Source organism: Micromonospora sp. WMMD1102, from assembly GCF_029626265.1.
In the GTDB taxonomy this organism is placed as follows: Bacteria; Actinomycetota; Actinomycetes; order Mycobacteriales; family Micromonosporaceae; genus Plantactinospora.
The window spans coordinates 5,436,689-5,494,359 of the sequence record NZ_JARUBN010000001.1 but is presented as its reverse complement, the minus strand read 5'-3'; the positions used below and the strand labels follow the sequence as shown (position 1 = coordinate 5,494,359).

49 protein-coding genes and 1 riboswitch (2 of these 50 running past the window's edge) are annotated in these 57,671 nt (G+C 72.9%); of the genes, 19 read left to right on the top strand and 30 right to left on the bottom strand.

From position 1 onward, the window contains the following. Window positions 1-72, bottom strand: the 5' portion of a protein-coding gene (locus tag O7626_RS24580; RefSeq protein ID WP_278066297.1) for a MerR family transcriptional regulator. Its footprint begins 1,071 nt before the window's first position; 72 of the gene's 1,143 nt are visible here — the first part of the coding sequence; its start codon is at window positions 70-72; the stop codon falls past the left edge of the window. A 53-nt stretch (window positions 73-125) separates the two neighbouring features. Continuing rightward, window positions 126-1,394: an alcohol dehydrogenase catalytic domain-containing protein gene (locus O7626_RS24575; RefSeq protein WP_278063465.1), complete on the bottom strand. Its 1,269-nt coding sequence runs from the start codon at window positions 1,392-1,394 to the stop codon at window positions 126-128. Window positions 1,395-1,643: 249 nt separating this feature from the next. On the opposite strand from O7626_RS24575, the gene O7626_RS24570 reads away from it, so the two are divergent. Beyond that, a complete protein-coding gene (locus tag O7626_RS24570) occupies window positions 1,644-4,859 on the top strand; it encodes a LuxR C-terminal-related transcriptional regulator (protein ID WP_278063464.1) in 3,216 nt (1,071 codons plus the stop codon). Window positions 4,860-4,886: 27 nt separating this feature from the next. Here O7626_RS24570 and O7626_RS24565 read toward each other — a convergent pair whose 3' ends face one another. After that, window positions 4,887-5,564 carry a BON domain-containing protein gene (locus O7626_RS24565; protein WP_278063463.1) on the bottom strand — a complete coding sequence of 226 codons (678 nt, stop codon included), beginning with the start codon at window positions 5,562-5,564 and terminating at the stop codon, window positions 4,887-4,889. Window positions 5,565-5,803: 239 nt separating this feature from the next. On the opposite strand from O7626_RS24565, the gene O7626_RS24560 reads away from it, so the two are divergent. Next, entirely contained in the window at window positions 5,804-8,008 is a 2,205-nt protein-coding gene (locus tag O7626_RS24560) for a hypothetical protein (protein WP_278063462.1), read from the top strand. A 282-nt stretch (window positions 8,009-8,290) separates the two neighbouring features. Beyond that, a complete protein-coding gene (locus O7626_RS24555; protein ID WP_278063461.1) occupies window positions 8,291-11,044 on the top strand; it encodes a cellulose binding domain-containing protein in 2,754 nt (917 codons plus the stop codon). Window positions 11,045-11,227: 183 nt separating this feature from the next. On the opposite strand, the gene O7626_RS24550 is transcribed toward O7626_RS24555, so the two are convergent. After that, entirely contained in the window at window positions 11,228-11,647 is a 420-nt protein-coding gene (locus O7626_RS24550) for a hypothetical protein (RefSeq protein ID WP_278063460.1), read from the bottom strand. A gap of 222 nt (window positions 11,648-11,869) precedes the next feature. Next, window positions 11,870-12,019: a hypothetical protein gene (locus O7626_RS24545; RefSeq protein WP_278063459.1), complete on the bottom strand. Its 150-nt coding sequence runs from the start codon at window positions 12,017-12,019 to the stop codon at window positions 11,870-11,872. A 546-nt stretch (window positions 12,020-12,565) separates the two neighbouring features. Between O7626_RS24545 and O7626_RS24540 the strand changes: the two genes are divergently transcribed. Further along, window positions 12,566-12,937 carry an STAS domain-containing protein gene (locus O7626_RS24540; RefSeq protein WP_278063458.1) on the top strand — a complete coding sequence of 124 codons (372 nt, stop codon included), beginning with the start codon at window positions 12,566-12,568 and terminating at the stop codon, window positions 12,935-12,937. Window positions 12,938-13,023: 86 nt separating this feature from the next. Here O7626_RS24540 and O7626_RS24535 read toward each other — a convergent pair whose 3' ends face one another. Both O7626_RS24535 and O7626_RS24530 read right to left on the bottom strand, forming a co-directional pair. Continuing rightward, window positions 13,024-13,854 carry a 5'/3'-nucleotidase SurE gene (locus O7626_RS24535; RefSeq protein ID WP_278063457.1) on the bottom strand — a complete coding sequence of 277 codons (831 nt, stop codon included), beginning with the start codon at window positions 13,852-13,854 and terminating at the stop codon, window positions 13,024-13,026. Beyond that, a complete protein-coding gene (locus O7626_RS24530; RefSeq protein ID WP_278066296.1) occupies window positions 13,851-14,813 on the bottom strand; it encodes a PfkB family carbohydrate kinase in 963 nt (320 codons plus the stop codon). Before O7626_RS24530 ends, O7626_RS24535 begins: the two co-directional genes overlap by 4 nt. 88 nt (window positions 14,814-14,901) lie before the next feature. Here O7626_RS24530 and O7626_RS24525 point away from each other — a divergent pair, with 88 nt between their 5' ends. Beyond that, complete coding sequence (locus O7626_RS24525) at window positions 14,902-15,360, top strand: SRPBCC family protein (protein ID WP_278063456.1); 459 nt, start codon at window positions 14,902-14,904, stop codon at window positions 15,358-15,360. Here O7626_RS24525 and O7626_RS24520 read toward each other — a convergent pair. Further along, window positions 15,242-15,847 (bottom strand): hypothetical protein, encoded by a 606-nt coding sequence (locus O7626_RS24520; RefSeq protein ID WP_278063455.1) that lies wholly within the window; start codon window positions 15,845-15,847, stop codon window positions 15,242-15,244. The genes O7626_RS24525 and O7626_RS24520 overlap by 119 nt on opposite strands. Before the next feature lie 396 nt (window positions 15,848-16,243). On the opposite strand from O7626_RS24520, the gene O7626_RS24515 reads away from it, so the two are divergent. Beyond that, the gene (locus O7626_RS24515) at window positions 16,244-17,485 is read left to right on the top strand and encodes a cellulose-binding domain-containing protein (RefSeq protein ID WP_278063454.1); all 1,242 of its coding nucleotides are present in this window, start codon (window positions 16,244-16,246) and stop codon (window positions 17,483-17,485) included. A gap of 109 nt (window positions 17,486-17,594) precedes the next feature. Here O7626_RS24515 and O7626_RS24510 read toward each other — a convergent pair whose 3' ends face one another. Next, window positions 17,595-18,698 (bottom strand): hypothetical protein, encoded by a 1,104-nt coding sequence (locus O7626_RS24510; protein ID WP_278063453.1) that lies wholly within the window; start codon window positions 18,696-18,698, stop codon window positions 17,595-17,597. Window positions 18,699-18,704: 6 nt separating this feature from the next. Then, a riboswitch (cyclic di-AMP (ydaO/yuaA leader) is annotated at window positions 18,705-18,833 on the bottom strand. Window positions 18,834-19,142: 309 nt separating this feature from the next. On the opposite strand from O7626_RS24510, the gene O7626_RS24505 reads away from it, so the two are divergent. Both O7626_RS24505 and O7626_RS24500 read left to right on the top strand, forming a co-directional pair. Continuing rightward, window positions 19,143-19,931: a helix-turn-helix transcriptional regulator gene (locus tag O7626_RS24505; RefSeq protein WP_278063452.1), complete on the top strand. Its 789-nt coding sequence runs from the start codon at window positions 19,143-19,145 to the stop codon at window positions 19,929-19,931. Further along, window positions 19,918-20,109, top strand: coding sequence for a DUF397 domain-containing protein (locus tag O7626_RS24500; RefSeq protein WP_278063451.1), 192 nt, complete (start codon window positions 19,918-19,920; stop codon window positions 20,107-20,109). Before O7626_RS24505 ends, O7626_RS24500 begins: the two co-directional genes overlap by 14 nt. A 55-nt stretch (window positions 20,110-20,164) precedes the next feature. Here the strand turns inward: O7626_RS24500 and O7626_RS24495 are convergent, their stop codons facing one another. The 3 genes from O7626_RS24495 to O7626_RS24485 form a co-directional block, all read right to left on the bottom strand. Further along, window positions 20,165-22,288: an AAA family ATPase gene (locus O7626_RS24495; protein ID WP_278063450.1), complete on the bottom strand. Its 2,124-nt coding sequence runs from the start codon at window positions 22,286-22,288 to the stop codon at window positions 20,165-20,167. 163 nt (window positions 22,289-22,451) lie between these two features. Next, window positions 22,452-23,501, bottom strand: coding sequence for an alpha/beta hydrolase (locus tag O7626_RS24490; RefSeq protein WP_278063449.1), 1,050 nt, complete (start codon window positions 23,499-23,501; stop codon window positions 22,452-22,454). Between the two features lie 184 nt (window positions 23,502-23,685). Further along, window positions 23,686-24,015, bottom strand: coding sequence for a hypothetical protein (locus O7626_RS24485; protein ID WP_278063448.1), 330 nt, complete (start codon window positions 24,013-24,015; stop codon window positions 23,686-23,688). A 292-nt stretch (window positions 24,016-24,307) separates the two neighbouring features. Here O7626_RS24485 and O7626_RS24480 point away from each other — a divergent pair, with 292 nt between their 5' ends. The 4 genes from O7626_RS24480 to O7626_RS24465 all read left to right on the top strand — a co-directional run bounded on the left by O7626_RS24480 (window position 24,308) and on the right by O7626_RS24465 (window position 30,269). Next, the gene (locus tag O7626_RS24480) at window positions 24,308-24,799 is read left to right on the top strand and encodes a DUF3145 domain-containing protein (RefSeq protein ID WP_278063447.1); all 492 of its coding nucleotides are present in this window, start codon (window positions 24,308-24,310) and stop codon (window positions 24,797-24,799) included. Between the two features lie 247 nt (window positions 24,800-25,046). Further along, entirely contained in the window at window positions 25,047-26,777 is a 1,731-nt protein-coding gene (locus O7626_RS24475) for a glycoside hydrolase family 3 protein (protein ID WP_278066295.1), read from the top strand. Between the two features lie 154 nt (window positions 26,778-26,931). Then, window positions 26,932-27,990: a glycosyltransferase family 2 protein gene (locus O7626_RS24470; RefSeq protein WP_278063446.1), complete on the top strand. Its 1,059-nt coding sequence runs from the start codon at window positions 26,932-26,934 to the stop codon at window positions 27,988-27,990. Then, on the top strand, window positions 27,987-30,269 hold the full coding sequence (locus O7626_RS24465; protein WP_278063445.1) for a hypothetical protein: 2,283 nt from the start codon (window positions 27,987-27,989) through the stop codon (window positions 30,267-30,269). Before O7626_RS24470 ends, O7626_RS24465 begins: the two co-directional genes overlap by 4 nt. A gap of 96 nt (window positions 30,270-30,365) precedes the next feature. On the opposite strand, the gene O7626_RS24460 is transcribed toward O7626_RS24465, so the two are convergent. The 5 genes from O7626_RS24460 to O7626_RS24440 form a co-directional block, all read right to left on the bottom strand. Further along, complete coding sequence (locus O7626_RS24460) at window positions 30,366-30,563, bottom strand: DUF397 domain-containing protein (protein WP_278063444.1); 198 nt, start codon at window positions 30,561-30,563, stop codon at window positions 30,366-30,368. A 551-nt stretch (window positions 30,564-31,114) separates the two neighbouring features. After that, window positions 31,115-31,462, bottom strand: coding sequence for a hypothetical protein (locus tag O7626_RS24455; RefSeq protein WP_278063443.1), 348 nt, complete (start codon window positions 31,460-31,462; stop codon window positions 31,115-31,117). Between the two features lie 162 nt (window positions 31,463-31,624). Beyond that, window positions 31,625-32,521 (bottom strand): helix-turn-helix transcriptional regulator, encoded by an 897-nt coding sequence (locus O7626_RS24450; RefSeq protein ID WP_278063442.1) that lies wholly within the window; start codon window positions 32,519-32,521, stop codon window positions 31,625-31,627. A 431-nt stretch (window positions 32,522-32,952) separates the two neighbouring features. Further along, window positions 32,953-34,008: a tetratricopeptide repeat protein gene (locus O7626_RS24445; RefSeq protein WP_278063441.1), complete on the bottom strand. Its 1,056-nt coding sequence runs from the start codon at window positions 34,006-34,008 to the stop codon at window positions 32,953-32,955. 2 nt (window positions 34,009-34,010) lie between these two features. Continuing rightward, window positions 34,011-35,642, bottom strand: a complete 1,632-nt coding sequence (locus O7626_RS24440; protein ID WP_278063440.1) for a hypothetical protein — start codon at window positions 35,640-35,642, stop codon at window positions 34,011-34,013. Between the two features lie 163 nt (window positions 35,643-35,805). Here O7626_RS24440 and O7626_RS24435 point away from each other — a divergent pair, with 163 nt between their 5' ends. Further along, a complete protein-coding gene (locus tag O7626_RS24435) occupies window positions 35,806-36,540 on the top strand; it encodes a hypothetical protein (RefSeq protein WP_278063439.1) in 735 nt (244 codons plus the stop codon). A gap of 76 nt (window positions 36,541-36,616) precedes the next feature. On the opposite strand, the gene O7626_RS24430 is transcribed toward O7626_RS24435, so the two are convergent. From O7626_RS24430 to O7626_RS24400, 7 genes are all read right to left on the bottom strand, one after another. Beyond that, a complete protein-coding gene (locus O7626_RS24430) occupies window positions 36,617-37,879 on the bottom strand; it encodes a D-arabinono-1,4-lactone oxidase (protein WP_278063438.1) in 1,263 nt (420 codons plus the stop codon). Window positions 37,880-37,889: 10 nt separating this feature from the next. Beyond that, the gene (locus O7626_RS24425) at window positions 37,890-38,522 is read right to left on the bottom strand and encodes a methyltransferase domain-containing protein (RefSeq protein ID WP_278063437.1); all 633 of its coding nucleotides are present in this window, start codon (window positions 38,520-38,522) and stop codon (window positions 37,890-37,892) included. Window positions 38,523-38,656: 134 nt separating this feature from the next. After that, on the bottom strand, window positions 38,657-39,883 hold the full coding sequence (fabF, locus tag O7626_RS24420) for a beta-ketoacyl-ACP synthase II (RefSeq protein WP_278063436.1): 1,227 nt from the start codon (window positions 39,881-39,883) through the stop codon (window positions 38,657-38,659). Window positions 39,884-39,885: 2 nt separating this feature from the next. Continuing rightward, the gene (locus O7626_RS24415) at window positions 39,886-40,125 is read right to left on the bottom strand and encodes an acyl carrier protein (RefSeq protein ID WP_107261778.1); all 240 of its coding nucleotides are present in this window, start codon (window positions 40,123-40,125) and stop codon (window positions 39,886-39,888) included. Between the two features lie 132 nt (window positions 40,126-40,257). Continuing rightward, window positions 40,258-41,187, bottom strand: a complete 930-nt coding sequence (locus tag O7626_RS24410; RefSeq protein WP_278066294.1) for a beta-ketoacyl-ACP synthase III — start codon at window positions 41,185-41,187, stop codon at window positions 40,258-40,260. Window positions 41,188-41,239: 52 nt separating this feature from the next. Further along, the gene (locus O7626_RS24405) at window positions 41,240-42,415 is read right to left on the bottom strand and encodes an acyltransferase domain-containing protein (protein ID WP_278063435.1); all 1,176 of its coding nucleotides are present in this window, start codon (window positions 42,413-42,415) and stop codon (window positions 41,240-41,242) included. A 134-nt stretch (window positions 42,416-42,549) separates the two neighbouring features. After that, window positions 42,550-43,770, bottom strand: a complete 1,221-nt coding sequence (locus O7626_RS24400; RefSeq protein ID WP_278063434.1) for a helix-turn-helix domain-containing protein — start codon at window positions 43,768-43,770, stop codon at window positions 42,550-42,552. Between the two features lie 59 nt (window positions 43,771-43,829). Here O7626_RS24400 and O7626_RS24395 point away from each other — a divergent pair, with 59 nt between their 5' ends. Then, complete coding sequence (locus O7626_RS24395) at window positions 43,830-44,498, top strand: phosphatase PAP2 family protein (RefSeq protein ID WP_278063433.1); 669 nt, start codon at window positions 43,830-43,832, stop codon at window positions 44,496-44,498. Window positions 44,499-44,632: 134 nt separating this feature from the next. Here the strand turns inward: O7626_RS24395 and O7626_RS24390 are convergent, their stop codons facing one another. Both O7626_RS24390 and O7626_RS24385 read right to left on the bottom strand, forming a co-directional pair. Beyond that, entirely contained in the window at window positions 44,633-45,277 is a 645-nt protein-coding gene (locus O7626_RS24390; protein WP_278066293.1) for a response regulator transcription factor, read from the bottom strand. A 107-nt stretch (window positions 45,278-45,384) separates the two neighbouring features. Then, window positions 45,385-46,857, bottom strand: a complete 1,473-nt coding sequence (locus tag O7626_RS24385) for a histidine kinase (protein WP_278063432.1) — start codon at window positions 46,855-46,857, stop codon at window positions 45,385-45,387. Window positions 46,858-47,108: 251 nt separating this feature from the next. Here O7626_RS24385 and O7626_RS24380 point away from each other — a divergent pair, with 251 nt between their 5' ends. Next, window positions 47,109-47,663, top strand: coding sequence for a hypothetical protein (locus O7626_RS24380; protein WP_278063431.1), 555 nt, complete (start codon window positions 47,109-47,111; stop codon window positions 47,661-47,663). Window positions 47,664-47,848: 185 nt separating this feature from the next. Continuing rightward, on the top strand, window positions 47,849-48,514 hold the full coding sequence (locus O7626_RS24375; protein ID WP_278066531.1) for a hypothetical protein: 666 nt from the start codon (window positions 47,849-47,851) through the stop codon (window positions 48,512-48,514). Between the two features lie 74 nt (window positions 48,515-48,588). On the opposite strand, the gene O7626_RS24370 is transcribed toward O7626_RS24375, so the two are convergent. Together O7626_RS24370 and gltX are read right to left on the bottom strand one after the other, a co-directional pair. Beyond that, window positions 48,589-49,245: a hypothetical protein gene (locus tag O7626_RS24370; protein WP_278063430.1), complete on the bottom strand. Its 657-nt coding sequence runs from the start codon at window positions 49,243-49,245 to the stop codon at window positions 48,589-48,591. Between the two features lie 335 nt (window positions 49,246-49,580). Further along, window positions 49,581-50,990 (bottom strand): glutamate--tRNA ligase, encoded by a 1,410-nt coding sequence (gene gltX / locus O7626_RS24365; protein WP_278063429.1) that lies wholly within the window; start codon window positions 50,988-50,990, stop codon window positions 49,581-49,583. Between the two features lie 195 nt (window positions 50,991-51,185). On the opposite strand from gltX, the gene O7626_RS24360 reads away from it, so the two are divergent. Next, window positions 51,186-51,623: an SRPBCC family protein gene (locus O7626_RS24360; protein ID WP_278063428.1), complete on the top strand. Its 438-nt coding sequence runs from the start codon at window positions 51,186-51,188 to the stop codon at window positions 51,621-51,623. A 59-nt stretch (window positions 51,624-51,682) separates the two neighbouring features. Here the strand turns inward: O7626_RS24360 and aceE are convergent, their stop codons facing one another. Next, a complete protein-coding gene (aceE, locus tag O7626_RS24355; RefSeq protein WP_347404809.1) occupies window positions 51,683-54,439 on the bottom strand; it encodes a pyruvate dehydrogenase (acetyl-transferring), homodimeric type in 2,757 nt (918 codons plus the stop codon). Between the two features lie 190 nt (window positions 54,440-54,629). Between aceE and O7626_RS24350 the strand changes: the two genes are divergently transcribed. Together O7626_RS24350 and O7626_RS24345 are read left to right on the top strand one after the other, a co-directional pair. Next, window positions 54,630-55,040, top strand: coding sequence for a YjbQ family protein (locus O7626_RS24350; protein ID WP_278063427.1), 411 nt, complete (start codon window positions 54,630-54,632; stop codon window positions 55,038-55,040). Window positions 55,041-55,118: 78 nt separating this feature from the next. Next, on the top strand, window positions 55,119-56,753 hold the full coding sequence (locus O7626_RS24345; protein ID WP_278063426.1) for a DUF4139 domain-containing protein: 1,635 nt from the start codon (window positions 55,119-55,121) through the stop codon (window positions 56,751-56,753). 123 nt (window positions 56,754-56,876) lie between these two features. Here O7626_RS24345 and O7626_RS24340 read toward each other — a convergent pair whose 3' ends face one another. Then, window positions 56,877-57,671 carry the final stretch of an alkaline phosphatase D family protein gene (locus O7626_RS24340; RefSeq protein ID WP_278063425.1) on the bottom strand. The gene runs 858 nt beyond the window's last position, so the window shows 795 of its 1,653 coding nt (coding positions 859-1,653); its start codon lies beyond the right edge, outside the window — the gene reads right to left on this strand; it ends in the stop codon at window positions 56,877-56,879.

Here is a 57,671-nt window from a genome sequence, read left to right as displayed (position 1 = left end):
GGCACCGTCGTAGAAGCGCAGCGCGCTGATGCTCAGGCCACTCGCCCGAGCCATCTCACCGATGCCGAGCAGCCGTCCGTACCCCTCCACGAGCAGGAATTGTGCCCCCTCGACCAGGTCGAGGGTCAACCCGGCCGCGGGGAAGCCTCCGGGGTGAAGGCGACCCGGACGCAACCCTCGACGCGGTCCCGGAACAGCGCGTAGCCGTGTGGCGCGTCGTCCAGCGACAGCCGGTGCGTGATCAGGTACTCCGGCCACAGCTCGTCGCGCCGCATCCGGGCGAGCAGTTCCGGGACGTGGCGCTGGCCGTGCTGCCGGGCGGCCCGTACGGTCAGCCCCTTGTGCAGCACCGCGCCGAGCGGGAACGCGTCCACGTGGCCGGCGAAGATCCCGAGGACGACGACGGTGCCGCCCTTGCGGCACGCGTGCACCGCGTCGGCCACGCAGCCGGGCGGATCCGCCCCGGACCGCACCCGCCGCTTACCCCGCCCCGCAGATCCGGCCGAGCCGGCCGAGCCGGGCGAGCCGGGCGAGCCGGCCGAGCTGGGCGACGCCGTGGGGCCGAGCGGGCCGGGCACGGGTGACCCGAGGGCCGGCGGTGCCATCCCAACCGCCTCCACGCAGACGTCCGCACCACGGCCACCGGTCCGGTCCCGCAGTTCGGCACCGGCGTCGACCCGGAGGCAGTTCACCGTCTCCACCCCGACCTCCCGTTCGGCCATCGCGAGCCGGTCGTCGAGCAGGTCGACACAGATCACCCGGTCGGCGCCGCGCAGCACCGCCGCCCGAGCCGCCAACTGGCCCACCGCACCGGCGCCCCAGATCGCGACCACGTCTCCCGGGCGTACGTCGCCGAGTTCGGCACCGAGCCAGCCGGCCGGCGCGGAGTCCGAGGCGAAGACCGCCCGGTCGTCGCTCACCTCGTCCGGTATCCGGAAGGCGCCGTGGTCGGCGTACGGCACCCGGACGTACTCGGCGTGGCTGCCGGCGAAGCCGCCCAGCGCGTGCGAGTAGCCGAAGCAGCCGGCCGGTACCGCAGCCCAGGCCAGCTCGGCGAGCTCGGGGTTGGGGTTGCCGTTGTCGCAGCAGGAGAAGAGCCCGTGCCGGCAGTACCAGCAGCGCCCGCAGGCGACGACCGAGCAGACCACCACCCGGTCCCCGACGGCGTGCCGGCGGACCTCGGCACCGATCTCGACCACCTCGCCGACGAACTCGTGCCCGAGTACGTCGCCCGGCTGTGTCTCCAGAAACCGTCCGGCGATGAGGTGCAGGTCGGAGCCGCAGGTCAGACTCTGCCGTACCCGCACGATGGCGTCCTGCGCGTCGACGATCCGGGGATCCGGGACCCGTTCCACGGCCAGCCGGTCGGGGCCCTGCCAACAGAGCGCCTTCACCGCGGCTGGGCCGGCGGGTGCGGGCCGGCGGTGTCCGCCAGCCGGTCGGGTACGTCCATCGCCCTCCTCCGCCGCGGACAATCGCGGCCCGGCAGCAGCGTCCGGGCCAGGAATCACCGATCCGTACCAGCCGTCATCGTCCGGTGCCGTCGGGTGAACCGGGGTCGTCCGCAAGGGGTGAACCGCGACGGGCCGGGTATCCGCCTCGGACCGTCGTAGCGGGCGGGCCGGAGGGGGTGGGCAGCATCGATGGAACGGATCGAGGAACCAGCCGGAGGCAACACTCCGGCCACTGCTGGATCGGGCACCGCGGCGCCGGCCATCGCCGAACCGGGCAGTGCGACGCCGCCGCTGCTCACCGCGAAGCTGGCCGCCACGCCCCGCTCCGGGGCGGTGCTGCTGCCCCGGCCACGGCTCTTCGAACTGCTCGACCGGGGTACGGCCGGACCGCTGACCCTGGTCTCCGCCTCCGCCGGCTGGGGCAAGACGGTACTGCTCAGTTCCTGGTGTCGGGCCCGCAACGCGACGGTGGGCCGGGCCGTGGACAGTCCGGACCGGGGGCCGGTCGGCTGGCTCTCGCTGGAGCCGGGTGACGGCGGGGCACGGCTCTGGTCATATCTGTACGCGGCGCTGCGTCCGGCCGTCGACGGGCAGCAACCGGATGCCGGGGACGAACCGGACCCGGCGTACGGGTTGGAGTTCCTCGCCGACCAGTTGGCCCGACGCACCGGCCCGGCGACGCTGATCCTGGACGATCTGCACCAGGTGGACGATCCCGAGGTCTCCAGCGGGCTGGAGTTCCTGCTCCGGCACACGGCGGGTCGGCTGCGTCTGGTGATCGGCTGTCGCACCGACCCCGGGCTCGCGCTGCACCGCTGGCGGCTCAGCGGGGAGTTGACCGAGATCCGCGCCGCCGACCTGGCGTTCCGCCCCGACGAGGTGGCCGAACTCTTCTCCGGGTACGGGGAGCCGCTGCCGCCCGAGCAGGCCCGGCGGCTGTGCGGCCGTACCGAGGGTTGGCCCGCCGGCCTGCGGTTCGCCACCCTCGCCCTGCCGGGGCATCCCGACCCCGCCCGGTTCGTCGACGAGTTCACCGGGGAGTATCCGGACGTCGGCGACTATCTGACCGAGGAACTGCTCAGCGGGCTCTCCGCCGACGCCAGGGAGTCTCTCTGCCGGGCGTCGCTGGTCGCGGGGTTCTCGGCGGAGCTGCTGGGCGCGCTGACCGGGCGGGCCGACGCCGCCCGGACACTCTCCGAACTGGACCGTCTCGGCGGGTTCGTGATCCCGCTCGGCGGCCGGCCTGCGGGCTACCGGTGCCATCCGATGCTCGGCGAACTGCTCCGTTCCGAACTGGCCCGCCGGCCCGCCGAACAGGTGGCCGAGCTGCACCGCCGGGCCGCCACCTGGTTCACCGCGAACGACCTGCCGGCCGAGGCGCTCCGGCACGCGCTCGCCGCACGCGACTGGCCGTACGCGATCAACGTGCTGCTGCGGCACTGGCCGGATATCGTCCCCTACGGCCAGTACGCCCCGGCCCGGCCGGAGCCGCCGGCACCCTCGGTCGAGGTGGTCCGGAACGCCCCCGAAATCGGTCTGGCCTATGCCGCGGACCGGCTGGACGGCGGCGAGTCGACCGCCGCGGACGATTACCTGACGCTGGCCGCCGAGCACGCCGATCGGCTCGACGCCGCACGCCGCCACCGGTTCCGGCGGATCGCGGCAGCCCTGCGGCTCGCCGCAGCCCAGTCCGGCGGCGACGAACCGGCGGTACTGGCCGGTTTCACCGACCTGCTCGCCCCGGACCCGCCCGACACCCGCGCCCACACCAACCGGCAAAGCCGCCCCAGCGCGCAGGGCCGGCGCGACTCACGCAGTCAGCGCGACCCAAGCAGCCGGCTCGAGACGAGCAGCCGGCGTGACCCGAGCAGCCGGCCCGACACCGCCGGCCGGGCCGGCGCCGGGCAGGGCGGCGGCGCCGGCATCGAAGCCACCGTCGACGGCGGCACGCTCCTGGGCTTCGACCTCGACACGTACGTGGACGCCGACCGGATCGACCTCACCCGGCTGACCCTGCTGGACGTCGACCGGTCCGGGCCGGACGGGTCAGGCTGGTCCGGACCGGACGGGTCAGCACCGTTGGGGGCCGGGCTGGCTGACCCACCCGCCCGGCAGCTGGCCGTCGATCCCGTGGACGGCGGTGAGACCGACCTCGGCGGTCTCGACCTTCGGGCGGGAGCGGTGGCCAGGATTCTGTCGGGCACGATCAGGTTCGGGGCGGGTGACATCGTCGCCGCCGAGCCGGAGATCGCCGACGGGCTCGCCGAGGCGAGCCGGGCGGGTCTGTCCCGGGCCCGCCGGTTGTGCCTGGGGCGGCTGGCGCTGGCCCGGGCGGTCCGGGGCGAGCTGACCGGCGCCGACGAAACTGCCCGGGCGGCACTCGGCTCGGCACCCTTCCGCGGACTGATCCGGCCGGCCGACGGCGTACACGCCTATCTCGCCCAGGCGCTCGTCGCGCTGCACCGGGACCGGCCGGACGACGCGGCGGCCAACCTGGCGCTCGGCATCCGGGGTGCGGAGTACGTCGACGACCCGCTGGTGCACGCACTGACCGGCTTGGTCGAGGCGCGACTGCTGCGTGACCGGGGCGACCTGACGGGTGCGCATCAGGTGCTGGCGGGTATCCGCCGTCGGCTCGGCGACCGGGCCGAGACGCAGCCGTTGGCGCACTGGCTGCTCGCCGCCGAGGCGGAACTCCGGATCGACCACGGCGATGTGGAACTGGCCAGGGAGCTGCTGACCCCGGCGGTGGAACGGGGTGCGGCTCCGGTCGAGCCGGTGGCGGTCGCGCTCGCCCGGGCGCATCTGCGGGCGGGTGACCCGCAGGCCGCGCTCCGCACGTTACCCGCCTGGGAGACACCGCCCGGTGCGCCGCCGGGTGCCCCCGGTGAGCCGCTACCGCCACCGCTACTGCCACCACTGCCACTACCACCACCGCTGTCGCTGCGGCTGGTGGCCGGGCTGCTCGACGCGAGCGCGGCCCGGCTGAGCGGGGACCACCGCCGGGCCGCCCGGGTACTCGAACAGGTGTTGCGGTTGGCCGAGCCGGAGGGCTTCCGGCAGGTCTTCGTCCGGGCCGATCCACCGGTACGCGACCTGCTCGCCGCCCACCTCGACTCCGGTACGGCGTACTGGGCGATGGTGCACGAGTTGGTCGGGGCCGTCGACGGGGCGGCCGGAACGGTGCCGACGGGGCCGGCGGTGCCCCCGGGTGAGCCGCTCACCGAGCGGGAACTGACCGTGCTGCGCTATCTACAGAGCATCCTGTCCAATGTCGAGATCGCCGCGGAACTCTCGCTCTCGGTCAACACCGTCAAGACGCACGTCCGGAACGTCTACCGAAAGCTCGACGTCACCCGGCGCCGGGACGCCGTACGCCGGGCCCGTGAACTCAACCTGATCTGAGTCGCCGGCAACCGGTCCCGGCGGTGGTCACAGCCGGACGGTGATGTGGTTGTCGACCCTGGTGACGCCCGGTGCCGACCACGCAACCCGTTCGGCTTCCTCGCGTTCGAGCCACGAGCGGACGTTGCCGGTCAGCACCACCGAGCCGTCCTCGATCCGGATGTCGATCCCGGCCGCGTCGGTTTCCACGCTGCGCACCAGCGCGCTCTGGATCCGGCCGGAGATCTCGTCGCGTTCCGGCCGTTCCCGGGGCACGACCGAGATCCCGTTGCTGAGACCGCGGACTCCGGCGAGTTGGCGTACCGCCTGTTCGGCGGCGCGGCGCTGGTATTCCCACTCGACCTCGCCGCGCAGCACCACCCAGCCGTCGGAGACGGTCACCTCGATCTCGGCCGCGGGGACGAAGGCGTCCCACTCCAGAGCCCGGGCCGCCGCCGCCGCGATCTCCGGGTCGTCGCGTTCGGCCGAGGACGGCAGGCGTACCTCCAGGTCGTTCGCGACCGCCCGGACCCGGTGCACGCGCTGGGCGGCCCGTTCCGCCGCCCACTTCTTGGCGTAGTTGTCGACCCAGCCGCGCAGCGTAACCACGCCCTGCCGCACCGCGACACCGATCTCGTTCGGCTGGACCCGGGGTTCCCAGGCCAGCTCCGCCAGGATGTCGCGCTGGATGTCGTCGTCGCTGGGGCTGCTCACGCGGCCGGCCATTGCGTCCCTTTCGACTGCTCGAGTGCGGCGACCTGGGCGACCGATAGGCTGCGCCCGCCGGTCACGTCCGCGACTCGACTCTGGCCCGCGGCCGGGTGAGCGCTCCTCACCCGGGCCGGGTGAGTCGAACGGGGGCGTGACAGCCCCAGTGACCATCAGGGATCATCTATGCCGGTGTGCTCGGGGCAGATGCCGGCGCGGTGTGCGGGGCCGGGTCCGGGTCGGAAGGAAGAAGCAGGATGACGATCGAGCGGCAGACGGCGCCGGCCGGACCCGACGACGGTACCGGCGACCAGGTCGACGACGGATCTGGCGACCAGGTCGACGACGGATCCGGTGACCGGGCCGGCAACGGATCCGGCAGCCGGGTCGGCAACGAATCCGGTGAGCGGACTCGACGGCCGGACGGCCGCGCCGGGTCGGTCGGCCCGGTCCGTGGGCCCCGGGCATCCTTCCTGGTACGCCTGGCCACCCACGAGTGGACGCTGGCCGTGCTCGGCGGGCTGCTGCTGGCCGTCGTGCTGACCTGGCCCACCCTGCGCGACATCACCAGCACCATCCCGCAGGACATCGGCGACCCGACCCTACAGGCCTGGCAGATCGCCTGGGGCGGGCACGCCGTGCTGCACGACCCCACCCAGTTGTGGCACTCCAACACCTTCTATCCGGAGCCCTACACCTACGCCTACTCCGACACCCTGCTCGGCTACGCCCCGGCCGGGATGCTCGGCGAGGGCCCGGTGGCCGCCGTGGTCCGCTACAACATCCTGTACGTCCTGGTGCACGCGCTCGCCTTCGTCGGGGCGTACGCGCTGGTCCGGCAGCTCGGCGCGGGCCGGATCGGCGCCGCGGCGGCCGGTGTCGCCTTCGGGTACGCCCCCTGGAAGCTTGCCCAGGCCGGGCACCTGCACGTGCTCTCCATCGGCGGCATCGCGCTGGCCCTGGCCATGCTGGCCCGGGGCCACGGCTGGTCGCTGCGGCACGGCTACCGGCCGGAGCTGCGCCGCCCCGGCTGGGCCTTCGCCGGCTGGGTGGTGGCGGCCTGGCAGCTGACCCTCGGGTTCGGCATCGGGCTGCCGTTCGGCTACGTGCTGGCGCTGGTCTGCCTGGCGGCCGGCGCCGGCTACGCCTGGTCGGCGTGGCGGCGTCGGTCCCGCCCGCCGTTCGGACGGCGGCTGCTGCTGGCCGACCTGGCCGGTGGGGCGGTGTTCAGCGGGGTCGGCATCTTCATGGCGCTGCCCTACCTGGAGGTGGTGGCGCTGCATCCGGCCGGCCGACGGACGCTGGCGCACGTGCAGATGTTCTCGCCGCCGTGGCGGGGGTTCCTGACCGCACCGCCGGAGAACTGGCTCTGGGGCGAGCGGCACGCGGCGGCCCGGGAGACGCTCAGCTTCGCCGGGGAGATGACCCTGCTGCCCGGGGTGGCGCTGATCGGGCTCGCCTTCGCCGGGCTGTTCTTCTCGGTGTGGCGGGTGCGGCACCGGGTGCTGCTGGCTGGCGGCGTACTCGGCAGTGTCGCACTGGCCAGCGGCACCACGCTGGGCGGTGACGGCAATCCGGGGTACGCGACGCTGGTGCTGCACGCCCCGGGCTTCGACGCGATCCGTACCTCGGGCCGGCTGGTGCTCTGGACGACGCTGCTGCTCGGCATCCTCGCCGCCGGTGCGCTCACCGCGCTCACCCGGCTCAACCCGGACCCGTCCGCCGGACGGCGCCCCGGAGATCCCGACGCGGAGCCGGCACCTCCGGACGCCACCTCCGCAGCACCGCCCCACTCTGGCGACCTTGCCGGTGCCGCTGCCCCCGCCTCCGCTGCCCCCGCCTCCGCTGCCCCCGCCTCCGCCGCACCGTCCGACCCTGCCGACGCCGTCCCCGCGTCGGGGGAGGCGGGGCAGCCGCCGCGGCCCGGGACGCCGGTACCCGTGTTGCGCAGCGCCGCCTACCAGCCGCCGCCGGGCGGCGAGGAGCCGGAACCGCCGGCACCCGAACGGCGTGCCGCCGCGTTCCGGACGTCGCTGCTTCGGCTCGCCGCGCTGATCCCGCTGGCGCTGATCGTGCTCGAAGGGGTCAACACCACCCCGCACGCCCCGGTGATCCCGCAGCCGGCCGCGTTGCGCGGCGCCGAGGGTCCGCTGCTGGTACTGCCGAGCAGCGGCACCCTGGAGTTCAGCGTGATGCTGTGGTCCACCGACGGCTTCCCGAGGATCGTCAACGGGCTGGCCGCCTTCACCCCGGAGTCGCAGGCGCAGACCCTCGGCGTCACGGCGAATTTCCCGGATCCGCTCAGCGTCGACCACCTGCGGCGGATCGGTGTGCGTACCGTCGTCGTGCTGCCGGAGTACCTGCCGGGGACGCCGTGGCAGGAGGTGCTGAACCGGCCGGTCGACGGGTTGGGCGTGACCCGCGAGGAGGTTTCCGGCTCGGTGGTGTTCCGCCTCGGCTGAACCGGCCCCGGCTGGACCAGTCTCCGCTGGGCCGGCCCGGCTGGACCGGCCCGATGTCGGGTTAGTTTGGGACTCCAACTATTGACAGCGTGTCCAGGCGTGTGTGAACGTCTGCACGACGCCGTTCCAGGGAGCCAGGACGACGCCACGGGAGCATGGGCAGCTCCCCGAGCAGCGGCCGCCGAGCGCACGACCGGCGGGACCGGGTCCTCCGTGGCGTGCGCGTGGCGACTCCGGCAGCGCCGGCCAGCGCCAGTCAGCTCTTCCCCCAGGGAGCCGTACATGCGTAGAAGTCTTGCCCACGCGCTCGCGGCCGTACTGGCCGCCGGTGCGGTGGCCGTGGTGGCCCAGGTCGCCGTCAGCCCGTCCGCGGCACCGGCCTCGGCCGCGGCGTCCGAGCCGTACTCGTGGAAGAACGTCCGGATCGACGGCGGCGGCTTCGTCCCGGGCATCGTCTTCAACCCCACCGAGCGGAACCTGATCTATGCCCGCACCGACATCGGCGGCGCCTACCGCTGGGAGCAGGCCAGCCAGAGCTGGACCCCGCTGCTGGACTGGGTCGGTTGGGACCGGTGGGGCTGGAACGGAGTGCTCAGCATCGCCACCGACCCGGTGCAGACCAACCGGGTGTACGCGGCGGTCGGGATGTACACCAACGACTGGGACCCGAACAACGGGGCGATCCTGCGCTCCACCGACAAGGGGAACACCTGGCAGGCGTACCCGCTGCCGTTCAAGGTCGGCGGCAACATGCCGGGCCGGGGCCAGGGGGAGCGGCTCGCCGTCGACCCGAACCGGAACAGCGTCGTCTACTACGGCGCGGAGGGCGGCAACGGGCTCTGGCGCAGCACCGACCACGGCGCCACCTGGGCGAAGGTGGGCAACTTCCCGAACGCCGGCAACTATGCCCAGGACCCGTCCGACCCGAACGGCTATCTGACCGGCAACCAGGGCGTCACCTGGGTCAGCTTCGACAGGTCCACCGGCACCGCCGGCAACACCACCCAGACCATCTACGTCGGGGTCGCGGACAAGGCCAACCCGGTCTACCGGAGCACCGACGGCGGCACGAGCTGGGAGCGGATCGCCGGGCAGCCGACCGGATATCTGGCGCACAAGGGCGTCGTCGACCCGGTCGGCGGGTTCCTCTACATCGCCACCAGCGACACCGGCGGCCCGTACGACGGCGGCAAGGGCGACGTCTGGAAGTTCGACCGGGCCACCGGAGCCTGGACCCAGATCAGCCCGGTCCCGTCCAGCAGCGCCGACGCGTACTTCGGCTACAGCGGGTTGACGATCGACCGGCAGAATCCGAACACCATCATGGTGGCGACGCAGATCTCCTGGTGGCCGGACGCGATCTTCTTCCGGAGTACTGACGGCGGCGCGACCTGGACGCGGGCTTGGGACTTCACCTCCTATCCGAACCGTTCCAAGCGCTACACCATGGACATCGGCTCGGTGCCGTGGCTGACCTTCGGCGCCAACCCGGCCCCGCCCGAGGAGACTCCGAAGCTGGGCTGGATGAACGAGTCCGTCGAGATCGACCCGTTCGACGGCAACCGACTGATGTACGGCACCGGCGCCACCATCTACGGCACCACCAACCTGCGCGACTGGGACAGCGGCGGCACGGTCACCATCCGGCCGATGGTCCGGGGGCTGGAGGAGACCGCCGTACTCGACCTGGTCAGCCCGCCCACCGGCGCCCCGCTGGTCAGCGGGCTCGGCGACATCGGCGGTTTCCGGCACACCAACCTGGACGCGGTGCCGGCGATGATGTTCACCCAGCCGGTCTTTACCAGCACCACCAGCCTGGACTTCGCCGAGCTGAACCCCGGCGTGATGGTCCGGGCCGGCGCCTTCACCGACGCGGACCGGCCGGGCGACAGCCACGTCGCCTTCTCCACCGACGGCGGGGCGAACTGGTTCCAGGGCCAGGAGCCGGGCGGGATCAACAACGGCGGCACGGTCGCGGCCGCCGCCGACGGCAGCCGGTTCGTCTGGGCGCCCGGCGACGCCGGGCAACAGGTGGTCTACTCCGTCGGGTACGGCAACTCGTGGAGCCAGTCCAGCGGCATCCCGGCGAACGCCACGATCGAGGCGGACCGGGTGAACCCGAACAGGTTCTACGGCTACTCGGCCGGCCGGTTCTATCTGAGCACCAACGGCGGGCCGAGCTTCACCGCCACCGCCGCCACCGGGTTGCCGGCCAGCGGGGCGAGGTTCAAGGCGGTGCCGGGGGCCGAGGGGGACATCTGGCTGGCCGGCGAGACCGGGATCTTCCGGTCCACCGACTCGGGTGCCAGTTTCGCGAAGCTGCCGAACGTGGGCAGCGCGGTGAACGTCGGGTTCGGCCGGGCGGCACCCGGGCGGACGTACCCGGCGGTCTTCGCGGTCGCCACCGTCGACGGCGTCCGCGGGGTGTACCGGTCGGACGACGCCGGTGCCGCCTGGGTCCGGATCAACGACGACCAGCACCAGTACGGAAACATGGGCGAGGCGCTGACCGGCGACCCGAGGGTCTACGGGCGGGTCTACCTCGGCACCAACGGCCGGGGGATCCTGGTCGCCGACCGGCTCGGCGGTCCCTCCAATCCGCCGACGAGTACTCCAACCCCCCGCCCGCCGACGGCCACCCCGACCGCCACGCCGACCACCCGACCGCCCACGGCCACCCCGACCACCCACCCGCCGACCGGGACCCCGACCGGCACGTCGCCGCCGGGCGGGGCCTGTACGGCCAGCTACCGGGTGGCGGGTTCGTGGCAGGGTGGCTTCCAGGCCGAGGTGACCGTGCGGAACACCGGTACGTCGGCGATGACCGGCTGGACGGTGGGCTGGACCTTCGCGAACGGGCAGACGATCAGCCAGATCTGGGGCGGTACGCACACCCAGTCCGGTTCGTCGGTGTCGGTGCGGAACGTGGCGTACAACGGCAACCTGGCGCCGAACGCCGCCACGACGTTCGGCTTCCTCGGCAGTTGGACCGGTGCGAACGCCGTGCCGGCGCCGGTGACCTGCGCGCGCAGCTGAGCCGGACGAGTTGCGCGCGCAGCTGAGCTGAATGCGCTGCGCGCGTAGCTGAGCTGAATGCACTGCGCGCGCAGCGCATGACAGACCAGGATCGGGGCCGCGCTGTCGGGGCCCGGCGCGTTTCCGCGCCGGGCCCCGACTTCCGCGCGGACCCGCCCGACCGGCCGGGCGGGTCCGTCGGTCTCAGGCGGTGTCGACCCGGACCGCCGAGTTGGCCCGGTCGACATCCACGAACTCGACGCGGTCGCTGTCGGGCAGCTCCCGCTCGGCGCGGGCCAGCGCGGCCCGGGACGCGCTGGAGGCGGCCCAGGCCAGGGCGGCGCCGACCAGGCCCGCCCCGATCAGCCAGCCCCAGGGGAGGCCCTGGCGCCGGCCGGCGAGCGCGTCGTACGCCCGGCCGGCCCGCACCCGGGCCTCGTCGGTCATGGCACTCACCCGGTCCCCGGCGTGGCTGCCGAGGTGGGTGCCGGTCCGCCGGGCCGAGCGGGCGGTGTGCTTCACCGAGTCGCCGGCCGAGTTGACCGTACTGGTGAGGTACTCCCACGCCTGGTCGGCGATCCGCTCGGGCTTGCTCTGATGTTTCAGCAGGTTGGTTCCGAGCATCGTGCTACCTCCTCGGTTACCGAACGAAGCGGCCACTTCGGACAGAGGCGTCTGTTCGGCGCGGTTTGCGGGTTCCTACTGTCGGAGGTGCCCAGGCGCCTCAGCTGGCAAACCCGCGATCATGTCCCGACATCCCGCTCCGACCCGGTGTGGCCGCCGGTGCGGCCTCGACGGGTCCGTCGCCCGGGAGCGGCTGCCCGCGCTCGGGCGACGGGCAGCCGCTCAGTGGAGCTGGACGACAGGTGCACGACGGGCGAAATCGTCGCCGTCGTCATCGTCGTCGTCGCCGTCACCCCCGCCGCCGAATCCGCAGGCGAGCACGAGAGCCAGCAGTGCGCCGACGCCGGCCAGTCCGATCAACTTCCTCAGCATCAGGTGTCCCTTCCGAGCGCCGCGGCGCCCGTACGCTGCGACGGACGGATCAGCCCATGCTAGGTGGCCGACGACACACCCGCCCGGCGACGAACAGCAGTATGCAGCCGCCCCGCCACGAACAGAGCTGGCAGCGCCGCGCAGCCGCCCCGCCACGAACAAAGTTGGCAGCGCCGCGCAGCCGCCCCGCGCCGAACAGGGCTCGCCGCGTCGTGCTGCCGCCTCACATCCGGCCGGTCGGTGTCGTGAAGCCGACACGGGTTCACCTGGCGGCGCCCGGACGGCGTTTCCGCGAGCTGCGACACAGGCACCGGATGCCCATCCGGGCCTGGTAGACGGCTACGCTGAGGGTGTACTGACGGAGGTGTCGATGCCGACGGCGCAGGAAAATTTAGCGTAGTTCGCCCCGTTACCGGGTAGGTTTGTCGGCTCGTTGAATAGATTGCCCGTCCGGAAGGGTGGCGATCGGGGCCGTGAGAGGAATACTCTCGGTCGCGGCCCGCGTACTGATTAGGCGCCCGGACATGGGCGAGTGGAGGTGCTCGCGTGAGCCTGTCGATCGTCAAGTCGGTCCTGCCTGGTGGAGTTGTGGAGATCGCCCCTCGGGGAGAAATCGACGTCGATACGGCGTACGAGGTTCGTGAGGCGATCGCCGGAGTTCTGACCAAGGGGCGACCGTCCAGGATCGAGCTCAACATGCGACTGGTCAGCTTCATCGACTCCGTCGGTATCAGCGCCATGGTCGCCGGCTTCCAGACCGCGGAGGTCAGCGGCGTCAAGCTCGTGGTCACCGAACCGAGCCGGTTCGTCCACCGGCAGCTCTGGGTCACCGGGCTCCTCGGTCTGTTCGGCGCGCCCGAGCCCTACTTCGCAGGCGCCTCGGCCGTGGCCGAAGAGGTCAAGGTCCCCGGCGCCTGACAGTCCCCGGTCCGCGCCGATCGTCGCGGACCGGGAAGCCCGCTCCCTAACCCGCGCCGACAGTCGCGGACCGGGAATCTCGCCCGCTATCCCCGTGGATCGTCCAGTCCGGACAGGTCCGCGTCGTGCGCCTCGGTGACCGCCCGAATCGCCGTCACCGAGGCGTAACCCTCGGTCAACCACGCCAGGTCGGTGCCCGGCTCGACGTGCTGCCCGGCCTCCTCCAGTGCGGTGCGCACGAAGCCCTTGCCAGCCTCGGCGACCGTCATCTGCACCTGACCGAACCCGGCCAGCCTGGCTCGGCGTACCCCGCGCAGCCGTTCGTACGGCACGTCGGGGGAGTTGACGTTCAGCACGCTCTGCACGGGTGCGGCGGTCAGCCGGGGCAGCAGGTCGAGGGCGACCCGGGCCGCTGTCGCCCAGTTCCGCCGCTCGTCCCGATCCGGCCGGGGTACGGCCACCGCCGCACCGCCACTTCCGGTGCTCGCCTCCTGCACGGCGAGTACGTCGAGCGAGACGGCCATCCCGTGACAGCCGTTCGCGGCGGCGGTGAAGGCCGCGCCGACCGTGCCGGAGTGCAGCACCGCGCGACCCGCGTTGGCGCCCCGGTTGATCCCGGAGAGCACCAGCGACGGTGCCGGCCCGAACGCCCCGTGCAGGGCGATGAGCGTGATAAGCGCTGGTGAGCCGGCCACGCCGTACGCCGGTGTGCCGGGCAGTTCCTCGATCGGGTGCTCCTCGACCACCACCCGGCCGTCCCGCTCGACCGCGCTCATCGCGGCGCTCGCCCCGCTGGCCTCCTCGCTCGGGGCGGCCACCACCACGTCCAGCCCCCGCTCCACCGCCGTACGCGCCAGCCAGCGTAGCCCCGGGGCCGCGATGCCGTCGTCGTTGGTGACCAGCACCCGGATCGTCATGGTTTGGTGGTCCGATGCGCCAGGTCGTCCGGGGTCAACCGGTCCTGCCGGTCCGCCCGCACCGGTGCCAGCTTCACCCGGTCGACCAGGCCGGCTATCGCGTCCGGCCGTCCGGTGCCGAGCCCGTGCCGGGTGACGTTCAGCGCACCCGCCGCCGCGCCGGTCCGGACCGCGAGCCGGATGTCGCCGCCCTGGGCCAGCACCGCGGCAACCCCGGCGGTCATCGAGTCGCCGGCACCCCGGTGGTCGGCGACCTCCAGCCGGGGCATGTCGAGTTCGACGACCTCGCCGTCGACCATGACCAGTGCCGGTTTTTCGGCCCGGCTGACCACCACCGTCTCGGCGCCCCGGGCGTGCAGGGCCTGGATCGCCCGGACCAGTTCAGCCTCGCCGTCGCCTTCGGCGAGGCTGTCCCGGAGTAGTTCCTCGTGGCTGACCTTGAGTACCGACACGCCACTTTCCAGCACGGCCGCCAGGTGCGCGCCGGAGAGGTCGGCGACGACCCGGCTGCCGTTGTGGCCGAGGTCGGCGGCGAGCCGGCGGTAGATCTCCGGTGCGACCAGGGACGGGTGTCCAGGACCGCTGAGGATGCTGACCTCGGCGCCGAGCCCTTCGCTGAGCGCGAGGTTGTACAGCTCGTCCAGCTCGTGTCGGGCGAGCGGATGACCCGGCACCGAGGCGATCTCGTGCCGCTTGCCGTCCCGTCGGTCGTGCACGTAACCGCCGCTGCTGGACTCCCGGTGGATCACCCGAAGGTCCACGCCCTCGCTGGCCAGCAGGGGTTCGAGTACCTGCCCGATCTCGCCGCCGAGACCGGCGCAGAGCACCACCGGCACGCCCAGGCAGGTGATCATGCGAGCCTGCCACACCCCCTGGCCGCCGGGGTGCAGGTGGATCTCGGTCTCCTCGGCCGGCTGGTCGACGGTGACCGTCAACTGCGGGTCGGGGGCAAAGACCATGACATGTCCGCTCACGCCCGTTAGATACCCACTTAGCCGCTATTCATGCAGCTAGCCGACTTGCCGCCAGCTTTCCTAGACTCGATTGGTGCCGCGCATCGGCTCGTTCCGCTATCGGGTGCACGCGCGCTGCGAACCGGCCGACGCGCTGCGGCTGCTCGGCGACGTGCGACGGCAGGGCGAGCTGCATCCGTTCATCGTGCGGGTGCGCTCCCGACCTGCCGGGCCGGGGGCGCTGCGCAGCGACCTGGTCACCGACCGGCTGCGCTGGGGGCCGTTCCGGTTCCGGATCACCTACCGGGCCGACCTGCTCCGGCTCGGCGCGGACGAGCTGGAGTTGGTGGCCCGGCAATGGCCGGGCACCACCCTGCACAACCGGACCCGGGTGACCGGGGAGCCCGACGGTCTGCTCCGGGTCGACGTCGAGATCACCCTGTCGGCGCCCGCACCGCTGTTCCGGTACGCGTTCCGGCAGGCTCGGGCCGCGCACCAGGAGCTGGCGGGTCGGCTGCCGGCCGCGCTGGCCGCCGCCGGCCGGGAGCCCTGACCGCCCGCCCGTTCCCGGCCGAGCCCGCCGCCCGGCCGGTCCGGCCCCACGGCTTGTAGGTGGAGAGCACCGTGGCGACGACCAGCAGAGTGCTGGAGACGATCGGTGCGGCCAGCAGCCCCTGCCGGGCGTCCGCCGGAGTGGCCGCGCCGAGTTCGGCGGCCCGCAGGTTCGGCAGCAGGGCGAAGAGCACCGCCCCGACCAGCACGGTGGTGATCACCAGCTTGACCACTACCCAGCGGTGCCTGAGCAGGCCCCAGGGGGTGAGCAGCGCGCTGGCGAGGCCGACCAGCCAGGCGAGCACGCTCAACGGTACGAAGACGGCCTGCCCGACCAGCGCCGCTGCCGGATAGACCAGGTCCGGGTCGGCGCCGCGTGCCCCGGCCACGCCGAGGGTCAGCAGCACCACGTCGATTCCCAACCAGCCGACCGCGGTGACCACGTGCAGGGTGAGCAGCGCCTTTCGCCAGGGCGGTGAGAGCTTCATACCGCTGATGCTGCCGCCGGCAGCCCGGCGTGACGTCGTGCGGATGTGGGCGCTGCGGCTACGCAGCTCGACGTACGCCCCGCGCGGCGGAGCCGCCGGTGATCAGGGAGCGTTCGGCTCGCCCGGGCCGGCCGGACACTCCCTGATCACGGAAGAACCCGGTCCGGTGTTTGCTCGCATCGATGGTTGTCTTTAAGCTTGGTCGGCGCCACGACGGGGCGACCGGGTGCGGGCTGGCCGGGGCGTCGTGGTGGTCGGGTGACCAGGGGAGCCGGTCACGGCAGCACAACGAGGCCGGTACGCGTCGGGCGTACCGCGTCGCTCGTCGTCGTAACCGCACTGCCGGCACGCGCCAGGGACGGCGCCGGGGCCGGCAGTCGTCCGAGAGGAACTCCCATGCGGATCTCCGCACCGTACCGTCGCGTCTCGCTGGCCCTGGCCGCGGCGACCGCGATCGCCGCGAGCAGCGTCGCCGTGCTCGGCACCGGCCTGGCACCGGCCGCCCAGGCCGCCGCCGGCTGCCGGGTCGACTACCAGGCCAACCAGTGGACCGGTGGCTTCACCGCCGCAGTCAAGGTGACCGCCGGGGACGTCGCGGTCAACGGCTGGACCGTGACCTGGACCTACGGTGGCGATCAGCGGATCACGAACGGCTGGAATGCCCAGGTCACCCAGTCGGGGGCGACCGTGACCGCCCGGAACGCGGCCTGGAACGGGTCGCTGCCGGCCGGCGGCTCGACCGAGTTCGGCGTGCAGGGCACCTATTCGGCCAGCTCGGCGGCACCGAGCGGGTTCACCCTGAACGGCGAGTTGTGCAACGGCGCCGAGCCGACCACCCCGCCGAGCACCGCACCGCCGACCAGCCAACCGCCGACCACCCCGCCGACAAGCGTCCCGCCGACGATCACCCCGCCGCCGACCGTGCCGCCGACCACCCAGCCGCCGAGCGGCTGCGGCACGGCGGTGCTCTGCGACGGCTTCGAGAACCAGACCGGCAGTACGCCGTCGGGCGACTGGGCGGTCAGCTATCCGGACTGCTCGGGCAGCGGCACCGCCAGCATCGACACCTCGGTCGCGCACCAGGGCACCCGCTCGGTACGCATAAACGGGGCGGTCGGCTACTGCAACCACGTCTTCGTCGGCTCCACCCGCAACCTGAGCGGGGTCGGCGCGGTGCGCTACGCCCGGCTCTGGGTACGGCACACCACCGCACTGCCGACCTCGCACGTGACCTTCCTGGCCATGCGGGACGCCGCCGACGGCAACCGTGACCTGCGGATGGGCGGGCAGAACGGCGCGTTGCAGTGGAACCGTGCCTCGGACGACGCCACCCTGCCGGAGCAGAGCCCGAACGGCGTGGCGCTGAGCATGCCGTTGCCGGTCAACCAGTGGTCCTGCCTGGAGTTCATGGTCGACGGCACCCAGGGCCGGCTCTCCACCTGGGTCAACGGCACCGCGGTGACCGGGCTGACCGCCGACGGCACGCCCACGCACGACGTCGACGGGCAGTGGTACAACCGGGCCGACTGGCGGCCGAACCTCACCGACCTGCGGCTGGGCTGGGAGAGCTACGGCGAGGGTGCCGACACGCTCTGGTTCGACGACGTGGCGCTCGGTTCGAGCCGGATCGGCTGCTGACCGGGGTACGCACCCCGGCGGTCGCCGCCTGACGGAAAAGCGGACCGCCGGCACTGCCCAGGGGTGGCGGGCGGTGCCGACGGTCCGCGACAGGTTACGCGATCGATCCTCAGTTCATCGACAGGTGTACGTGGTTGGTGTGGTCGCTCGACGGGTCGCCGTTGCCCCCGTTGTACGTCTTCCAGCCACTGCTCGGCAGCCAGATCTGCTTGAACCAGATCACGTACAGCACGCCGAGCCGGTTGGCGTTGCGCACGTAGTACGCCGCCAGGTTGTTGCCGTACGTCCGGTCGCCGCCGGTCGCCACTCCGCCGAACCCGTTCTTCTGGGCGGCGAAGTCGCAGGCCTGTCCCTTCGGGTGCTCGCCGCTGCCACCGCTGCGGAAGCAGGAGACGAACCGGGTGAAGCCGGCGGCCTGGGCCTGCTTGAGCGCGTGCAGGGTGCGCGGGGTGATGCAGCCGCTGGTGGTCGGGTCGTCGAGACTGCACGACTCGTCCGGGAAGGAGCCGTCGGGGTTGCGGGGTGCCGGCCGGGCGGAGCCGCCGCCGCTGCCGCTGATCCCCGAGCCCGCGCCGCCGCTGTTGTTCGCCGCCGCGAGCGCCCGTTCGGCCTGCTTCTTGCGGGTCTCCATCACCTCGACCTGCTTGCGCTGCTCGCCGATCTCCTTGTCGAGCGCGGCCTTGGCCTGGGTTTCCTTGTCCAGGCTCTCCCGCAGCCCGCGCAGTTCCCGGCTCTCGTTCGCCGAGATCGTGTCGAGTGCGGCGGCCCGGTCCACCAGGCTGGTCGGCGAGCCGCTGTTGAGCAGCGCGGAGACCTGCCCGAGTCGACCGGTCCGGTACGCCATGTTGCCCATCTCGGCGACCCGTTCGCTCCGGGTCGCCACCTCGGTACGCAGCGCGGCAAGCTGCTGGTTCAGTTCCTTCTGCCGCTTGACGGAGTTGTCCAGTTTGGTCTTGGCGTTCAGATAGCCCTTGCTGGCGGCCTGGAGCTGCTCGCGCAGGCTGTCGGTGCCTCCGTCGATGTCGTCGCCGCCGGGAGCCGCGGCCAGCGCCCCGGGGGTCGCGTACTCCGGTGCCGCGGCGGCGGGTGCGCCGCCGAGCGCCGCGAGGACCATGCCCAGGGTGAGCGCCGCGGTGACCGCGAGCTTCCCGGACGGTCCCGAGGCGTTCCGCGCGGACGCCGGAGCGTGTCGGGTGGGTGCCAGGAACGGCATATGACAGTGTCCTTCCGTCAGCCGCCGACCGGGTTAGCTGACGGGTTCGGGACGGAAGATCCCTACCGCTGGCGCGGATGCACCCCTGGTACGTGGTTCCCCGGCTCGCGCGTGGCGATTAGGCGGCGGCCCCCGCAGGCGCCGGAGGGCGCCGCCCGGCGGAGACCGGAGCCGAGCCTACCGGCAGTTGCTGTCCGGGGATACGTGGCGTTGCCAGAGTTGAATTCACGATTCTCCTGCTTCGGGTGGATGTATCCGGACAAATATCTCCGGTGCCGGCCGGAAACTTAAGATGCCGCTAACTATCGGTGAGCTCCGATGGTGTGACCATCCCGTCAACCGAGCTGGTATTCGCGCTGGACCGTGACGGCGTGGTAACGCAGAATGAGCAGGTCCGCCGCCTGATGACGGTGACAGCATCTGCCGACCGCCGGGGTGATAACAATGCTTGACCAATCGGCGTCGCTTCCGGCCCGCATCCGGGCGTTGCGCACAGAGCGGAAGCTGTCTCAGGACAGGCTCGCCGTCGCAATCGGGGTGTCCAAGTCCACGGTGCAGTATTTCGAGGCAGGGAAGCTGATTCCGCAGGAAGGCACGGCACAGCGCCTTGACGGGGTGTTCGGCACCGACAGCGAGATTCAAGGGCTGGCAAAGACGGCACACGAAGACCTGCGCCCGTGGCTACGCCCATGGGCCGAGAATGTGCGTCGCGCGATCCTGCTGCGGTCCTGGGAACCGCTGTTGATCCCGGCTCCGCTACAGCGTGAGCCGTATATGCGAGAGATGTTCGCGGGAGTCCCGGCGAACGTGGGGAGGGTGGAGGATCTCGTCGCGGACCGGGCAGCCCGGCAGGCGGCGGTTCTGGATCAGAACCCGCCGGTGACGATTTCCTGCATCATCGCGGAATTCGCGCTCCGGCGCGGGTCGCGCGACGTCATGAAAGATCAGCTCGGCTATCTCGTCGACATCGGACACCGACCCTTCGTCACGGTACGTGTGCTGCCGGATGTCGCCGGAGGTCTGCATGCTGGTCTGGGTGGCCCGATCTCGCTGGCAACCCTGAGAGACGGTAGGCGGATCTCGTACCTTGATGATCAGTTGCAGGGCAAGGTGGTGGCCTCGGTACGGGATGTGGGTGACCTAGAGCTATCCTGGGAGTCGATCAACGGTTTGGCGATGACGACCGACCAGAGCAGAGACCTACTTCTGGAGGTGCTGAATGAACACAAGTGACGCTGCCGCCTGGCGGAAGTCCACGCGTTCCGGCGGCAACTCGAACTGCGTCGAGGTGGCCGACAACCTTCCCGGCCGAGTGCTGGTCAGGGACACCAAGGACCGGGACGGCGGGACGCTTACCTTCGGCCCGGCCGCCTGGCGGGCGTTCGTCGGCCTGACGAAGTCGCACGCCTGACACAGCGGCACCGACGAGCCAGCCCACCAGGGTTCGCCGCCAGGGTCGGCCACCGTCAGACCGGTTCGACCGTGGTGAGTCGCTGGGTCGCCCGGGAGAGCGCGACATAGAGGGTGCGTACCCCGGCCGCCGAGTCGGCCCGGATCTCCGACGGCCCGACCAGCACCACCCCGTCGTACTCCAGGCCCTTCGCCTGCATGGTGTCGACAACCGACAGGCGCGGCCCGGCGGGCTCCAGCCAGTCGGCGACCTCGGCCCGCCGGTCGGCGGAGCTGATCACCCCGACCGTCCCGTCGACCTCGGCGAGCAGCTTCGCCGCCGCCTCCCGGACCGCGTCCGGCAGTTCGGCGGCCGGCACCACCAGCTCGACCGGATCCACCCCGGTGGCCCGGACCGCTACCGGCAGCGGCAGGTCGGGGGAGACCTCCCGGATCACCCGGGCCGCCGCCGCGAAGATCTCCGCCGAGTTGCGGTAGTTGGTGGTGAGCGTGAACTCGTGCCGGGGACGCCGGCCCAGCGCCTTGTCCCGGGCCCGGGTCAGCTCCGCCGGGTCGCCGGTCCAGGCGGTCTGCGCCGGGTCGCCGACCACCGTCCAGGAGGCGAGCCGGCCGCGCCGGCCCAGCATCCGCCACTGCATCGGGGAGACGTCCTGGGCCTCGTCAACCACCACGTGCGCGTACTCGCGGTAGTCGGCCGGCCGCTCGGCGGCGGCGTCCCGGCCGGACCGGGCGGCGCGCTGCCGGTCGGCGTAGGTGGTCACCTCGCGCACCCCGCCGGCCAGCTGGTACGGGTCGCGTCGGCGCTTCGCCGGGCGGGGCGGCCGGCCGAGCAGGTGGTCGAGTTCGTCGAGCAGGGCGACGTCGGCCACGGTCAGCTCCGCGCCGCCCGAAGACCGGTACGCCTCGGTGAGCAGCCGGATCTCGGCGTTCGACAGGATCCCGGCGGCGTACCGGCGCAGCCGCTCCGGCCGGGCCAGCCAGGGCAGCACGTGCCGGGGATGCAGCCGGGGCCACCAGGCCCGCAGGAAGTCCCGGAACTCGGGGCGTTCGGCGATGTCGTCCTCGAAGCTCCGCTGGTCGGGCAGCCGGCCGACCCGCAACTGCTGGGCCTGCGCCCAGAGCGCGCCGAAGATGCCGTCGAAGCCGGCCCGGCGTACCTCGTTGCGCCGGGCGCCCGGCGGCAGCGCCCGGGTCCGGATCCGCTCCAGTTCGGCGGTGGAGAGCCGGAGCAGTTCACCCCGGTAGAGCAGCCGCAGCTCGCCGGGGGCGTCCGGCACCTGGTCCCGGACCGCCCGCTCCAGCACCCGGCGCATCCGCAGCGAGCCCTTGACGGCGGCGACGGCCACCGGGTCGGTGCGGGTGGCCGCCACGCCCTCGAAGAGCGAGCCGAGCGAGTGCAGGGTGGCGGCGTTCTCGCCGAGCGAGGGCAGCACCGAGGCGATGTAGTCGACGAAGACGGCGGACGGGCCGACCACCAGCACCCCGCCGCCGGCGAACCGGCCCCGGTCGGAATAGAGCAGGTAGGCGGCCCGGTGCAGGGCCACCGCCGTCTTGCCGGTGCCCGGACCGCCGGCGACGATCGTCACCCCGCCGGCCGGGGAGCGGATCGCCTCGTCCTGCTCCTGCTGGATGGTGGCGACGATGTCCCGCATCTGCCGGCCGGTGGTCCGGGACAGGTCGGCGAGCATGGCGCCGTCGCCGACCACCCGCATCCCGTCCGGCGCCGCCGCCGGGTCGAGCAGGTCGTCCGAGATCCGGGTCACCCGCTCGCCGCTGGAGGTGATCACCCGACGGCGTACGACGCCGCGCGGTTCCGCCGCCGTGGCCTGGTAGAAGGCGGCGGCGGCCGGTGCCCGCCAGTCCACCACGAGCGGTTCGGCGTGCTCACCGCGTACGCCGAGCCGGCCGACGTGCAGCACCTGCCCGGTCCCCAGGTCCAGCCGGCCGAAGACCAGCCCCTCGTGTTCGGCGTCCAGGGTGTGCCGGCGCCGGGCGGCGTGGAAGACCATCGCGTCCCGCTCCACGAGCGCACCGAAGTTGCCGACCTTGGCGAGCTGGTAGCCCTCCCGCTCGGCGAGTACGGCGGAGTGCCGCAACTGCGCCAGCCGGGCGTACACCCGGTCCAGGTGGCGCTGTTCGACTTCGATCTCCTGCTGAAGCGTGGTGTGGTGGTCGGTCAACGCGTCTGCTCCCGGAGATCGATCTGCGGCGACACGGCCGTCCGACACCCGAGTCCGGACGCCCCGCGCGCCGAATTACCAGGAAGCGAGGGTACGCCGTGCCGGCGCCGACCGGCTCGGCCACGCCAGGTCCGGGCGCCGTCGTGGTCGCGGTCGTGCCGGTTCAGCGTCCGGCCGCACCGGCGCGCAGGTCGGCCGTCCCGGAGGCCGGGCGCGGCGCGCCGTGCGTGGCGCCGGCCCTCCTGGGCTGCTCGGCGACGGTCCCGGCCCGCCTGCGCCGGTTGGCGGTGGCGGCCGTCTTCCGGGAGATCCTCCGGACCGGTCGGACCCGGTCGACGACCGAGTACAGGGCGGCGGTGACCTCGTCGGGGCGCTCCAGCATCAGCATGTGGCCGGCGCCGGGACATATCGTCAGCTCGGCCGAGGGCAGCGCCTCGGTGATCGACACCGTGCAGGGCGGCGGGGTGAGCCGGTCGCGGTCGCCGACCAGGGCCGCCACCGGCAGGTCGCCGAGGGCGGTGAGCGTCTCCAGCCGGCGCTGTGCCCCGATCGAGGGCCGGAACCCGCCGATCGAGACCAGCGAGGCGCGGGCCACCGCCGAGGTGGTGAGCCGGATGTCGGCGGGATCGCAGTCGTCGCCGAAGAGCAGCCAGCGCAGGGTCGGGCGGAGCACGTTCAGCAGAGGCGGCGGGGTACGCCAGCCGCCGAACCGGGCCAGTACCCCGGCGCAGCCGGTCTCGGCGATCCGGATCAGCCGGGCCAGCGGTGGGGGTACGCCGTAGCAGGTGTGCGTGTGGCCCTCGGCGGTGGTGGCGACCAGGACGAGCCCGGCGACCCGGCGGGCGAAGTCGGCGGAGTGCCGGTGGGCGTACTCCATCACCGTCATGCCGCCCATCGAGTGCCCGGCCAGCACCACCGGCCCGGTCGGCGCCACCTGGGCGAGCACCTCGGCGAGGTCGTCGCCGAGCTGGTCGAGGGTGGCCGTACCCAGCGTGCTGGGTCCGGAGCGGCCGTGCCCGCGCGCGTCGTACCGGACCACCCGGACGGCGTCGCCGTACCGCTGGCGCAGCGCGTCGACCTGGCGGTGCCAGGTGCGCCCGTCCAGGGTCCAGCCGTGCAGCAGCACCACCGTCAGCGGGGCGGTCTCCGGGCCCGAGACGTCGACGTGCAGCCGTACGCCGTCGGTGAGCCGTACCGAGGCGGGGTCGGGCATGGTCACCTCCGCGTCGAGCCCGGTGGCCGGGCGCCACGGGTCAGGGATACCCGCCCGGCGTCCCGGCGAATCATCCCGCGGTCCGGACCGGCCGGAGCCGCGGGCCGGACAGGTGAACGCCCCGACGCGGGATGATCCGGGTCGGGGCGTTACGGGTGGTGCGTTGGATTCGTGCCGGTGTGGATCAGGCCTCGAAGACGCCGGCCTCGACCAGCCGCTTCTCGGTGGTGTCCCAGCCGTCGGCCGGGTAGGTGGCGGCCAGGTTGTTCAGCTCGGCACGGAGCTTGGCGGCGTGCCCGGCGCCGGCCAGCACCCGGATCTCCTCGACGAAGGCCTCGGAGTCGGTGCGCAGGTGCGAGGTCTTGCCGTTGGTCAGGTTCCGCACGTAGGCGTGCTTGCCGCCGTTGAGCGGGATGAGGTACTTGAACTCGCCGAGCACGCTCAGGGCGCCACCCTGGCCTGCCTGGCCGGCACGGACGGATGCGCGCGCGGTCTTGGAGGTGTTGCTCGCCACGGGGGTACTCCTTGAAGACGTACGGGAGGACTTGGAAGTCCGAGGGGACAAGCCTGGGCGGCAGACGCCGCCGGGCAAATTTTACACGACCACGGCGATGGCCGGACGGCTACCGCCGCTGACGTGCGGTCCAACTACCGTCACCGGTACGGCTATTCCCCCGGGGCAGTTTCGTGAATCCCTGGCGTACCATCCGTCACAAGCGTCATCATGTGTTCCAGCAATCACACGAGATCACCCGCCGAGGTCGAGGTCGTAGGGGAAGACGCACCTCGCTCTCCGGGAGGTCACCGTGCCAACGCGTGGCGTCGTATACGTCCACTCGACCCCACTCGCCGTGTGCCAGCACGTCGAGTGGGCGATCGCGCGCGTCCTCACCGCGCCGGTCACCCTGCACTGGACGGCCCAGCCGGTCGATCCGGGCGCCCGTCGGGCGGAGTGCGGGTGGTCCGGCCGGCCAGGGACCGGCGCGGAGCTGGCGGCTGCCCTGAGACAGTGGCCCATGATCCGCTTCGAGGTCACCGAGGAGCCGAGTCCCGGCGTCGACGGTGAGCGTTTCATGTACGTGCCCGGCCGGGGGCTCTTCCGGGCCACCGCCGGAGCGGCCGGCGACATCCAGCTCGGCGAGGACCGGCTGCGCGCGATCATGGCGTCGGCGCGGGCCCCGGAGGCGCTGGCGCACGCGCTCGACAAGGCGATGGGTACCGCCTGGGACGCCGAACTGGAGCCCTACCGGTATGCCGGGGACGGTGCCCCGGTCACCCTGCTCACCAGGGTCGGCTGATCCGCTCACCGGGGTCGGCTGATCCGGCGCTCCGCCTCGACGAGCGCAGCTGACGGCGTGGGGTCGGTCACGCCGCCCGAGCGGTCCAGACCGGCCCGCGTCGCCTCGGGACGCCTGGGACCTGGCGAAGCGCGCTGGTCGGCGGCCGGCCGTACCCCGGTCCGCCGGGTCCTTGGTCAAGTTGCCCGGCCGGTGCCGGGCTGGTGGGATAGCGGGCGTGTCGACTCCCCTCCGGCGCGCTCGGACCGTGCTTCCCCTCGTCACCGCCCTGACCGTCACCGCCCTGACCGTCACCGCCCTGGTCGTCTCCGGCTGCGCCGGCTCGCGGCAGCCGGAGACGCCGGCCGCGCCCGGGTCGGCGCCGTCGTCGCCGACCGCTGCCGCGGCCACGCCGTCACCGGACCCGGCGGCTCGGGCGGCGCAACTGGCCGGCACCCTCGCCGACGAGGACCTGGTCGGCCAGGTCCTGATGCCGTACGCCTACGGCAACTCGGCGACGAAGGTGTCCGGCGGCTCGGCGGCCGGCAACCGGAAGCTGGCCGGGGTGGAGACACCGGCCGAGATGATCGCCAAGTACCGGCTGGGCGGGCTGATCCTGGTCGGCTTCTCCGCCGACGACCCGACCAGCGACACCCAGCCGACCACGAACGTCGACAACCCGGCGCAGGTACGCGAGCTGACCGCCGGCCTCCAGGCCGCCGCCGGGAAACTGCCGGCCGGCGCCGCCGGGGCCGCCGGTGCGCTGATCGGCATCGACCAGGAGTTCGGGGTGGTCACCCGGATCTCCGAGGGGGTGACCAACCTGCCCAGCCCGATGGCCTTCGGCGCGGCCGGCGACCCGGCGCTCACCGAGTCGGCCTGGCGGGCCGCCGGCACCGAACTCGCCGCCCTCGGGGTGAACGTCGACTTCGCGCCCAGCGCCGACGTACTCGAGGCGAACAGCAAGGTGATCGGCTCCCGGTCGTACGGGTCGGACCCGAAGGCGGCCGCGGCGCAGGTCGGCGCCGCCGTACGCGGGCTGCAGGACGCGGGCGTCGGCGCCACCCTCAAGCACTTCCCCGGGCACGGGCAGACCGCTGCCGACTCGCACAAGGGCCTGCCGGTGGTCACCGCCGACCGGAAGAAGCTGGAGTCGACCGCGCTGCCCCCGTTCGCGGCCGGGATCGACGCCGGGGCGTGGCTGGTGATGGCCGGGCACCTCGACGTGCGGGCCGTCGACCCGGGGGTGCCAGCCACCTTCTCCCGCAAGCTGCTCACCGACGTGCTGCGCGGGCAGCTCAAATTCACCGGCGTGCTGGTGACCGACGCGATGGACATGGCGGCGGTGGCGAAACAGCCGCCCGGGACGACCGCCGTCCGGGCGCTGAACGCCGGCAACGACCTGGTGCTGATGCCGCCGAACGTGACCGAGGCGTACGACGGGGTGCTGGCCGCGCTGCGGGACGGCTCGCTGCCCCGGGCCCGGCTGCTGGAGGCGGTGACCCGGGTGCTGACGCTGAAGTTCCGGCTGGCCGGGCAGCCCCGGCCGGAGATGGGCACGGTGAACAGCGCCGGGCACCAGGAGGCCGCCCGGCGGGCGGCGGCGGCGTCGGTCACGCTGCTGCGCGGCAACTGCGCCGGGCCGCTGCTGACCGGGCCGGTGACGGTGACCGCGGCCGGCGGCCGGGAGCGCAGCCGGGACCGGCTCAAGGAGGCACTGCGGGCCGCCGGGGTCCGGGTCACCCCGTCCGGCGGTGCCGTGGTGCACCTCGTCGGGTACGGCGACGGCACCGGTGACCTGCGCGCCGGCGCGGCGGTGACGGTGGCGATGGACACCCCGTACCTGCTCGGCAGGGCCGGGTCGAAGGTGCTGCTGGCGACGTACTCGTCGACTCCGGCGGCGTTGACCGCGCTCGCCGACGTGCTGGCCGGCCGGGCCCGGCCCACCGGGCGCTCTCCGGTGCCGGTCGGCAAGCTGCCCCGGACCACCTGCTCCTGACCGCCCTGACGAACCAACCCGGGCTGGCCGCTGGCCGCGCCGACGAAACCGGGCGAACCGCCCCGGTGACCCCCGGCCGCTGGTGAGCTCGGTCACTGGACCGGCTGGTAGCGTTCGACTGTCCGAAGATCTCGCGAGACGGGGGTGTACGGCGGTGACTGGCCGGGTGCCGACCCTCTCCGTGGTCGTGCCGATCTACAACGAGGAGAGCGTCCTCCCGTTGCTGGCCGAACGGCTGCGGCCGGTGCTGGACGGGCTCGGCGAGCCGTACGAGGTGGTCGCCGTCGACGACGGCAGCACCGACGCCACCCCGGTGGTGCTGGTCGGGATGCGGCGCGGCTGGCCGCAACTGCGGATCGTCCGGTTGCGCCGCAACAGCGGTCACCAGGCGGCACTGATCGCCGGGCTGTTCCGGGCCCGGGGCGGCTACGTCGCCAGCATCGACGCCGACCTCCAGGATCCGCCGGAGGTACTCGTCGAGATGCTGCGGCTGGCCCGGACCGAGGGCCTGGACATCGTCTACGGGGTACGCGCCGACCGCTCCACCGACACCCGGTTCAAGCGCTCCACCGCCGGTCTCTACTACCGGCTGGTGCGCCGCCTCGTCGGCAATGCCGTACCCGCCCAGGCGGGTGACTTCCGGCTGCTCAGCCGGGCCACCGTCGAAGCCCTGCGGGAGCTGCCCGAACGCCGCCCGGTGCTCCGGCTGGTGGTGCCCTGGCTGGGCTTCCCCAGCGGCGAGCTGAGCTACGTCCGCGAGGCGAGGGCGGCCGGCAGCACCAAGTACTCGCTGTCCCGGATGTTCCGGCTGGCCACCGACAGCATCACCAGCTTCTCCGAGGCGCCGCTGCGGGTGGCGACCTGGCTCGGTGCCGGCGGGATGCTGCTCTGCACGGTCATGGTGGTCTTCGCGATCGTCATGTATTTCCGAGACTCCACGGTCACCGGCTGGGCCTCGCTCTACGTGGCGGTGCTCTTCCTCGGCGCCGTCCAACTGCTCTGTCTCGGGCTGCTCGGCGAGTACATCGCCCGGATCTACGCGGCGGTGCAGGGCCGGCCGGCGTACTTCGTCGGCTCGGACACCGCCGAGGAGATCGACACCGCCGAGCAGGTGGCTGAGGAGGTGACTCCGGTCTCCGCTGCCGCCGCGGCGCCGCCGGCCGGGTCCGGTACCCCGGCCGCCCGGGACGGCGGCGTACGGGTGGTCCGGTGACCGCTACCGAAGCGGCGGTGGCGGACTCCGTCGCTCCGGCCACACCGGCGCGGGCCGTCGCGCTGCTCCGCTGGGCGCCGCTGCTGGTCGGCACCGGCTACTTCGCCGTGGTACTGCTGGCCGCCGACACCGCCGCCACCGACCTGCTCCGGTACGCCGGCTACCTGCTGCTGGCGTTGATCCTGCCGGGCACCCTGGTCTACCGGGCGCTCCGCCGCCGGCCGCACACCCTGGTCGAGGACGTGGCGATGGGCGCCGTCGTCGGGCTGGTGCTGGAGCTGCCCGCCTGGGCGCTGTACGCCTGGCTCGGCCTGGCCGGCTGGCTCTGGACCTGGCCGGCGGCGATCGTCGCGATCTTCCTGGCGGTGCCGCGCCTGCGCCGGCACTGGCTGGTCCGGGACTACCCCCGGCGGGCGCCGATCGGCTGGTCCTGGACGGTGGCCGGGGCGGTGGCCTTCTTCACCAGCTATCTCTCCAGCACCTTCCTGGAACGCAACCCGATCCTGCCCACCTCGGAGGACACCCACCAGTACCTCGACCTCGCCTACCAGCTCTCGCTGGCCGGCGAGGCGAAGCACCAGTTCCCGATCCACCTGCCGCAGGTCGCCGCCGAGCGGCTCGACTACCACTGGTTCGGCTACGTGCACATGGCCGCGACCAGCCTGGTAGGCGGGATCGACCTGCCGGTGGTGGCGCTGCGGCTGACCATCCCGGCGCTCTGCGCGGCGGCGATCGTGCTCACCGCCGTGCTCGGCTGGCGGGTCAGCGGCCGGCCGGCGGTCGGTGCGGTCGCGGCGGTGCTCTTCTTCGTGATCGGCGAGACCAACTTCACCGACCCGGTGACCATGCCGTTCGGCACCCAGGCGTCCTTCGTGATCTGGCACGGCATGTCGATGATCTACAGCTGGGTGCTGCTGATCGCGCTGGTTGCCGTACTCGCCGACGTGGTGGACAGGCGTCCGGACCGGCCGTTCGCGGCGATCGGCCGGGGTGCGTTCGTCCTCGCCCCGCTGCTGATGCTCGCCTCCAGCGGGGCGAAGGCCAGCTCCCTGCCGGTGGTCGGGCTGGCCCTGGCGTTCACCGCGGTAGTGCTGCTGGTCGCCACCCGGCGGATCCCGTGGGCGGTGGTCGGTGCCGGACTGGCCACCGCCGCCGCGCAGCTCTTCGCCACCGCCGTGCTCTACCGGTTCAAGGCGTACGGGATGGGGGTCGATCCGCTGGCCAACAGCCTGGAGCCGTACTGGACGCCGCCGCCGGATGGCTGGCCCCTGCCGCTGGTCTACCTGGCCGTGGTCGCCGCCTTCGTGGTGAACATGCAGCTCCGGGTGGCGGGCATCGGGCCGCTGCTCTGGCTGCGCCGGGGGCGGCTCGAACCGGTGCAGTGGTTCCTGCTCGGCGGCGCGCTGGCCGGCCCGCTGCTCTACCTGGTGTTGAACCAGCCGGGCGGGGCGAACCAGTACTTCACCCGGGCCGGCTTCACCTTCGCGGTGGTCCTCTCCGCCTGGGGTTACCTGCTGGTGGCCGACCGGGCCGGGCTGACCCGGCGGTCCGGCACGGTGCTCGGGCTGGGCGCCCTGGCCCTGGCCGGCGTGCTGGTGGCGGTCCAGTTCCGGTACGCCGGGCCGGCGGCGGGGGAGTCGATGTTCGACTGGCTGCGCCCGCTGCTGTGGTGGTCGGGTGCGCTCGCCGTGCTGGCGGTGGTCGCCGCCGGGATCTGGCTGCCGGCCAGCCTCGGCATCCAGGCGCTGCACCGGCGGGGCGCGATCGCCCTGCTCACCGCCGTCCTGGTGGTCGGGGCGCCGGGCCTGCTGATGGACATGCGCAAGTCGGAACGCTCCCCGAACGGCGGCGCGTACGCGAACATCTCGCTGCCGAAGAGCCGGGTCGACGCCGCCCGGTGGGCTCGGGACCACAGTGCACCCGGCGACGTGCTGGCCACCAACGTGCACTGCCTGGCGGTGGTGAACGGCTGGTGCGACGCGCGCTCGTTCTGGCTCAGCGCGTACGCCGAGCGCCGGGTGCTGGTCGAGGGCTGGGGGTTCGCGCCCCGGGTCGCGTCGTCGGGGGCGTACACCCCGTTCTGGGACCAGGAGCTGTTGCGGCGCAACGACGAGGCGTTCACCTCGCCGACCGAGGCCGGCCTGCGGGAGCTGCGCGACCGGCACGCCGTGCGGTGGCTGGTGGTGGACCGCTCGGTCGGGGTGGAGTCGCCGCAGTTGGGCTGGCTCGCCCGGCTGCGCTACGACAACGGCCGGATGGCCGTCTACCAGCTACGCTGACCCGCCGTTCACCCAGCTGCGCTGACCCGCCGTATACCCAGCTACGCTGACGGCCGTCGACCCTCTGCGCTGACCGGCCGTCTTGTCGAGGGCGGCTCAACCGAAGCCGTCGGCGCGGACGCGGCCCAGGAAGGCGGACCATGGGCCGGTCGCGAAGCGTAGTTGCACGGACGGGTCCTTCGAGTCTCTGACGGCGACCACTTCACCCAGGGTGAGTGTGGCTTCCACGCAGTTGCCCTCGATGCTCCGGGAACTCCTCCGCCAGATGATCTCGGGCTGCTCTGACGCCACCAACGTGCCTCCTCGCCGTGGCGCGGCCCTCGGCGCCGCTGTTCGGATGCCCCCACAACGGACTCAGCGGGCCGTTCAGACCGCCTTTGGAAATCGGGGCCGCTGGATGCGAGGGGATTCCAGATTCCGCCAGTGTAAGGAGGACAGCGAGGCAGAATCCAGCGTGGAGGCGTTGGCCCCTGTCGATCTGGGCAGCTCATCAAGGGTGCCCACTATCTGACACCGCCGGGGCGAGTGATCTTGTCGTACCGGGGAGACGTGACGAGCGGAGGACTCTATGCTGGGGCCAGGACGAGGAGGCCGTGTTGTATCTCAGGAAGCGATGAGCGTGAAGGCCAGAGGAGAGATCGGCGGGCGAACTGGTGTTCAACGGTATCCTCCGAACGGTCGAAGTTCATCGACGAATGATGACGATCCCTCGGCTCTGCGCCTCGCCGTCTACGGCGTGGCGACAGGCATGGCGGCGCTGCTGACCGCAGAGCTATTGGCCCGGGCACTCGGCAATCTCGGCGGTGCGGCGAAAGTCGTTACCTTCGCCGTAACGGTGGCGCTTGTCAGTGCAGCCGGGGGGATCTATTCCACTCCGGTCCTGAATCACGTTCGGGAAGTCGAGGCGCGGGTTCGGCGGATGCATCGCTGACCCGGCGCTGTTCGGCCCGGCTCTGCGCGACCTTCGTGATGGTCCGGCACACCATCATCACGACTCCGCCGCCGACCACGATCGCGACCTTCTTCCAGTCGAGCCAGCCGAAGAGGAAGCCCAGGCAGGCGGTGATGGCGACGATTATCGCGATCACCCGGAACAGCTTCCCACTGTCGCCGACCGCCTCGCGCAGCACACCCGCGGCCCACGACTCCGGCGGCCCGCCGGCCGGCCGGTCCGGGGGCACCGGGGTGGTCACGGTCGTACTCCGGGCAGCTTGTAACGCCGGGCCGGCGCTGGCCGGCCCGGACACACCGTTCGCCGAGCGGGCGTCGAGGTGGTGGTCACTGGGTCACTCCGTGGGGAGAGGGCGGAGGCGCGTCGACCGGCCCGGCAATCGGCGACCCGCCAGAACACGGTGCTAGCCCACCGTTCGGCTTGCGGTTTCCCACTCCACGTCCGCGAGGGTGACCGCGCGGGCCCGGAGTTGGTCGAACACCTTCACAAACTGGTCGACCTTGTCGGGTTGGTCCCGGGTCGACAGTTCCCCCGCGCTGTTCTCCATGTAGAGCAGCGAATCGCCGTACGGCTCGGGCAGTTCCAGCACCACGAAGCCCCCCTGGAGCCCCGGGTGCGCGCCCCGGCTCGACGGCAGCACACGTACGTCGACATTCGGCACCTCGGCGAGTTCCGCGAGATGCGCCAGTTGGTCGGTCATCAGGTCCGGCTGTCCGCTCTCCGCGCCGACGGCACGGCGGAGAATCCCCTCGTTGAGGATGAATTCCGCCTTGACGGCGTCGGACTCCTGGATCAGCAGTCGCTTGCGTTCCATCCTGACCCGGATCTTCCGTTCGATCAGGTGCTCGACCTCCCTGCGGTCCCGCGCCGGCAGCGAATCGACCATCCGTACGGCCCGCAGGGTCGCCCGGGCGTATTCCGGAGTTTGCAGCGGTCCGGGGACCACATTCGACTCGTAGTGCATGATGTGGTCCGCCAGTCCCTCGAATTCGAGAAAGTGGAGGAATTCCTTGGCGAAGATGTCCCGGTATTCGGCGAAGTTCTGCTGACGCGCGGTCTTGGCCATGTCGAGCAGCTCGGCGACGGCTTTCGGGTCGTCCAACCCATAGACCTGGAGCAGTGCCCCGAGGTCGGTGCGGGTAATTGCGACCTCGCCGAGTTCGATCCGGTTGACCTTGGACTGCGACCAGTCGAGCCGGTTGGCGACGTCGGTCTGGGTGAGGTCGGCCTGGGCGCGCAGCTGGCGGAGCCTCCGGGTCAGTCTTCGACGCTCCGCAGCGGATCGTGGACGCTCAGTCATCGCCATGGGTCCTCGCGTAGAGTAGTTTGATCATCGGGTTACCCGTCCTGCATACAGCTTACCGCCGTATGCGGTCCGGGTTATTCGTGGCGCCCTCGCGGAAAGGTGTGGTGACCTGCGTCACTCGGGCTGCCGTACCTGACCATCGACTGTGGAGCCGCCATGGTGTGTCCTCCCACGGCTCGTCGTTGCCTACTCAGAGTTGCGGACGTTCTGCCTGCTGTTCCCCGAGGGTCGCTCCGGGACGTCGGGCAACCGGACCTGATGTACCCAGGCTACGCGTCGTCGTACCCGGCGTAACACCGGGATGGCTCTGTGGATTCCTCCGCCGGAGGAAAGCCGTCTTCGGGCCCCTCATCTCACTATTGCGAAGCTCTTGCAGGGGCTTATCCGTGGCGCGGGCGCGGCAGATGTCCGGAATGGACTACCGGTCACAACCTTTCGAGATCTTCGGCCACCGCCCGGGTGGCCGGATGCCCGGTGCCGAGAATGCGCTGGCGTGCCGTGTGCACGGCGGAGAGATTGGCGAGCGCCGACTCCCGGCGCCCCTGGGCGTACTCCAGGAGCGCGAACCCGTGCCGGACCTGGAGAGTGCTGGGATGCTCCACCCCGAGGATCTGCTGGCACCCTTGCAGCGCCAGCCGGTACTCCGTCTCCGCCTCCGGCCCCCGGCCCTGCCGGACGAGCAGGTTCGCCAGCGCGTACCGGGTCAGCGGGATGTCCGGATGGGACTCGCCGAGCACCGCCGTCCGCTCGTCGAGTACCGCCCGGAACTCGGCCTCGGCCTCCGGCCAGCGCCCCCGGTCGGCGACGACCCCGGCCAGGCTGCACCTGGTCCGCAGGGTCTCCGGGTCCGCCGAGCCGAGCCGCTCGGTCCGGGCCTTCAACACCGCCCGGTACGCCGACTCCGCCTGCTCCAGCAGCCCCTGCTCCCACAGCACCGCCGCCCGGTAGTAGCGGGCGGCCAGCCGCTCGGGATCGTCCTCGAAGAGTCCGACCTGCCGGTGCAGCCGGTCCACCTCGTCCAGCAGCCGGGCCGCGTCCGCCGTCCGGCCCAGGTGCAGGAGCAGCAGGATCCGGTCGCAGTGCACGCCCGCCGCCACCCGGTCCAGCTCGCGCAGCGCGTCGGGATAGCCGCCCCGCTTCTCCAGCTCGGCCGCGGTCTCGTACCGCCGGATCAGCAGGCCCGGCGACAGTCGCGGCCCGCCGGGCGGGGTCCGGGGGCCGACCTCCGGCGACGCCGCCCGCTCGGACCGCCCGGCCTCCAGGGTCTCGGCCAGGTCCTGCCGGCCGACGGCGGCCAGTGCCTCCGGCAGCTCGTCGAGCCGCCTGCGCGCCTGCAACCACCGCCAGATGCCCTGCGGCTCGTCGCCACGGGGGAACCGGTCCTGCTCCGGCCCGTCGATCCCGAGCTGGACGCAGAGATCCGGCCAACTGCTGTGCAGCCGGCCGTAGAACTCCCGCTCGGCTGTGGCGGTGAACTCCACCGTCAGGCGTCCTCGTCGAGCAGGCGCACCAGGTCCGGCCGGTCGAGGGCGAGCAGCGCGTCACGCAACTCCGGCAGCCGGCCCCGCACCTCCAGCCAACGCCAGATGTGCCCCGCCTCCCGGCCCTGCGGCAACCGGTCCACCTCGTCCGGGCGCATCCCCAGCAGGTCGGCGAGCTCCGGCCAGCTGTCCGCGAGACGCCGGCCGAACAGGATCTTGGTCAGCCCGGAGTAGTCGTCCCGGCCCGAACCCGCCGGACGTGCCGCGGCCTCCGCCGGACCGGGTCGGGACATGCCGGGCGGCACCAGATCCGCAGCCGCGGCGGCCCGCTGTGTCGTATCCCCGACCGGGCCGGCCGGTGCGGCGACCGGGGCGGTAGCTGCGGCGTCGGCGGGCGGCGCCGGCCGGGGCGTGCTCGGCGGCGTGGTGAGGTCGACGGGTACTCCGCCGGAGTCGTCGCCGAGCATCCGGATGGCCAGCGCGGCCAGCTCGAAGTGCCACCACCGGTCGGGCAGCGCGACGTCGGCGCGGCTCACCGTGCGCAGTGCCGAGGCGGCGAGCACCAGCCGGTGCTGCCGGGCCCACTGCTCGACCAGGCCGTACCGGGCGGCCGGGCCGGCCGCCGCCCGGTAGACCGCCTCGGCGACCTCCAGATAGCCGGCGATCGGCGGGGTACGCGGATAGCGGTCCGGGGTCACCAGCAGCTCGGCCAGGCTCGACCGGAGCGCCGAGTACGGCGCGAGGCCGGGCAGCCAGCGCTCGGCGATGGCCAGCAGCAGCTTGACCGGGTCCCGGGAGACCGGGGTGCTGGGGGAGAACCGCCCCAGGTCGATCAGCCGGAATTCGGCGGCCCGGATCTCCCGGCCCACCGGGATCAGGATGTTGCCGGGGTGCAGGTCGCCGTGCCCGTTGCCGCTGAACACCTCGATCTCGTCAACCGGGCCGCCGCCGAGTGGCGGGCGGTCGACCTGGCCGAACAGCAGCGCGAGCGGGTTGGGCAGCGGATCGGTCCGGCCCGGCACCCGGACCAGCTCGGACGGATCCCGCACGTCGAGCCCGGCGACCCGGGCGAAGTCGCGCAGGCCGGCCAACTTTCCGGCGAGATCCGCCCGGAGGAACTCGCCGGTCGGAACGCTCTTGCTCTCCAGGCCGGCGTTCCCGGACCAGTCGTCCACGATGGCCGCGACGATCGTGCCGCAATACGCGGCGAGCTCGGCGTGGTCGACGAAGCTCTCCAGCGTCAGCATGGCGGCGACGTCGCCCTGGGCCACGTCCTGCAGGTGCAGCCACCAGGAACTGCCCGGCAGCGGGTTGATCCGGTCGGTCCGGACCAGGTGCCGGTCGTAGAAGTCCGCGGGCGTGCACTGGGCGGCCAGCTCGACCGCCCGCGACTCGGCGGCGGCCAGGTGCGGCGGGACCAGCTTGAGGATCGCCCCGCGTTGCGGGCCCCGAAGCGGGCGCAACCGTACCGAGGCCACGTAGGAGCCGCTGCGGCCGTCGGTGAACCAGCGATGGAATGTGAGATCGAATGCCTGTCCCTTGATCCATTCCGAAAGCGCGTGAAACAGATCCTTGCCCAGAACCTCGGCCCAGGCGAGCGGGTTGGTAAGTCGACCCTCTGTCGATTCGGCCATCGTCTGGACACCGTCCCGGCGGTCGGCAGCAAAACGGCGCCAGGCGCCAACGGCTTATCCCACCACACCCCCGACCGCCTGACAATCCACCCTGGACACCCGTCCGACCCGATCACTTTTCCGATCCGGATACCCTGGATATATCTGATCAAGGAGCGTGAGATTGACCGAGATCGCCGCCCGCACCCCGGAGCAGCCGCCCGATAAGACCTCCGCCGCCGACACCGCCGATACCGCTGCCGCTGTTACCGCCGACGCCGCTGACGCCGCTGTTACCGACGCCGACGCCGCCGCTGTTACCGACGACACGGCCGCCGGTTCGGACCCGACTTCGGCGGCGGAGCGGATCGACCTGCTCCAGTGGCACCTCGACCGGTACGACCGGTCCCGCGCCTCCACGTCGAGCCGGGCCTCGGTGGTGCTCAGCGCCAGCGCCATCCTCTCGGCCGGCAACGCCGTGGTGCTCGCCCAGTTGCTCGGCGGGTCCGCCGCCGACCGGCTCGGACCGGTGCCGCTGGTGCTCTTCACCCTGGCCAGCCTGGTCAGCGCCGGTCTGGTCGTGCTCTCGCTGCTCCGCGCGGCGAGCGTGCTGGTGACCATCCGCCCCAGCCGGGCCATCCTCGGCAGCGGAGCCGAACTGCCGGAGGCGCTCGTCTTCAACGGCACCGACACCGTGCGCCGGCTGCACTCCTTCGCCGAGTTCCAGGCCGCGCTGGCCGGGCAGCGCGACCCGGAGATCCGCCAGGCCGCCCAGGTCGAACTCTGGATCGGCATCCAGCAGCACCGGCAACGCTACGTACGGCTCCGCGAGGCGGTACGGCTGCTCCGCTACGCCGCAGTGGCGTTCCTGTTCATCCTGGCCGGTGCCATGATCGGCAACCTCTTCCTACAGCTCTGACCGCCGGTCCGCGGCTCCGTCCAGCTCGACCGGGCGCGGCCACGCCCAGCTCAGCAGGCCCCCGGCCACGCCCAGCTCAGCCGGCGGCCGGGAAGTAGCGGTCCAGCATCTCGTTGCGGAACTTGCCGGCCGGGTCGTACCGGCCGACCAGCTCGGCGAAGTCGGCGTACCGCTCGTAGCGCTCCCGCAGCGCCTCGGCCGGTACGCCGAAGAGCTTGCCCCAGTGCGGCCGGGCCGCGTACGCCGCCAGCCGCTCCTCGACCGCCGCCAGCACCGGCAGCACCGCGTCGGTCTTGACCCAGGTGAAGTGCACCGCCGCGCTCTCCCGGCGATAGCTCGGGCTCAGCCACAGCTCGTCGGCGGCCACCGTGCGGATCTCCGAGATCTGCAGCACCGGAGCGATCCGGTCGGCGATGCCGTCCAGCGCCCGCAGCGCCCCGACCAGGTGCTCACGCGGCACGAAGTACTCCGACTGGAGCTCCTCGCCGCTGCTCGGGGTGAACTCGAGCCGGAAGTGCGGCAACCTGGCGTGCCACGGCCCCGGCACGCCGAGCTGCTCGGTGCAGTGCACCGCAGACACTCCCGGCACCGGGTGCCGGGGCTCGGTGGCGAGGGTGGCCGAATACCAGTGCGGGTCGGCCGGTGCCGGGTCGGAGCCGTCGACCCGGCGCTTGCGCCACACCTGGTTGACCAGGGGACCGGTCCAGTCGGTGAAGAGGCTGACGCTGTAGCCGGCGCCGAGGATCTCGTCGGGATGCGCGTCGAACTCGGCCCGGGGCAGGTCGTCGTAGACGTACTGGGCGAGTTCGAAGGCCGGGACGACGTCCAGGGTGAGCCGGGTGACCACGCCGAGCGCGCCGAGCCCGACCACGGCGCCGGGAAAGTCGGCGTCCCCCCGGCGCAGCGTGACCAGGTCGCCGTCGGCGGTGACCAGCTCCAGTGCGGCGACGGCGGTGGCCAGGTTGCCGTTGCCCAGCCCGGAGCCGTGCGTGCCGGTGGCGCAGGCGCCGGCCACCGAGATGTGCGGCAGCGAACCGAGGTTGTGCAGGGCCAGGCCGGCCCGGTCCAGCTCGCCGACCAGGTCGCCGTAGCGCAGCGCCGCCGAGACGGTGACGGTGCCGGCCGTCCGGTCGACCTCCAGCACCGCCGGCAGGTCGGCCAGCGAGACGAGGTCGCCGGTGGTGTCGGCGATTCGGTTGAAGGAGTGCCCGGTGCCGAGGGCCCGGACCCGGTCGCTGCCGGCGACAAGCGCGCGCAGCTCGTCGACCGAGCCGGGCCGGTGCAACCGGCGGGCCTGGAAGTCGACGTTGCCGGCCCAGTTGCGCAACGGGGAGCTCATCGCGGGCCGGTCACTTCGGGTCGGTCACGAGTGCCGGGGTTCGCATCCGCATCATCCAGTGGCTGGTAGGTATCCGGGTCGCGTCGTCGACGACCTCGCCGTCGACGTCCGCGAAGGTCTCCCGGCCGAGCGCCACGAACGCCTCGGGGGTGCGGACGTACTCGCCACGGTCGTTCTTGGACATCCACCGCGAGATCGGATGCTGACCCGGCACCAGGGTGGGGTCGACGGCGATCACCCGGCCGCCCGGGGCGAGCGCCTTGGCCGAGACGGTCAGCACGTGTCGGCACTCGTCGTCGGAGAGGTGGTGCAGCAGCCCGAGCAGCAGGATCGCGTCGGCCGGCGGGATCTGCCCGAGGTGCTGCTCGCCGAAGACCTCGCAGCGGAACTCGACCTGGTCGCCGCCCCAGCGGCGGCGGGCGTGCGCGATGTACTTCTCGCTGGTGTCGAAGCCGTGGTAGCGGACCTTCGGCAGCCGGCCGAAGTAGTAGGCCGGGCCGCAGCCGACGTCGATGATGGTGTCGCCGTCGGTGAGCGCGAGTTCGTCGAGGCAGCGGTAGCGGAGCCGGTCCGCGCCCAGGCCCTTCTGCAGGGCCACGTACAGCGCCTCGTGCCCGAGCAGTCCCTTCAACGCCGCCAGCATCCGCGCCTCTCCTCAGCTCGCTCGTCCGCTCGCCGTCCTGCGAGAACGGCGCCCGCCGCGCCTGGGGGCGCGGCGGGCGCCGGAACGAGCCGAAATCTACCACCGCCGGACCCGGGCAGAGCCGGGGCAGGCGGTCAGGGCCGGGCGAAGACCAGTACCGCGTTGTGGCCGCCGAAGCCGAACCCGTTGTTCAGCGCCGCCGGGATCTCCAACTGCCGGGCCTTGTGCGCGACCACGTCCAGGTCGAGGGCGTCGTCCGGATCGTCGAGGTTGATCGTCGGCGGCACCACACCATCCCGGATGGCCAGGATGGTGGCGATCGACTCCAGGGCACCGGCCGCACCGAGCAGGTGCCCGGTCATCGACTTGGTCGCGGTCAGCACCGGATGGTTGCCGAGCGCGGAACGCAGCGCGACGATCTCGGCGATGTCACCGACCGGGGTGGAGGTGGCGTGCGCGTTCACGTGCACGATGTCCGAGCGGTCGATGCCGGCGTCGGCGATCGCCATGTTGATCGCCCGGATCACCCCGCGTCCCTCGGGGTGCGGCTGCACGATGTCGTACCCGTCGGAGGTGAGCGCGGCACCGGCCAGCCGGGCGTAGACCCGGGCGCCGCGCGCGGCGGCGTGGTCGGCCCGTTCCAGGACGACCGCGCCGGCCCCCTCGCCGAGTACGAAGCCGTCCCGGCCCTTGTCCCACGGGCGGGAGGCGCGTTCCGGGTCGTCGTTGCGGGTCGACATCGCCCGCATCGAGGCGAACCCGGCGATCGGCAGCGGGTGCACCACCGCCTCGGTGCCGCCGGCCAGCACCACGTCGGCGCGGCCGGAGCGGATCATGTCGAGGCCGAGCGCGATCGCCTCGGCCCCGGTGGCACAGGCGCTGGCCACCGAGTGCACCCCCGCCTGCGCACCCAGTTCCAGCCCGACCCAGGCGGCCGGGCCGTTCGGCATCAGCATCGGCACCGTGTGCGGGGAGACCCGGCGCGGCCCGGACGCCTCCAGGATGTCGTCCTGGGCGAGCAGCGTCTGCGCCCCGCCGATGCCGGAGCCGACGCTCACCGCCAGCCGCTCCGGCTCCGGCGGCGAGTCGGCGAGGCCGGCGTCCGCCCAGGCCTCGTGCGCGGCGATCAGCGCGATCGCCTCCGAGCGGTCGAGCCGGCGCAGTTTGACCCGGTCCAGTTTCTCGGTCGGTTCGACCGCGAGCTGGGCAGCGATGCGCACCGGAAGCTGCTCGGCCCACTCCTGGGTGAGCGGACCCACCCCGGAGCGGCCGGCCAGCATGGCTTCCCAGGTCGACGCGACGTCCCCGCCGAGCGGGGTCGTCGCGCCGAGCCCGGTGACGACGACGTCGGGACGACTCATGATCAGGACTGCGCCTCGATGTAGGCGACGGCGTCACCGACGGTCTTCAGGTTCTGCACGTCGTTGTCCGGGATCTTGACGCCGAACTTCTCCTCGGCGGCCACCACGACCTCGACCATGGAGAGCGAGTCGACGTCGAGGTCGTCGGTGAACGACTTCTCCTCGGCGACGTCGTCCGGGCTCACCCCGGCGACCTCTTCGAGGATCTCGGCGAGGCCGGCGGTGATCTCGTCACGGGTCATTGTGGTTCTTTCCTCTCCATGGATGGATGTCGGCGGCGGCGGATCCGTCCGCCACCGCTGGTCAGCGTTCGACCGGTCGGAGTACCCGCGGTCCGGCCGGCGGGATCGCCGCCGGTGACCCGGAGTACCCGGTCAGGGGCATCGGACGACCTGTCCGGCGTAGGTGAGGCCGCCGCCGAAGCCGAAGAGCAGCACCGGGGCGCCGGACGGCACCTCCCGGCGTTCGACAAGCTTGGAGAGGGCCAGCGGCACGCTCGCCGCCGAGGTGTTGCCGGACTCGACGATGTCCTTGGCGATCACCGCCTGCGGCATGTCCAGCCGCTTGGCGATCCCCTCGATGATCCGCAGGTTGGCCTGGTGCGGCACGAAGGCGGCGATCTCCGACGGTGCCACCCCGGCCCGCTCGCACGCCTTGAGGGCGAGCGGAGCCAGCGCTGTGGTGGCCCAGCGGAAGACCGACTGACCCTCCTGCTGGATGTACGGGCGCCAGCCCTCGATCCGCACCGCGTCGCTGCGCTCCGGGACCGAACCCCAGACCACCGGCCCGATCCCGTCCGGCTCGTCGTCCCCGGTCGCGGTGACCACTGCCGCCCCGGCCGCGTCGCCGAAGAGGATGCAGGTCGACCGGTCGGTCCAGTCGACGAAGTCGGAGAGCTTCTCCGCGCCGATCACGATCGCGTTCCGGGCGGCACCGGCCCGCAGGGCGTGGTCGGCGGTGGCGAGCGCGTAGGAGAACCCGGAGCAGGCGGTGTTGACGTCGAACGCGCCCGGGGCGTCGATGCCGAGCTTGGCGGCGACCCGGCAGGCGGTGTTCGGGCTGCGGTCCACGGCCGAGCAGGTGGCCACCACCACGAGGTCGATGTCGGAGGCGGCCAGCCCCGAGTTCGCCAGCGCCTTGTCGGCGGCGGCCGCGGCCATGTCGGCGACGGTCTCGGAGTCGGCGATCCGCCGGGTGGCGATGCCGACCCGCTCGCGGATCCAGGTGTCGTTGGTGTCGACGATCCGGGCCAGGTCGTCGTTGCTAAGTACCCGCGACGGCTGGTAGTGGCCGAGCGCGATCATCCTGCTCACCGGGCCACCGCCGGGCGGTGGTCCGGGATCTCCCGGTAACCGGTCATGAAAGCTGTCCTCCGATGCGGGCGACGGGCTGGCCCGGGGCTACCGGGTCGTCGTGCTGGGCGAGCCATCCGGTGAGTACGCCGGAGTCGTGCGCGGTGACCTCGACGCTGCCCGCACGGGTGCTGACCGTCCCGACGACCTGCCCGGACCCGACGACGGCGCCCTCGGCCAGCTCCGGCGCCGGGGTGAAGGTGCCGGCGGCGCCGGCCAGCACCACCCGGAACGGGGTGGCGGGCACCGGCCCGGCCGGTCCGCCGTGCCGGGCGATCAGGTCGCGGGCCGCCGGCAGGTCGGCCGGGGTGTTCAGGGTGACGATCTCGGGTACCTGCCCGGTGCCCTTCAGCTCCCGCTTGATCAGCCCGGCCAGGGTGCCGGCCGGAGCCAGCTCGATCACGGCGGTGACGCCGAGCGCGACGAGTTGGTGCACGCAGCGGTCCCAGCGGACCGGGGCGGTCACCTGGCGGACCAGCCGGTGCAGCATCTCCCGCCCGTCGCCGACCGGGGCGCCGTCGGCGTCGGAGAGCAGGATCCGGGCCGGGTCGGTCGGTACGATCCCGGCCGCCACCGCGGCCAGCGCCCGCTCGGCCGGGGCCATGTACGGGGTGTGGAAGGCGCCGGCCACCTTGAGGGCGATCACCTTGGTCCCGGCGGGCGGGTTGGCGGCGAACTTGGCCAGCCGGTCGACCGCACCGGCGATCACGAGCTGGTTGGCGCCGTTGGAGTTGGCCAGGTGCAGTTCCTGCGCCTCGACGGCGGCGAGTACCTCGTCGGGGTCACCGCCCATCACCGCCGACATCCCGGTCGGCTCCAGGGCACAGGCGGCGGCCATCTCCCGGCCGCGTACCCCGGCCAGCGTCACCGCCGCCTCCGGGCTGAGTACGCCGGCCAGCGCCGCCGCGGCCAGCTCGCCGACGCTGTGCCCGGCGGTGACCCGTACGTCGTGCAGCGGCAGCCGCTCGGCGGCGAGCAGGGCGGCGGCGACCAGCAGCGGCTGGGTACGCGCGGTGTCCCGGATCTCGTCGGCGTCCCCTTCGGTGCCGAGCCGCACCAGGTCGACGCCGGCCAGCGCGGACCACCAGCGCAGTCGCGCCTCGGCGCCGGGCAGGGCGAGCCACGGAGTCAGGAAGCCGGGCTTCTGGGAACCCTGGCCGGGGGAGAGTACGGCGAGCACGCTTACGACTCTGCTGGATCATCGGTTCCGGCGCGGGTGCCGTGATGTACCAATCCGCACTACCAGCTTTGTGAGGACCCTACAAAGATCTATCGCGGTGACGGGCTCGGCGTCCCGTCTGTCCGGTACCGCGCCTACTGTCCCGTCCCAGGTCCGACCGGTGCGGACGGGTCCAACCGTCCGATCGTCAACGCCATCCGCAGCGCGAAGGCGTCCCGGGCGGTGAGCGGAGAGAATCCGGTCACATCCGCGACCCGGCGCAGCCGGTAGCGGACGGTGTTCGGGTGCACGAAGAGGGTCCGGGCGGCGCTCTCCAGCACCCCGTTGGCGGCGAAGAACGCGTCCAGGGTCTCCATCAGTTCGCCGCCGGCCCGGACCAGCGCGGCGTACACGTCCTGGCGCAGCGCCCGGCGGGCCTCCGGGTCGCCGGCCAGGGCCCGTTCGGGCAGCAGGTCCGCGGCGGCCACCGGGCGCGGCGCGGCCGGCCAGGCGGGTGCGGCCCGGAAGCCGGCCAGCGCCGCCCGGGCCGAGTCGGTCGCCGCGTCCAGGCTCGGCACCGCCGGCCCGACCACCACCGGGCCGGGGCCGAAGCCGGCGAGCATCTTCGCGGTGGTGGCCAGCGGGTCGGTGGCGCCGCCGAGCACCAGGACGAGCCGGTCGCCGTGCACCCCGCCGATCATCTCCAGCCCGAGCCGCCGGGTGACCCGGTAGATGGTGTGCAGCACGGCGGTGACCTCGCCGCCGGGGGAGCGGCCGACCGCCACCGCCACCGGCGGGGCGTCGGACCAGCCCAGCGCGGCCGCCCGGCTGGCCAGCACGTCGGGGGAGTCGCCGCGCAGCAGCGCGTCCACGAGCAGGGCCTGGAGCCGGGCGTCCCAGGAGCCGCGCGACTCGGCGGCCCGCGCGTACACCCGGGCGGCGGCGAAGGCGATCTCGCGGGAGAACCTGAGCACCGCCTCGTGCAGCAACTGCTCCTCGCCCGGCGCGGCGAGGTGCGGCACCTGCTCCTCCACCACGTCGATGGTGACCTTGATCAGGGCGACCGTCTGCTGGAGGCTGATCGACCGGGCCAGTGCCCGGGGCGCGGCGGCGAAGACCTCGTCCGGGCTGTCCGCCAGGGCGTCGGCGCCGTTGCGGTCCTCGGCGCTCGGCAGCGACCGGAGCCACTCGACCAGGGACCGGACGCCGGCCTGGGCGACGAGCATCACCCAGGAGCGCTGCTCGGCCGGCAGGTCGCGGAACCAGGGCAGGGTCTCGTCCATCCGGGTGACGCTGGCGCTGGCCAGCGTGCCCGCCGCCCGCTCGATCCGGCGCAGCGTGGCCGCCAGGTCGCCGTCGCCCGCCTCGCTCGCCATCGGCCCAGCGTGCCACGCGAAGCCCGGCCGGTGGCCACCGGCCGTGGCATCATGTGCCGATGGTCGCCCGCCCACCCCTGGTGGTCCCGCTGCTCGCGCTCGCCGGCTTCCTGGTGCTGCTCGCGGTGACAGTGGCCGGCTGGGCGCCGCCGGACCGCTTCGACACCGCCGTCAGCGACGCCTTCCGGGGGTACGGCGACGCCAGCCCCCGGCTGGTCGACGGGTTGCGGATCGCCACCGACGTGGCCGCCACCATCCCGTTCCTGGTCGCCGGCCTGACCGTGGCGGTCGGGCTGGCCGTCCGGGGCGGGCGCCGGGCGGCGGCGTTCGTTGCCGGCGTGACGGTGCTGGTGCCGGTGCTCTGGGGACTGATGCACTGGCTGGTGCACCACCCCCGGCCCGAGGACGGCTTCGTGGTGATCACCAGCAACGGCTTCCCGAGCGGGCACACCAGCAACGCGGCGGCGGCGGCGCTGGTGGCTGTACTCCTGCTCTGGCACCGGCTCGGCCGGCCGGCCCGGCTGCTCGTCGTCGGCCTGGCGGTGGCGTTCGCGCTCTTCGTCGGGCTGACCCGGATCGCCCTGCTGGCGCACTGGCCGACCGACGTGCTGGGCGGCTGGCTGCTGGCGCTCGCCGTGGTCCCGCTGGCCGCCCGGGTCGCCCGGCACCCGGCCGCCGCCAGCCCGGCCCGGCCACCCGACCGGCACCCGGACCGGGCCGTCCGGTAGCCGCAGCCCCGCGCACCGGCGGGGCCCGCGCCGCACGGATGCGAGCTGCACGGATGCGAGCTGCACGGATGCGAGCTGCGCCGGTCCGTGCTGCGCCGGGCCGGTCCGTGCTGCGCCGCGTTGGAGAAGGCCGGTCAGGGTGGTGGTGGCAGGGCCAGTTCCTGCGCCAGGATCGCGGCCTGCACCCGGCTGCGCAGTCCGAGCTTGCCGAGGATCCGGCTGACGTGCGTCTTGGTGGTGCTCTCGGCCATCGCCAACCGCTGCGCGATCTGCTGGTTGGACAGCCCGAGCCCGAGACAGGCCAACACGTCCCGCTCCCGGGGCGTCAGCTCGGCCACTGCCGTACCGGCGCCGGCCGGGGTGACCGGGGCGGTGGCGGCGAAGGCGGTGATCAATCGACGGGTCACCGCCGGTGCGATGATCCCCTCGCCCCGGGCGACCGTACGCACCGCCTCGACCAGCCCGTCGGCGTCGGTGTCCTTCAGCAGGAACCCGGACGCGCCGGCCCGGAGCGCGCCGAAGACGTACTCGTCGAGGTCGAACGTGGTGAGCACCAGGACGTCGGCCAGCCGTTCGGCGACGATCTCGGCGGTCGCCGATACACCGTCGAGCCGGGGCATCCGGACGTCGAGTACCGCCACGTCCGGCCGGAGCCGCCGGCACAGCGCCACCGCCTCCTCGCCGTCGGCCGCCTCGCCGACCACCGTCACGCCCGGCGTGCCGGCGAGGATCAGCACCAGACCGGCGCGTACCGCGTCCTGGTCGTCGGCGACCACCACCCGGACCTCCCGGTCCGCCCCGGCGGCGTCGAGGGTGTCGGGCCGGTCACCGCCGGCCGGGCCGCCGGGCGCGGTGAACGTACCGGCGTCACCTCGATCCGGCCCGGTCACGGCCGGCCCGTCGGCGCTGCCCCGCCGACGTCCTCGGCGGCCTGGCCCGGTACGGCGGCACCGGGCGGTGCACCGGTGGCGCGGGCCGGTGTGGCTGGCGCCTCGGCGTTCGGCAACTCCGCGTGCACCCGCCAGCTCGCACCCCTCGGCCCGGCCTCGAACCGGCCGCCGAGCAGGGTGGCCCGCTCCCGCATCCCGATCAGTCCCGCGCCCGCCCCGGCCAGCCTCGCGCCGGCCGCGAGCCCGGCGCCCCGGGGCTCTCCGGCAGCGGCGAGCGGATTCTCGATGGTGAGGCTGACCGACCGCCGCTCGTGGCAGATGGTCAGGACGGTCGGCCCGGCGCCGTGCTTGAGCGCGTTGGTGAGGGACTCCTGGACGATCCGGTACGCGGCCAGGTCCACCCCGACCGGCAGCGGGCGTACCTCGCCGGTGCTCTGGAACCGTACCGTCAGGCCGGCATCGCGGGCCTGGCCGACCAACCGGTCCACCTCGGCCAGCCGGGCCTGCACCGGGCCGTCGCCCGTGCCCAGCCGGGCGGGTTCGCCGCCGGACCCGGTCGCGTTGCCGGGTGTGGTCGCGCTGCCGGCTGCGGTCGCGTTGCCGGCTGCGGTCGCGTTGCCGGGTGTGGTCGCGTTGCCGGGTGTGGTCGCGTTGCCGGGTGTGGCAGGGGGCGGTGGGGGCACCGGGGCGGCGTCGGCCGGTTCCCGGAGCAGGCCGATCATCTGTCGCATCTCGGCGAGTCCCTGCACGCTGTTCTCCCTGATCACCCGTAGCGCCTGGTCGAGCTGGGCCCGGTCCAGCCCGGAGACCGACAGTGCCGCCGTGGCGTGGATCGCGACCGCGCTCAGGTGGTTGGCGATCACGTCGTGCAGTTCCCGGGCCATCCGGCTCCGTTCCGCCGCCACCGCCTGGCGCCGGTCGAGTTCGGCCAGCCGGGCGGTCTGCTCGGCCCGGGCGCGCTCGGCGGCGGCCTGGTCCCGGTACTGCCGCACGCTGATGCCGCTGACCACCGGCAGTACGCCGATCAGCACCACCGGAATCGCCAACCCGATGCCCTGCCAGGCCGGGGTGGCCAGCAGCACCCCGACCAGTGCGGCAACCCCGGCCAGCACCAGGTTGGCCCAGAGCAGCCGGCGCCAGAGCCGCGCGGACCCGTAGACGCAGGAGTCGAAGAGCACCTGGGTGTAGACGAGCGTGGTGGCCAGCGACGAGCCGTGGACCAGGTCGACGACGATGGCGACGGTGCCCAGCGCGAGGCCGAGCCGGGTCGCCACCCGGCGCAGCGCCACAGCGAGGCAGGTGACGGCGAGGGTGCCGACGGTGAGCCCCGGTGGGGCGTCCAGCAGGCCGGGGTTGAGCGGGTGGTACACCCCGAGCGCCATCATCAGCAGTCCGCCCGCCAGGGACGCGGACGCCAGCGCGACGTCCCGGGACAGGGAGCCGCGTTCCAGGCTCAGCCGTGCGGTCACCTCCCGATCCCACCACAGCGGCGGGGCGTTTCCGTCGGCCCCGGCGACGAGGCGTACCCGGTCGACTCCGTCGAAGGGTGTACGGGTACCTCTTTCGACGGATCCGGATCTCCGTACCGGTGCCGAGGCCCGGCGCCGGCGCCCCGCCGAGACTGGTGGCAGTGGCCGGGTGCGGGCGCCGAGCGGCGTGCCGGCACCGGGACGGCGGTGCCGTGCAGCGCGGTGCCGCACAGGAGCGGAGGGACACGGGGATGCTGGCGGTGATCGCGGCGGGCGAGATCGGGTTCTGGGTACTGCTGGTCGCCGGCCTGGTCGCGCGCTACCCGCTCCGGATGCCCCGGCTCGGCGCGCTGCTGCTGCTCGGTACGCCGGTGATCGACCTGGTGATCCTGGTCGTCACCGTGCTCGACCTGCGGCGCGGTGCCACCGCGAACTTCACGCACGGGCTGGCGGCGGCGTACCTCGGCTTCTCGGTGGCGTTCGGGCACAGCATGATCCGCTGGGCCGACCAGCGGTTCGCCCACCGCTTCGCCGGGGGACCGCCGCCGACGAAGCCGCCGGCCGGCGGCTGGGCGAGGGCCCGGTACGAGTGGCGGGAGTGGGGCAAGGGGCTGCTGGGCTGGGCCATCGCCTGCGGCCTGCTCGGCCTCGGCATCCTGATGGTCGGCGACCCGGACCGGACCGCCGCGCTGCTGGCCTGGATCGTCCGGTTGACCGCCGCGATCGTGATCTGGCTCGTCGTCTTCCCGGTCTGGGCGACAGTCTTCCCGAAATCCACCCGGAGCCGGAGGTTGACCGGTTCGTGACCTGGATCTTCCGCGGAGCGGGATGCAGGAGTTTCTCACCACGGTGGCGTCGAACTCGTCGTCCGGGACCAGTACGGTGACATGGTCCCGGCGATGCGCTTTCCCGCACTGGCTGACCGACGACGGTGCGGGCGCCACCCTGTCGGGGCGACCGCTTACCCGGCGGCGAGTGTGAGGAGGCCTGGATGGCGCATGACGCCGAGCGTGGCTGTTCGGAGGACGAGCAGGATTCGCTGCTAGGCGATCATGGGCCGGTGTCCCCGCTCGGCCCGGTTGGCCGGTTCCGCTGGGTCTGCGGCGCCAGCGCGGCGCTTCCGGCGGGCCCGCTCGCCGGGTCGTCCGCCCGGCCCGGCGCCGAGCCGGGGACGGCTGGTTGCGCGGACGGCCCCGACGAGCCACCTCGGGCCGCCGACCCGGACGATCCCTCCGACGCGGCACGCCCGGCGGCGAGGACCGGGACCCGGCCGGCATCGGAGGCGAGGACCGGCACCCGGCCGGCGCCCGGGGCAACGGACGAGCAGGCCGGGGTCTCCCGACCTGTCGAGCCGGGGGAGGGGGACGTGCTGGCGCCCGCACCGGGCGGCCCGGAGCACGCCGGTCCCGACCCGGGACGGCCGGTCGACCGGTCGAGGCTGGTGCCCCGACCCCGGCCGGGAGAACCGGACGGCGACGACCAGGACCGGCCCGCCCGTGCCGTCGGCCCGGCGGAGACGTCGACCGTGCAGGCCGATGGGCGTACGCCGGGTTGTCAGACCGATCTGCCGGGCTGGGCCGGAGCGCACCGGCACGGCGCCGTACGCCCGTCGCGCCGTTCCGTCCGCCGCGACCGCCCGCCACGCCGCTGGTGCTGACCGCCCGCACCCCGCTGGAGATTTGATCGCCCGTCGGCCGTGGCCCAGGGCAGCAGATCGTGGAGGGCGCGGTGTCAGCGGGTCCGGCGGCGTACCAGCAGGGCGATGCCGGCCAGCCCGAGCGTGATCGCGAGCAGCACCGCGCCGTTGAGCAGCATCAGTCGCCGCAGCTCGCCGAGGAGCCGGTCGACGTCCCTGCCGGTGCCGATCGCGTCGTCCGGGATCACCCGTTCGCCGCCGCCGATCCCGCCGCCGTGCAGGCTGCTGACCGCCTGCTCGGGCAGCGGCGCACCGGCCGCCAGCAGGGTCTCCGCCATGGTCAGCCGGCCGAAGAACCAGGCGGCGCCGGGCTTGCTCTTGTCCGGCTGCTTGGCCGGTCGATAGACCCGCGGCCCGCCCTTGGCCAGCGGGTAGAGGTCGTACGACTGCTGGGCGACGTCGCCGGCGTGCAGCACGATCGTGTATTTCGGGCCGAGGTCGGCGGCCTTCAACCCGGCGCTGTTGCCGCCGCCGGTCTTCAGGAAGCCCACCTGGTCGAGGAGTCCGGCGAACAGGTCGGGCTCGCCCCGGGCCTGGACGGTCACCGGGGACGGCAGGTCCTTGCCGGAGATCACCACCGCGGTCGGCTTGGCCGGCTTCGCCTGGGCGGCTCCGGCGATCCCGAGCCAACTGGTCGCCGCGATCAACAGCGTAGCCACTCCGACGAGTCGACGACTCACCTCTCCGGCCATCGCCGACCTCCTCGCCCCGTCTCGATGGTGGCCATGATGCAGGTCACGCGCTGGTTGGTCGGTGGAGCGCACGGCAGGCGTCCCAGATGGACCGCCGTACTCTCTACAAAGACTCCGCAGAACGCCGCTCGGTTGCACCTCGACGAGCAGTAATTGGAACTATCTGCGATCTATGGTCGACGAACTCACGAGCCAATGATCACCTGGCGAAATCGTAGCGGGATGTAGGGGACCATGGGGGCCCGGGTCACCCTCTTGACATCACTGGTGCGCAGCGTCATGGCGCTGGTGCCCAGCGTGCTACTCAAGTAAAGGCCGCCGGGGAGCGTCGGCGTTCAGACCAGCCGGAGCCGGGCGGCGCGCAACCGGGCGAGGGTGCGCTCCCGGCCGAGTACGGCAAGTGACTCGAAGAGCGGCAGCCCGACGCTGCGACCGGTGACGGCCACCCGGACCGGGGCCTGTGCCTTGCCGAGTTTCAGCCCCCGGGCGGCGCCGACCTCCTCCAGGGCCGCCTTCAGCGGCTCGGCCGCCCACTCCGGCAGCGCCTCGAAGGCGGCGGTCGCCTCGTCCAGCAGCTCGGCCGAACCCTCCTTCATGCTCTTCGCCCAGGCCGCCTCGTCGACGAGCGGCGAGTCGAGGAAGAGGAAGTCGACGTTCGGCACGATCTCGCCGAGCACGGCGATCCGGGTCTGGGCCAGCGGCGCCACCGCGGCGAACGCGGCCGGGTCGAAGTCGGCCGGCTGCCAGGGCGGCGGGGCGATCGTGTCGGTGCCGGTCAGCCACGGCTGGCAGGCCGCGACGAACTCGTCGGCCGGCAGCGCCCGGATGTACTCGCCGTTGAAGGCCCGCAGCTTCTTCTCGTCGAAGAACGCCGGCGACGGGTTCACCTCGGCGAGCCGGAACTCGGACTCGATCACCGACCACGGCACGATCTCCCGGTCGCCGGAGGGAGCCCAGCCGAGCAGCATCAGGTAGTTGCGCATCGCGTCGGCGAGGTAGCCCTCGTCCCGGTACGCCTCCAGGGCCACCTTGTCGCGCCGCTTGGAGAGCTTCTGCCGTTTCTCGTTCACCACCACCGGCACGTGTGCCCAGACCGGCGGCTTGACCCCGAGGGCGTCCCAGAGGAGCTGCTGCTTGGGTGTGTTCGGCAGGTGCTCCTCGGCCCGGATCACGTGCGTGATGCCCATGACCATGTCGTCGACGACGTTTGCCAGCAGGAAGACCGCCGAGCCGTCGGCGCGGGCGATGACGAAGTCCTCGATCAGCCTGTTCTCGAAGGTGGGCTCGCCGCGTACCAGGTCGACGACCACGGTCTCGCCCTCGTCCGGGGTGCGGAACCGCAGCGCCCGCCCCGGCCCCGGCTCCAGGCCGCGGTCCCGGCAGAAGCCGTCGTAGCCCTGGTACTGCGAGCCGGTGCGGGCCTGCACCGCCTCCCGGGTGCAGTCGCAGTAGTACGCCCGGCCGGAGCGGTGCAGCCGGGTGGCGGCGTCGCGGTGCTCGCCCGCGTTCGCGGACTGGAGGTACGGCCCCTCGTAGCTGCCCCGGGCGATCCCGATCCAGTCCAGCGCGGAGAGGATGCCCTCGGTCCACTCCGGCCGGTTGCGGGCCGCGTCGGTGTCCTCGATCCGCAGCACGAAGACCCCGCCCTGCTGCTTGGCGAAGATCCAGTTCTGTAGGGCCGAGCGGGCACCGCCGACGTGGAACATCCCGGTCGGGGAGGGGGCGAAGCGTACGCGTACCGTCACGGCCTCCAGCCTACGCAGCCGCCCGGGGTGGCCCGCGACCAGGTTTCCCGGCGGCCATCGGGGCGGGCGCGGCGATCGGCGAATTCCACGACGGTAGTTCTTCCGGCGTGTCGATGGGCAATCGTCCGTTTTCGTCCGTAATCGTGAATAAGCTGCCAATGGTCACGGGTTGTCCGCAATGGAGGCGACTGAAGGATGATGCTCATCGAACGCAGCACGCGGGTCGACGCGCCGATCGAGGCGGTGTGGGACCTGGTCCAGCGGGCCGAACACCTGCCGGGCTGGCTGGCCGGGGTACGCCAGGCCGAGGTCCTCTCCGGGGAGGGGATCGGCCGCCGGCAGCGGGTGCACGGGCCGGGCCGGGCGCTGGACGCCGAGGTGATCGCATACCAGGAGCCGACCCTGATCGCCTGGCGCGAGCGGGCCGAGGGCTCCGGCGCCCGGGCCGAGGCGCGCACCGAGGTCTACGTCGAACTGGCCCCCGAGGACGACGGCACCTCGGTACGCCTGATCATGGTCCGCTGGCCCGCCGGCCCGGTCAGCGGGGCGCTGCTGCGCTGGGGGATGCGCCGGGTCGGCGCCGACCTGGAGGGCTCGCTCGCCCGGCTCACCGGGCTGGCCACCGTCGGCTGAGGGGCGGGTCGTCGCCGCTGCGACGCCCCGCCCCCAGGGTGCGGATCAGGTGTGGACCGTCAGGAGTCCCCGCCGGTCTCGCCCACCGGCGCCGCCGCGATGTCGTCGATCGCGTACTTCTTCGCGGCCTCGGCCGGCGCCGACGACGGCACCACACCGCGCCGGGCCAGCTGCCGCAGCGCCGCCACCGCCACCGACTCGGCGTCGACGTGGAAGTGCCGGCGCAGCGCGTGCCGGGTGTCCGAGAGCCCGAAACCGTCGGTGCCGAGCGAGGTGTAGTCGCCGGGAATCCACCGCGAGACCAGGTCGGGAACGGCCCGCATCCAGTCGCTGACCGCCACCACCGGTCCGTCGGTGTCGGCCAGCTTGCGCTGGACGTACGGCACCCGCGGCTCGTCGCCCGGATGCAGGAGGTTGTACTCCTCGCACTCCACCGCGTCCCGGCGCAGCTCGGTCCAGGAGGTGACCGACCAGACGTCCGCCGCCACCCCCCAGTCCTGGGCCAGCAGCTGCTGCGCCTTCAGCGCCCACTGCATGCCGGTGCCGGAGGCGAGAATGTTCGCCCGGGGCGCGTCGCCGCCGTCCTGCCCCTGCACCGAGGGGGCCGGCGAGTACCGGTAGATCCCCTTGAGCAGGCCCTCGACGTCCAGCTCGGCCGGCTCGACCGGCTGCAGGATCGGCTCGTTGTAGACGGTCAGGTAATAGAAGACGTTCTCCGGCTGCTCGCCGTACATCCGGTGCAGGCCGGCCTCGAAGATGTGCGCGATCTCGAAGGCGAACGCCGGGTCGTACGCCACCACGGCCGGGTTGGTCGCGGCGATCAGGTGCGAGTGCCCGTCCTCGTGTTGCAGCCCCTCGCCGTTCAGCGTGGTACGCCCGGCGGTGGCGCCGAGCACGAAGCCCCGGGCCATCTGGTCGGCCGCCGCCCAGAACGCGTCACCGGTGCGCTGGAAGCCGAACATCGAGTAGAAGATGTACAGCGGGATCATCGGCTCGCCGTGCGTGGCGTACGACGAACCGGCGGCGGTGAACGAGGCCACCGAACCCGCCTCGTTGATCCCCTCGTGCAGGATCTGCCCGGTGGTCGCCTCCTTGTAGGACAGGAACAGCTCCCGGTCCACCGAGGTGTACTTCTGGCCGTGCGGCGAGTAGATCTTCTGGGTCGGGAAGAGCGAGTCCATCCCGAAGGTCCGCGCCTCGTCCGGGATGATCGGCACGAACCGCTTGCCGAACTCGCGGTCCTTCATCACGTCCTTGAGCAGCCGGACGAACGCCATGGTGGTGGCGATCTTCTGCTTGCCGGAGCCCTTCTTGACGTCGGCGAAGCGCTCGCTGCCCGGCACCGGCAGCGGTGCCGGATCGGTGCGCCGGCTCGGCAGGTAGCCGCCGAGCTGCTGGCGCCGCTCGCGAAGGTATTCCATCTCCTCGGACTTCTCGCCGGGGTGGAAGTACGGCGGCAGGTAGGGGTTGGTCTCCAGCGCCGAGTCGGGGATGTCCAGGTAGAGCCGGTCCCGGAAGCTCTTCAGGTCGTCCAGGGTCAGCTTCTTCATCTGGTGCGTGGCGTTGCGGGCCTCGAAGCTCGACCCCAGCGTCCAGCCCTTGATCGTCTTCGCCAGGATGACGGTCGGCTGGCCGGTGTGCCCCACCGCAGCCTTGTACGCCGCGTAGAGCTTGCGGTAGTCGTGCCCGCCCCGCTTGAGGTTCCAGATCTCGTCGTCGCTGAGCCCCTCGACCATCTTGCGGGTCCGCGGGTCACGGCCGAAGAAGTGCTCCCGGACGTACGCCCCGGACTCCGCCTTGTAGGTCTGGTAGTCGCCGTCCGGCGTGGTGTTCATCAGGTTGACGAGCGCGCCGTCGGTGTCCGCCGCCAGCAGCGGGTCCCACTCCCGGCCCCAGACCACCTTGATCACGTTCCAGCCGGCCCCCCGGAAGAACGCCTCCAGCTCCTGGATCACCTTGCCGTTGCCCCGGACCGGGCCGTCCAGCCGTTGCAGGTTGCAGTTGATCACGAAGGTGAGGTTGTCCAGTTCCTCGCGGGCCGCCGCGCCGATCGCGCCGAGCGACTCCACCTCGTCCATCTCGCCGTCGCCGAGGAACGCCCAGACGTGCTGGTCGGAGGTGTCCTTGATGCCCCGGTGCTGGAGGTAACGGTTGAACCGGGCCTGGTAGATCGCGTTGATCCCGCCCAGCCCCATCGAGACGGTGGGGAACTCCCAGAAGTCCGACATCAGCCGCGGGTGCGGGTAGGACGGCAGCCCGCCGCCCGGGTGCGACAACTCCTGCCGGAAGCCGTCGAGCTGGTGCTCGGTCAGCCGCCCCTCCAGGAACGCCCGTGCGTACATCCCGGGCGAGCCGTGGCCCTGGTAGAAGATCTGGTCGCCGCCGCCCGGGTGGTTCTTGCCCCGGAAGAAGTGGTTGAAGCCGACCTCGTAGAGCGACGCCGAGCTGGCGTAGGTGGAGATGTGCCCGCCGACGCCGATCTCCGGCCGCTGCGCCCGGTGCACCAGCATCGCGGCGTTCCACCGGATGTACGCCCGGATCCGCCGTTCGATGTGCTCGTCCCCCGGGAACCAGGGTTCCTGCTCCGGCGGGATGGTGTTGATGTAGTCGGTGGTGGTCAGGGGCGGCACCCCGACCTGGCGCTCCCGCGCCCGCTCCAGCAGGCGCAGCATGACGTAGCGGGCGCGTTTGGCGCCGCGCTCGTCGATGACACCGTCGAGCGACTCGACCCACTCGCTGGTTTCTTCGGGGTCGATGTCCGGAAGCTGGCTCGGCAGGCCGTCGCTGATCACCGGGCGCTTGCGTTCCGTGGCCACAGGCGTTCCCTAGGTTGTGTGTGGGATAGGTCTCTAGCGCCATCCTGCCTCCTCATGCCTGGCTCCGTCACGTCTGGGCGGGGCAGAGGCGACGCGCGACACAGGTACCAGGGGGTAACTTTCCGGCAACACGGCGTTCTTTCGCCCGGGGAGACTCAAGATCGCTTCGGGGGTCGGGGAGACTAAGCGGATGCAGAGTGAGGTGATCACCATCCGGACCGGGTCCCGGCCCGTGGTCCGGGACATCACCGGGGAGGCCGAGCAGTTCCTCTCCGGCCGGGGCGACGGGCTGCTGCACGTCTTCGTGCCGCACGCCACCGCCGGCCTGGCGATCATCGAGACCGGGGCCGGCTCCGACGACGACCTGCTGACCGCACTGGACGAGCTGCTTCCCACCGACGACCGCTGGCGGCACCGGCACGGTTCGCCGGGGCACGGGCGGGACCACGTGCTGCCGGCCTTCCTGCCACCGTACGCGACACTGCCGGTGCTGGCCGGACGGCTGGCGCTGGGCACCTGGCAGTCGATCTGCCTGGTCGACCCGAACGGCGACAACCCCACCCGGCAGGTCCGGTTCTCCTTCCTCCCCGTTGCTGGTTAGGCGGGGGCCCTTCCTCTACCAAAAGCGATAACAAGGGGCCCTTCCTTCCACCCCGCAGGGGTGGGTAGCGTCGCGCCGATGACACCACCCTCGCCTCCCGTCGACGCGCCGATAGTCGCCGTGACGGTCTATCCGGACCGGGCCCGGATCACCCGCCGCGCCGACCTGCGGCTGCCCCCCGGCGAGCACCGGGTCCGGATCGGAGCACTCCCGCTCGGCCTGCTCCGCGAGTCGCTGCGGGTCGGCGGGCACGGGCCGGCGACCGTGCTCGGGGTGGACGTGGTGACCGAGGTGCTGCCCCGGGCCACCGAGGGGACCGCCGCCGAGCTGGCACAACGGCGTCGGGAGATCGCCGCCGAACTCGCCGAGCTGGCCGACGCCGAAGCGGTCGAGGGGCAGCGCGCCGACTTCCTGGCCCTGCTCACCCAGCGGGCCGGCGCCAGCTACGCCCGCGCGCTGGCCGCCGGGGACGCCACCCCGGGCGACGTGGCCGGGTTCACCGACTCGGTCGCCGAACAGACCGCCGCCGGCCAGGCCCGGCGCCGGGAGCTGGCCCGCCGCCAGGAGGAGGCCCGGGAGCGGCTCGCCGCGGTCGAGCGGGAGATCGGCGCGCTGGCCGGTCGCCGGTCGCCGGACCGGCTGGCCGCCGAGGTGATCCTGCGGGTCGAGGCGGACGGCGACGGCGGCCCGGCCGACCCGGAGCCGACCGCCGAGGTCCAGCTCGAACTCTCGTACGTCGTGCAGGGCGCCGGCTGGACCTCCTCGTACGACCTGCGGCTGGTCGAGGAGACCCTCACACTCACCTGGTTCGGGCTGGTCAGCCAGCGCACCGGTGAGGACTGGCCGGAGTGCGAGCTGCTGCTCTCCACCGCCCGACCGGCCACCGGCACCGAACTGCCGGAGTTGGAACCGTGGTACCTGCACCAGGCGGAACCGGTGCTCCGGACGGCGCAGGAGGCCGGTCCGGTCCGGGCCCGGGTGGCCGGTGCACCGGTACCCGATGGCGGGCCGGCCCCGGCGGCGGCCGGCAAGGCGCGCGGGGCCGGGCCGCCGCCGCCCCCGGTGGCGCAGCCGACCGCCACCCTGACCCAGGGCGTGCAGGCCGCCACCTACCGGCCGGCCCGTCCGGTGGCGGTACCCGCCGACGGGGGCGCGCACCGGGCCGTCGTCGCCGTACTGGAGCTGGCGGCCCGGCTCGACCACGTCACCGCGCCGGTGCGTACCCCCGGGGCGCACCTGCGGGCCACCGCCGTCAACGGCTCGGAGCACACCCTGCTGCCGGGGCCGGCGTCGGTGTTCCACGGCGCCGACTTCGTCGGTGGCACGACGCTGCCGACCCTGGCGCCGGGCGAGGAGGTGGAGGTGGCGCTCGGGCTGGACGACCGGATCCGGGTCAAGCGGGAACTGGTGCGGCGCAGCGACACCAGGGCGACCCTCGGCTCGACCCGGCGCCGCGAGGTCGAGTACCGGATCAGCGTGGTCAACCACACGCCCAGGGCGGCCCGGCTGACGGTGCGGGACCAGTTGCCGGTCTCGCGCGGCGACGGGATAACGGTCCGGGAGCTGCGCCTCGACCCGCCGCCGGACGAGCGGGCCGCGCTCGGCGAGCTGGCCTGGCACGTCGAGCTGCCGCCCGGCGACTCCCGGGACATCGTCGTCGGGTTGCGGGTGGAACTGGCCAAGGGCGTCGAACTGCTCGGCTGGCGCGAGTAGCGCCCGCTCGACGCGGGGCGGGCGGATGGACAGTCGCCGGCCGGCCCGGACCCGAACCGGGCCGACCGGCGACCGTCACGGCCGGCCCGGCGGGACCACCGGGCCGCACCTGGCGGGCGGCGCTCAGGGCCGCAGGTTCTCCCGGGCCGCCGTCTCGGCCGCCTGGTCCACGAGCGACCGGGCGGCGGCGGTGGCCGGGGCGACCGGCCGGTCGTACGTCTGGTGCAGCCCCGGCACCCGGTCGGACACCACGAACGACGCCCGGGTGTACGCCGGCGCGCCAGGCGTGTTCACGTACGGCAGCACCTTGAAGTCGGCGGTCAGCTCCCGCGCGGTGAACCGGGTCAGCACGTAGCCGCGCTGGTTGTTGTGGAACCGCAGGTGCGGGTTGTGCGGGAAGTACGGGTGGCTGCCGGTCACCGAGTCGGCGCCGTTGCCGCCCGAGGTGATCGACGAGCAGACCAGCTCGGTGCCGACCGTCCGCGAGGTCGGGTCGTCGTAGTCGAGTTTCAGGTCGTCGGCCCAGTGCGCGTGCACGTCACCGGTCAACACGACCGGGTTGCGGACCTTCGCCGCCACCCAGCCCCGGGTGATCCGGTCCCGGGAGGCGGCGTACCCGTCCCAGCTGTCCATCGAGGTGAACTTCGCCGGGCCGGCGTCGGTGTCCCGCTGGCCGAAGAAGACCTGCTGGCCGAGGACGTCCCAGCGGGCGTCGGAGCGGCGGAAGCCGTCGAGCAGCCAGCGCTCCTGCTCGGCACCGGTGATCGAGCGGGCCGGGTCGAGTGCGGCCGGGCAGTCCCTGGTGCCGTCGCCGCACGCCTGGTCGTCCCGGTACTGCCGGGTGTCGAGCATGTGGAAGTTGACCAGCCGCCCCCAGCGGAGCCGGCGGTAGAGCTGCATGTCGATGCCGTGCGGGAT

Coding starts and splice junctions, on each gene's coding strand:
- O7626_RS24570 (WP_278063464.1), top strand. CDS start 1,644: ATGGAACGGATCGAGGAACCAGCCGGAGGCAACACTCCGGCCACTGCT.
- O7626_RS24565 (WP_278063463.1), bottom strand. CDS start 5,564: ATGGCCGGCCGCGTGAGCAGCCCCAGCGACGACGACATCCAGCGCGAC.
- O7626_RS24560 (WP_278063462.1), top strand. CDS start 5,804: ATGACGATCGAGCGGCAGACGGCGCCGGCCGGACCCGACGACGGTACC.
- O7626_RS24555 (WP_278063461.1), top strand. CDS start 8,291: ATGCGTAGAAGTCTTGCCCACGCGCTCGCGGCCGTACTGGCCGCCGGT.
- O7626_RS24550 (WP_278063460.1), bottom strand. CDS start 11,647: ATGCTCGGAACCAACCTGCTGAAACATCAGAGCAAGCCCGAGCGGATC.
- O7626_RS24545 (WP_278063459.1), bottom strand. CDS start 12,019: ATGCTGAGGAAGTTGATCGGACTGGCCGGCGTCGGCGCACTGCTGGCT.
- O7626_RS24535 (WP_278063457.1), bottom strand. CDS start 13,854: ATGACGATCCGGGTGCTGGTCACCAACGACGACGGCATCGCGGCCCCG.
- O7626_RS24530 (WP_278066296.1), bottom strand. CDS start 14,813: ATGGTCTTTGCCCCCGACCCGCAGTTGACGGTCACCGTCGACCAGCCG.
- O7626_RS24520 (WP_278063455.1), bottom strand. CDS start 15,847: ATGAAGCTCTCACCGCCCTGGCGAAAGGCGCTGCTCACCCTGCACGTG.
- O7626_RS24515 (WP_278063454.1), top strand. CDS start 16,244: ATGCGGATCTCCGCACCGTACCGTCGCGTCTCGCTGGCCCTGGCCGCG.
- O7626_RS24510 (WP_278063453.1), bottom strand. CDS start 18,698: ATGCCGTTCCTGGCACCCACCCGACACGCTCCGGCGTCCGCGCGGAAC.
- O7626_RS24505 (WP_278063452.1), top strand. CDS start 19,143: ATGCTTGACCAATCGGCGTCGCTTCCGGCCCGCATCCGGGCGTTGCGC.
- O7626_RS24500 (WP_278063451.1), top strand. CDS start 19,918: ATGAACACAAGTGACGCTGCCGCCTGGCGGAAGTCCACGCGTTCCGGC.
- O7626_RS24490 (WP_278063449.1), bottom strand. CDS start 23,501: ATGCCCGACCCCGCCTCGGTACGGCTCACCGACGGCGTACGGCTGCAC.
- O7626_RS24450 (WP_278063442.1), bottom strand. CDS start 32,521: ATGACTGAGCGTCCACGATCCGCTGCGGAGCGTCGAAGACTGACCCGG.
- O7626_RS24440 (WP_278063440.1), bottom strand. CDS start 35,642: ATGGCCGAATCGACAGAGGGTCGACTTACCAACCCGCTCGCCTGGGCC.
- O7626_RS24430 (WP_278063438.1), bottom strand. CDS start 37,879: ATGAGCTCCCCGTTGCGCAACTGGGCCGGCAACGTCGACTTCCAGGCC.
- O7626_RS24425 (WP_278063437.1), bottom strand. CDS start 38,522: ATGCTGGCGGCGTTGAAGGGACTGCTCGGGCACGAGGCGCTGTACGTG.
- fabF (WP_278063436.1), bottom strand. CDS start 39,883: ATGAGTCGTCCCGACGTCGTCGTCACCGGGCTCGGCGCGACGACCCCG.
- O7626_RS24415 (WP_107261778.1), bottom strand. CDS start 40,125: ATGACCCGTGACGAGATCACCGCCGGCCTCGCCGAGATCCTCGAAGAG.
- O7626_RS24410 (WP_278066294.1), bottom strand. CDS start 41,187: ATGATCGCGCTCGGCCACTACCAGCCGTCGCGGGTACTTAGCAACGAC.
- O7626_RS24400 (WP_278063434.1), bottom strand. CDS start 43,770: ATGGCGAGCGAGGCGGGCGACGGCGACCTGGCGGCCACGCTGCGCCGG.
- O7626_RS24395 (WP_278063433.1), top strand. CDS start 43,830: ATGGTCGCCCGCCCACCCCTGGTGGTCCCGCTGCTCGCGCTCGCCGGC.
- O7626_RS24380 (WP_278063431.1), top strand. CDS start 47,109: ATGCTGGCGGTGATCGCGGCGGGCGAGATCGGGTTCTGGGTACTGCTG.
- O7626_RS24375 (WP_278066531.1), top strand. CDS start 47,849: ATGGCGCATGACGCCGAGCGTGGCTGTTCGGAGGACGAGCAGGATTCG.
- O7626_RS24370 (WP_278063430.1), bottom strand. CDS start 49,245: ATGGCCGGAGAGGTGAGTCGTCGACTCGTCGGAGTGGCTACGCTGTTG.
- O7626_RS24360 (WP_278063428.1), top strand. CDS start 51,186: ATGATGCTCATCGAACGCAGCACGCGGGTCGACGCGCCGATCGAGGCG.
- O7626_RS24350 (WP_278063427.1), top strand. CDS start 54,630: ATGCAGAGTGAGGTGATCACCATCCGGACCGGGTCCCGGCCCGTGGTC.
- O7626_RS24345 (WP_278063426.1), top strand. CDS start 55,119: ATGACACCACCCTCGCCTCCCGTCGACGCGCCGATAGTCGCCGTGACG.